Origin of the sequence: Nocardia uniformis NBRC 13702 (assembly GCF_001613345.1) — a bacterium.
GTDB classification, from domain to species: Bacteria; Actinomycetota; Actinomycetes; order Mycobacteriales; family Mycobacteriaceae; genus Nocardia; species Nocardia uniformis.
On sequence record NZ_BDCE01000092.1, the window covers coordinates 57672 to 106306 of the forward strand.

Here is a 48635-nt window from a genome sequence, read left to right on the forward strand (position 1 = left end):
ATCCCATCGAGGGGCTGATCAGTGCCGACTCGTTCACCAGTCGGATGGTGACGGCCGTGCCGTCGGGAAGCGTCTGGGTGATCTCACCGCCGGGGAGCGGAACGAAGGTGTCCGCGTGCGCGGCACCGGGGGAGAACAGGCCGAGTGCGATGGTCGCGGTCGCCGCGGCGCTCGCGAGGCGGGCGGCGGTCTTCTTCAGGGTGGTCATGATGGTGTCCATTTCGGGGTGAATGCTGTTCAGCGAGAGGGTGATCGAGGGGGACGGTCGGTGTCAGCCGATGCTGAACGGAGCCCCGTAGAGGCTGGTCTTGGAGTAGTTGGTGCCGATGATCTCGACGACGGTGTAGGCGCGTGCCTGGGCGTATCCGGCGCAGCCCTGGATCTGCATTTCCACGTCCTTATAGCTGAGGTGGTACTGACCCGCCTCGATGATGTCGAAGCCTTCGACGCCCACGAACTTCACCTCGCCGGGCCCGATCTGCACCGAGATGGAGCCACTGGCATTCATGCCGGTGGTGGTCAGTCCGCCGGAGACGCCGGCGGAGATCGCGTTATCGGCGATGCTGACCTGGCAGCCGACGATGTAGCCGGTACTGACCCGCGAGGTGCCGTGCGTCGAGGAGTTGTTGGTGCCCGGCGCGTTGTTCCCACCGACGAAGGGCTTCGGATCGCCCTTGGGCGTTTCGGTCACGTCGGCGAGCACGGTACCGCTCACCCAGGCCACTCGGCCCGCGCCATTGGCCGCCATCGACGGTGAGATCAGCGCGCTTTCAGCAACTCGTTTGATGGTCACACCGGGGCCGACCGTCTCGCCGTCGGGCAACGGTACGAAGGCGTCGGCGGATGCCGTGCCGCTGGCGAGACCCAGGGCGGCGATTGCGAGCATGACGACCTTGGTGAATTTCACGGGGATGATCCTCTTTCTGTTCCCTCATCAAGACATGCGCCATCGAGCCCGAGACAACGCGCGTCAATTGCGTTGTCGAGCCGACGAATTCAGCTTGGCCCGGCCGCGGCGGGGATTTGCGGCGCTGTCGCCCTCTTCCTGAGCGGCAGCTGTGAAACCGGACATGCGACACAGTAAGGTAGGTAAGCCTAAGCTTCAAGACCTTCGATTTTCAGCTGGAGAGAACAACGCGATGGATGGACCGCACGCACCACCTCGACGCTGGTCAGGGTGGCTGCTGACAGCGGCGATATTGGTTGCCGCCTGTCTGCTCAGTCTTCTGGTCGGGACGAAATCCCTCCCGGCCGAAGAGGTGTGGGCCGCACTGTGGGGCAATAACGGATCGCCGGACCACCTCATCATCTCCGAATACCGGGTGCCGCGAACGCTGCTCGGCCTGCTCGCCGGTCTCGCGCTCGGCGTCGCGGGCTGCCTCATGCAGGGGCTGACCCGCAATCCTCTCGCCGATCCCGGCCTGCTCGGCATCAATGCCGGTGCGGCCTTCGCCATTACGTTGTCGGTCGCCTTCCTCGGGGTCACCGATATGACGTCCTACGTGTGGTTCGGATTCGTGGGAGCCGCCGTGGTGTCCGTCGCGGTCTACCGGTTGGGCACCGCCGGGCGTCAGGGTGCCGATCCCATTCGGCTGACACTGGCGGGCGTTGCCATCACCGCCGTTCTGACCGGCCTGACCAAGGGTCTGATCCTGGTGCACGCCGAAGCGTTCGACGCATGGCGGCAATGGGATTCGGGATCGCTGGTCGGACGCGGCTATGACGTCATCGCCGTTGCCGCACCCTTCGTCGCGGTGGGACTCGTCGCCGCGGTGATCGCCGCTCGCTCTCTCAATGCCGTGGCTCTCGGCGACGATCTCGCCCATGCTCTGGGCGTGCATGTCGGCCGCACCCGGCTGCTCACGGCGACCGCGCTGATTCTGCTGTGCGGCACCGCGACTGCCGCGGTCGGGCCCATTGCCTTCGTCGGACTGGCGGTACCGCATGTGGCTCGCTGGATCGTCGGCCCCGACCAGCGCTGGATCATCGCGTACTCCATGCTGCTCGCGCCGATTCTGGTACTCGGCTCGGATGTGCTCGGCCGCATCCTGATTCGGCCCGAGGAGATTCCGGCGGGCCTGGTGACCGCATTCCTCGGTGCGCCGGTGCTGATCTGGCTTGCCCGTCGCTCCTCGGTGAGTGTGTCATGACTGCGCGTATCGATTTCGGCCGTTCGATGGTGGTGGTCCGCTCGAAGGGGCTCACCGCCAGGGTGGGTGTGCGCACGGCCGTGGTGTGCGCCGTACTGCTGACCGCCGCGCTCGCGGTGGCCGTATTGGCGCTCGGCACCGGTGATTACGCCATCCCGCCGGATCGGGTGCTGCGGGCGCTGTTCGTGGGTGATCAACGCTTTGATCGACTCGTGGTGTGGGAGTGGCGTTTTCCCCGCGTGGTCCTGGCGCTGGCGCTCGGCGCGGCCCTCGGTGTGAGTGGTGCGCTCTTGCAGTCGGTAACCCGAAACCCGCTGGGTAGTCCGGATATTGTCGGCTTCAATACGGGTGCCTACACAGGCGCGCTCATTGTCATTTTGACTCTCGGCGGCGGTCAGTTCCAGACCGCGCTCGGTGCGCTGGTCGGCGGCCTGGGATCGGCGCTCGCCATCCAACTTCTGGCCTTCCGCCACAATGTGACCGGTTTCCGGCTGATCATTGTCGGAATCGGTATCAGCGCCATGCTGGCCTCGGTCAATACCTGGCTGGTGCTGCGCGCCGATCTGCATGCCGCCATGTCGGCCGCCGCCTGGGGAGCTGGCTCGCTGAACGGCACCTCGTGGACGCAGGTCGGCCCGGTGCTGATCATTCTGGCGGCGCTGGCCCTCGCGCTGATCCCGGCGGCACCGCGCCTGCAGATCCTGGAACTAGGTGACGATCTGGCGTACTCGTTCGGTATCCGGGTCAGCCGCGCACGCATGCTGCTGATCGGACTGAGCGTCGCCTTCATCTCGGTGGCCACCGCGGTGGCCGGGCCGATCGCCTTCGTGGCGCTGGCCGCACCGCAATTGGGTCGGCGCTTGGCCCGCACCCCCTCCACCGCCCTCGCTCCGGCCGCGGCAATGGGTGCGTTCCTGCTGGTGATCTGTGACTGGATTGCCCAGCGTGCCTTCGCACCGACCGCCCTGCCCGTCGGTGTGGTCACGGTGTCGATCGGTGGGCTGTACCTGGCGTATCTGCTGGTGGCCGAGGCTCGACGGAATTAGAGGAATCGACGATGAACGAAGAGAACGCCGCCGCGCCCACCGTGGAGATTGCGCCCGCCGCACGGCTGCGGGCGGAGCGGGTCCGGCTCGGCTATCGAGGCCGGATTATCAGTAATGAGCTGTCGGTGGATATTCCGGACGGGAAGGTCACCGTCATTATCGGTCCGAATGCCTGCGGGAAATCGACCCTGCTGCGCGCGCTGGCGCGGCTGTTGACACCCGAGGAGGGCGCGGTGCTGCTGGACGGCAAGCCCATCACCTCGTACCGGGCGAAGGAGGTGGCGCGGCAGGTCGGCCTGCTCCCGCAGACCTCCACCGCTCCGGACGGTATCCGGGTCGCCGATCTGGTGGCTCGTGGCCGGTATCCGCATCAGTCGCTGCTGCGGCAGTGGTCGCAGGCCGATGCCGAGGCGGTGGCCGACGCTATGGCCGCCACGGGTGTCACCGAGCTGTCGGCCCGCCCGGTGGATCAGCTCTCCGGTGGTCAGCGCCAACGGGTTTGGGTCGCCATGGTGTTGGCCCAGGACACCCCGATCGTTCTGCTCGACGAGCCCACCACCTACCTCGATATCGCCCATCAGATCCAGCTGCTGGATCTGTGCCGGAGGCTGAATCGCGAATCCGGGCGCACCGTAGTGGCGGTGCTGCACGATTTGAACCACGCGTTCCGGTACGCCGATCACCTCATTGCCATGCGGGACGGCCGGGTGGTGGCCGCGGGCGCTCCGAAGGAGGTCGTCACCGCCGAGTTGGTGCACGAGGTCTTCTCGCTCGGCTGCCGGATTATCGACGACCCGGAAACCGGTGCACCACTGGTTATTCCGCTGGCGGAAAACGCCGCCCGGGTGAGCTGAACCCGCTGATCACAGCGGCGGAAAACGTAGCTTCCCACGCTAGGTAAAGTTAGGCTAACCTACTTTCGACCCCTCCTTCGCTGGACTCGCATAGAGCCCGGGCGGACCGAAGGAGAGGCCGAATGTCACTGATGGAGAAGGGAGTTGCGGGTGGAACGGGACGACTCGACGGTAGACCATTCCGGTCTGCTGCTGACCGGTCCGCAGCTGGGTATCTGGAATGCCCAGCGCTTCGACCCGGAATCCGGCCGCTACCTCGTCGGTGAGGTCCTGGAGATCTCCGGTGACGCGCCGATCGATGTGGACCTGCTGGCCGAGGCGATCCGCCGCACCGTGGCCGAGGCCGAGAATATGCGCCTGCGCTTCCGTGAAACACCAGATGGACCACGGCAATTCGTCACCGATGCGGAGGCCGTACTGCGGCCGACCATCGACCTGCGCGCCACCGCCGAACCCTTCGCACTGGCCTACGAGGCGGTGGCCCTGGAACGGCACCACGCCGCCGAGCACTGTCGTCCCATGGTGGATCGGCAGCTGTACAACTACACGCTCATTCGGGTCACCGACTGCCAGGTGTGGTGTGTGCAGCTGTACCACCACCTCATTGTCGACGGGTACAGCGCGGCGCTGCTCTCGCGTCGGGTCGCGACCCACTACACCGCGATGCGACGCGGAAAGGCCGCGCCCAAACCGATTTTCGGCACCATTGCCGAACTGGTGGCCGAGGAACAGGACTACCGTGCCGGTGCGCAGTTCGAAGCGGATCGGCTGTTCTGGCGCGAGCAGCTGACACCCTGGCCCGATCTGGACGGTCGTGGACGGCATATCGGCGGTGCGGTGGAACGGACGATTCGCGCCGAGGCGGTGCTACCGGCCGCGGCCCTCGCCACCCTGCGGGAAAGCGCCGAACAACACGGTGTCACCTGGGCCGATGTGCTCGTGGCCTGTTACGCGGCCTTCCTGAACCGGCAGCTCGGCACCGCCGATGTCGTGGTGTCCATGCTGCTCATGGGCCGCGTCGGCCGGGCGGCCCTGAGCACTCCGGCCATGGCGGTGAACGTGCTGCCGCTGCGGGTGACCGTGCGCGCGGACGACCGGCTCGGTGAGCTGGCACCGCGCGTCGCCGCGACCTTGAAACAGGTGCGGGCACATCAGCGCTACAGCGGTGACGATCTCGCCCGGGAATTCCATGGCTTCGGAGCGGGCGAACTACTGCATGGAGTCGGTATCAATCTCAAGGTCTTCGACTTCTCCCTGGATTTCGACGGTGCGCGCGGTGTGCTGCGCAATGTGGCCGGTGGACCGCCGGAGGACCTCGGGCTGACCGTGACACCGCTGGCCGACGGCACCGTGCTGCTCGGGTTCGAATCCGATGCGCGCAGTAATGATTCAGAGGACGTGCGTCGTCGCATCGATGGTCTGACGCGGGTAATCAACGCCTTCACCGGCGCGGACAAGCCGTCGGTCGGAGCGCTCGAACTGCTCGACCGAGCCGAACGTGGGCGTCTGCTCGACGCTCGGTCGGGGACGGCGGAAATCGGTGCGGTGGAACTGGTGCCGGACGCCTTGGACCGGCTGGTGATCGAGCGACCCGCAGCGATCGTGCTGTCCGCCGACGGAGAGCAGTGGACCGCAGCCGAATTCGGCAGCCGGGTCCACCGCCTGGCGCGCCTACTGCGCGGCAGGGGAGTGAGACCGGAGTCGATTGTCGGTGTGGCTCTGCCGCGCTCGGCCGAATTCGTGGTGTCGCTGTTCGCGGTCTGGCGTGCGGGCGGTGTGTACCTGCCGTTGGACCCGGAGCATCCCGTGCCGCGACTGCGGTCCGTGATCGATGACGCGGCACCGGAATTGGTGCTCAGCGCCGGTGCGCTGGCAGCGGAGCTCGGGTCGGAGGCGATCGCTACCGACACCCCGGAGTTCCGAGCCGAGCTGAATCGGTATTCGGACACCCCGCTGGTTTCTGAAGTCCGTGGCATGCATCCGGGTCCCTCCGCCGACGCCACCGCCCCCGTCATTCCGGCGCGTCGTTGGCCGGAATCCACACCATCCGAACCGCATTCATTGGTGGTGGATCCCGGCCAAAAGCACGCCGGGATGACGGGTGACGCAGGGATATCAGGTGTCGCCGGTTTGGCGGGCGACGTCGAGGTGGCGGCGCACCGCGCTGGCCGAGGCGCCTACCTGATCTATACCTCCGGCTCGACCGGCCGCCCCAAAGGTGTACTGGTGGACCACGGTGCGCTGGCGCACCTGCTGGCCGCGCACCGGGCCGGAATGTACGCGCGGACGGCAGCGCGCGTCGACAATCGGCCACTGCGTATCGCCCATACGACGTCATTCGCCTTCGACGCTGCCTTGGATCCGCTGCTGTGGTTGCTCGATGGGCACCGTATCCACGTGTACGACAGTGAGATTCGACGCGATCCCGCCGCCCTGGTAGCGGCGTTCGCCCGCGATCGGATCGATATCGCGGATGGCACGCCCGGCTTCGTCGCCGCCCTGCTGGATCATGGGCTGGCCGGTCTCGAACTCTTGGCGCTCGGTGGTGACGCGTGTGCGCCGGATCTGTGGCAGCAGATCCAGCGTGCGGGGATCGCGGCAATCAATCTCTACGGACCGACCGAGTCCACCGTCGATGCGATCGGCGCATCGGTGGCGGGCGATATTCCGCGTATCGGCCGCCCACTCCCGGGGACACGGAGCTATCTGCTCGACAATGGTTTACAGGCGGTCGCCGACGGCCAGGTCGGCGAGCTGTACCTGGCAGGTCCGCAACTCGCCCGTGGATATCTGGGGCGACCCGACGCTACGGCGGAGCGGTTCGTCCCCGACCCGTATGGTCCGGCGGGCACCCGGATGTATCGCACCGGCGATCGGGCGCGCTGGAGTGCCGAACACGGTTACGAGTACGTCGGTCGCGTTGACAATCAGGTGAAGATTCGCGGTCACCGTGTCGAGCTGGGTGAGGTGGAGGCCGCACTCGGTGGCCTTTCCCAGGTGCGGGCCGCGGCGGCCGATATTCGCGAGATCGCCGGTCGGCCGACGCTCATCGGGTACGTCGTACCCGCCGGGTCCGCGGCGCCGAACTCCATCGAATTGCGTTCGCGGCTGGCCGATCTGGTACCCGACCATATGGTGCCGTCGCGCCTGGTCGTCCTCGACGAGCTCCCGCACACCGTCAACGGGAAACTGGATCGCGCCGCACTGCCCGAGCCACCGGCGGATGCGGGCGGGCGGGAACCGTCCACACCTGCCGAAACCGCCGTCTGTGCGGTGGTGGCCGCCGCACTCGGCCATGACGCGGTGAGCGTCGACGACGACTTCTTCGGCGTGGGCGGGGACAGCATTACCGCCATCAGCGTGAGCAGCCGATTGCGTGAGCACGGGCTGATCCTGTCGCCGCAGGAACTGCTGACCCGCCGCGGCCTGGGTGAACTCGCCGCCACCGCCGCACCGGCCGCCGACGGCGCACCCGCTGCGGAATCCGGTACCGCCCGTCGAAAGGCGCTGAACCGCCACACGATCGCACTGCCGCGGCGCAGCCTCGACGCGCTGACCGCGCGGTACGGCCCGATCCTCGATGTGCTCCCACTGTCCCCGCTGCAAGAGGGCCTGCTCTTCCACGCACTCCGCGACGGGACCGATGACGTTTACACCATGACCGCCCGTTTCGAGCTGTCCGGCAGCGCCGATCCGGAGCGGCTCGCGTCCGCGTTCGAGCGAATGTTGGCCCGTCACCCGAACCTGGGTGCGGCATTCAACTACGAAGACTTCGACAAGCCGGTGCAGGTGGTGCCGCGTGAGCCGGAACTATCGTGGTGTACAGCGGATTTACGCGGACTCGCCGCCGGGGACATCGAACGAGCCGCGAACGACCTGGAACTGGACGCGGGCGCGGAGCCCTTCGACATCGCCGGTCCACCACTGCTGCGCGTGCTGTTGATTCGGATGACCGATACGTCGCAGCGTTTGATCCTCACCGCGCATCACCTGCTCGCGGACGGCTGGTCGGTGCCGATCATGCTGCGGGAGACACTCGCGCTGTATCACGGGGACGACGAAAAGCTGTCGGTGCCGGGATATTACGGTGACTACCTGGCGTGGCTCGGCAGCCGCGACACCGACGTGGCGGTAGAGCGCTGGAGCGATTACCTCGGCGGCGTCACCGCGCCCTCGCTCGTCGGCACGGCGGTGCGGGAGCGCTCCGCGGCCATCGGCCTGCGAGTTCCGCTGTCGGACACAATGGCTGAGGCACTCGAGGTGGTGGGCCGCAGTTACGGCCTGACCATGAACACGCTGCTGCAGGGCGCGTGGTCGATGGTGCTCGCCGATCATTTCGGCCGCACCGATGTGGTTTTCGGCACCGTCGTCTCCGGCCGACCGGCAGATCTGCCGGATGTCGAGACGACGGTGGGCCTGTTCAGCAATACGGTTCCGGTTCGGTTGCGCCTCGATGCGCGGCGACCGCTGCTGGATCAACTCGGTGACTTCCAGCGGGCCTCGTTCGATATGCAGACCCACGGATACCTGGGACTGGCGACCGTCGAACGGGCAGTCGGGCTCGGCCGCCTGTTCGACACCCTCGTCGTCTACGAGAACTTCCCGAAAACAGGTCTGCGCCAACCCGATTACCATGACCTACGCGTCGCCGACGTGGCCGTGCACAGCCTCACCCACTATCCGATTACCGTGACCGCGCTGCCCGGTGACCGGTTCACGCTGATGCTGCACCACGATCCGGCGGCGGTGCCGGGAGGCGCGGCCGCGCGGTTGGCGGATCATCTCGGCGCGGTGCTCACCGCGTTGGTGGCCGATCCGGTAGCCACGGTCGCGGCGGTCAACGATACGACGCGACACATCGAAACCCGGGGTGACACCCTCGCCTGCTGGGGATCGACGACGGCGGTCGACCCGAACGCCCCGGCCGTCTCGACCGCGGATGTGACGATCAGCTACGGGGAGTTCGACGCTCGCGTCAATCGCCTTGCCCGCTGGTTGATTTCGCAGGGATCGGCACCCGAAGTCGTGATCGCGGTCGCTATGGTGCGCAGTATCGACTCGGTGGTAGCGGCCCATGCCGTATGCCGGTCCGGTGGCGTATACCTACCGATCGATCCCGAGCAGCCCGCACAGCGAGTCGACCGCATTCTCGAAACCGCCGCTCCGGCACTGGTTCTCAGCACCACCGTGGATGGCTTCGCCACCGAACGCGTCCCGGTCGTGACCATCGATGAGCTGGATACGACCGGATTCGCCGCCACCGCGCTCACCGACACCGACCGGGCTGCACCACTGCTGCCCGCGAACTCGGCCTATCTGCTGTTCACCTCGGGCTCGACGGGGGTGCCGAAGGGCGTCACCGTCAGTCACGAGGCGATTGTGAACACCTTCGAATGGTTGCAGCGGCAGCAGCGATTCGGCCCGGCCGATACCGTCCTGTACCGAACCCAGCCGACCTTCGATGCCTCGCTGCTGGAACTGTTCCTGCCGCTGCTGGTCGGGGCCCGCATTGTGCTCAGCCGCGTCGGCGGGCACCGCGATCCGTTCTATCAGGCGCAGCTGATGGCCAGCGAGCAGGTGACCGTCGTGCAGTTGACGACCTCCATGCTCACCGTGCTCGGCGAGGAAACCGATCTGTCCGGCTGCACCGGCCTGCGCTGTGTCATCACCGGCGGTGAGGCGCTGCCACCGGCCACCGCGCACAATATTCGCGCACTGACCGGTGCCGTGGTGAACAACCTGTACGGGCCCACCGAGGCCGCCGTCTGCATCACCCACCACGAGGCCACCGCGGCCGATACCGTTTCGGTGCCCATCGGCAAGCCCGCGCGCCGCGCCGGAGTCCGTGTTCTCGACGAGCTATTGCGACCCGTCGCCGTCGGCACCGTCGGCGAGCTGTACCTCACCGGCGTGCAGTTGGCCCGCGGCTATTTCGCCCGTCCGGATCTGACCGCCGGATCATTCGTGGCCGACCCGTACGGCAGCGGTGAGCGCATGTACCGCACCGGCGACCTGGTGAAGTGGGGCCCGCAGGGTGAGCTCGACTACGTGGGTCGCGTCGACAGTCAGGTGAAGTTGCGCGGCCAGCGCATCGAACTCGGTGATATCGAGGCGGCGCTGCTCGGGTGTGCCGGTGTCGCGCAGGCGGCGGTGCTGTTGCGCGAGGACACACCGGGGGATCAGCGTCTGGTCGCGTACCTCATCGCACGGGCGGGAGTCGAGCTCGATCCCGAGGTGGTGCGCTCGGCGCTGCGAACCATGGTGCCCGCGTACATGGTTCCGGCCGCATGTGTTGTGCTCGACGAGATTCCGCGGACGGTCAGCGAGAAGATCGATCGCAAGGCGCTACCGGTGCCCGCCGCGGCGTCCGCACCTGCGGCGCCTGCCGTACCCCTGGGGGCCGCTGCGCCTGCCGTACCTTCGTCCTCCGCTGCGCCTGCCGTACCTTCGTCCTCCGCCGCGCCTGTCGTACCTTTGGCGTCCGCCGCGCCTGCTGCGTCCGCCGTACCCCCGGCGCCCGCCGCACCCCACGTCATCCCGGCGCGCTTTTGGCCGGGATCCACCTTTGATCAGGACGTGGATTCCGGCCAAAAGCACGCCGGAATGACGGAGGGGGCGTCCTTTGCCACGGAGGGGTTGTCGCCTGTCACGGAGAGCGTGTCGCTTGCCGCGGAGGGGTTGTCGGCTGTCACGGAGAGCGTGTCGCTTGCCGCTGAGGGGTTGTCGCCTGTAGGTGGTGTGGTGGATGACGTTCGCGGTGCTATGGCCGCGGTGTTGTCAGCTGTCGACATTGGGCTGGACGAGGACTTTTTCGCCGCCGGTGGGCACTCGCTCACGGCGGTGCGGCTGGTCGGTCGGCTGCGGCGCGCGGGGATCGCGGTCGTGCTCGACGATATCTTCGCGGCCCCGACACCGCGCGCGCTCGCGGTGCGCATCGCGGCCAGTGCCGTCGTGCACACCGCGGCGCCGGATCGTCGGTTCGGCGAGGGGCTCGACATGCTGGGCAGCCGTCTCGACCATGTGCTGGAGCTGCGGGCCACCGGGTCGGCCGAGCCGCTGTTCTGTATCCACCCGGTCGGCGGTACGGCGTGGCAGTTCGGGCCATTGGCGCGGCTACTGCGCGCGGACCGGCCGATCTACGGTCTGCAGTTACCGTCGCTGAGCGGCAAGGACTTTTGTGCACGGACCATCGACGAGGTCGCCGGGCACTACCTGGCCACCATTCGGCGTATCCAGCCGCACGGGCCGTACCGTCTGCTCGGCTACTCCCTGGGCGGCACCATCGCGCACGCGATAGCCGCGCGGCTGGCGGCCGAGGGAGAGCAGATCGCCTATATCGGTCTGATCGACTCGCACCCCCTGGAAAACCTCGCCGAACAGGCCACCCGCGCCCTGGCCGATGCCGCCGAACTCGACCGGCTGCTGCCCGAAATACCCGATGACGCACCGGAACTCGCAGCGGCCATTCGTGCCGCCGCGACAGAACTGCTCGGCATGGTCACCGAATCCGCAACCCCGCACTACAGCGGCCCCATGGCCCTGTATGCCGCGGACACCGGCGCGAATCCGGCCCGCACCGAAGCCCAGCTCGCGAGCTGGCAGGCCGCCGGTGCGCTGCTGGTGGTCCGCCGACTTCCCTACTCGCACTTCGACATCGTCTCCCCGACCGGGTGGGCGGAGGTAGCGGCACTGCTCGACGCCGATCCTTCGATTCGCGAATGAGCCACCCCCACAACAAGAGAAGAAAGAACACTCATCAATGACGCTGTACCGAATGACGGCCCGCGTGCGCGCCGCCGTCGCCTTGCTGATTCTCGCGCTGGTCGCGGTGGCGGGCTGTAGCAGTTCCACCGCCGACGATACGAGCAAGTCCGGTACTCGCGAGGTACAGACCGAACGCGGTGCCGTCGCGGTGCCCGCCGATCCGCAGCGCATTGTCGTCGTCAACGGTTCGTTGGCCGGATATCTCTACGATCTCGGTGCCAATGTGAAGGCCGCGGACCCGCGCGTGCTCGGTGTCACGAACAGGTCCGGTGAGTTCCCGCCGTCCTGGTCCGAGGATGCCAAAAAGCAGGACACCCAGGTACTTCCGTCCGGTGAGGACATCAATCTGGAATTCATTGCCGCCCAGCAGCCGGATCTGATCCTCGGCGGCGGGCAGGGCTACCCGGGCCAGCAGTCCATCGATGCCTACGACAAGCTCACCGCCATTGCCCCGACCGTGCTGATTCCGTCCGACCTCACCAATTGGCAGGACCAGCTGAAGGCGGTCGCGGAGGTGGTGAACCACGCCGACAAGGTGGACGGCCTGATCGCGGCGTACGACGACAAGGTCGCGACGGTCAAGTCCAGCATCAAGGTGCCCCACGGCGCGGTGTCGGTCTTCCAGTCGCGCAAGGATTTGAAGCCCTCGGTGATCGCACCCGGCACCCCCCTCGCCGCACTGCTGACCGAGGTCGGCTTCACCGTGGACGACAAGGTGGAGGCCAAGGCCGGTAACCCGACCCGGCCCGCGGCCGCCGACTGGGTGGCATTCAGTCAGGAAATGGTGACCACCGTGGTCGACGCGCCGGTGCTGTTCGTCGTACAGCTCGAAGGTGGCCGCACCATCGCGCAGCTGAAGGAAGACGCGCTGCTGGCCACGCTCCCGGCCTTCAAGTCCGGCCAGGTCTACGACCTGCCCGGTACGGCTCAGCGTCCTGACTACCGCGGCGCCATGAGCACCCTCGACCTGTTGGCGGAGCGCTTCAAGTGACAGCCGTCGGCGGCCTGCTCATCGATACCTCGCCGCTGCGAGCCAGCCGGGAATTCCGCTGTGCCTTCGCGGCCCGGCTGGTATCGGTGCTCGGGATCGGGCTGCTCATGGTGGCCCTGCCGGTGCAGGTCTATCAGCTCACCGGATCCTCACTGCACGTCGCCGGCGTCACCACGGTCACCGCGATCGCCCTGTTCGCCGGAAGTCTGGCGGGCGGGGTGATTGCCGACCGGTACGACCGGCGCGATGTCATTCAATGGTCCAGGACCGTAGCGGGTCTCGGCTTTCTCGCACTCGGCGTGAACGCGCTGCTCCCGCACCCGATGCTGGGCGTGATCTATGGCGCGGGCGTGGTGGACGGCCTCGCCGGTGGTATCAGCGGGTCGGCGATGATGGCGCTGGTCCCCATGCTGGTCGGGCGTGACAAGGTGGCGTCGGCCGGTGCGCTCACCGCCCTCACCTCGGACCTGGGCACCATGATCACACCGGCGCTGGCCGGACTGCTCATCGCGAAAACCGGTGTCGGCCCCGCCTTCTTCCTCACGGCGGGCGCGACGGTGGCCACCGTGGGCTTCATTCGGGCCATCGGACCGCAACCGCCTCCGCAGCGCGTCACCGAACACCCGCTCCGGGAGCTCGCGATCGGCATTCGATTCGCGATGCGGCACAAGGTTATCCGGATGGCACTACTGACCGGACTGCTCGCCATGCTGGTGAGTGGACCGCTGGTCCTGCTGCCCGCACTGGTCGAACACGAACTCGGTGCGGGAACGACGACCCTGGGCATCCTCTACGCCGCTTCCGGAGCGGGCGCGGTACTCGGCTCGCTCACCAGCGGCTGGATCGGGCGCGATCGCAACCCCGGTCGCGCGCTGCTGATCTCGCTGGCACTCATGCCCCTCGGTGTAATCATCGCCGGACTCGCGCCGCATACCGCCATCGTCTTCCTCGGCCTGGCCGGATTCGGCATGGCCCGCGCGGTGAATATGGTGCTGCGCTACACGGTGCTCCAGCAGCAGGCCCCCGAGGAACTGCGCGGACGCGTCTCCGGCCTGCTCATGGTGCAGGCCGTGACCGGTACGGCGGTCGGCTCCATGGTCGCCGGGGTGGTCGGCCAATTCTTCGAGCCCGGAACCGCTCTCGTGGTCTACGGGCTGTCCGTACTGGTACTCGGTGTGGCGACGGCCATTGTCGCCGCACCACTGTTCGCAAAGGAGAAGCCCTGATGGATCGTGGCGCCTACGCCGAACGCATCGCCGAGGTGCTGTCGGGTGAGCACGGAGCCAAGGTCGGGTATCCGATCGGATTGTGTGCGGTGGAGGTCATCCGCGTCGTCCCGGTGGGTGCCGGGCTGGTGCGCATCACCTTCGGTGGCGCGGATCTGGCCGACTTCCACAGCTATGTGCCGGATGAGCATGTGCGCCTTGTTTTTCCGAGCGAAGACGGGGTGCTGCGGCTGCCGCGCAAGGACGGACTGTCTCTGGAGTGGGGTAACCCGCGACCGATGTCGCGCGAGTACACGGTGCGGCGATTCAGTGCCGAAGACCGGGAACTGGATATCGATTTCGCCATTCATCCCGGCGGCCTGGCCTCGGATTGGGCGCTGGCGGCCACCCCGGGTACCCCCATGCACATCGCGGGTCCGCCCGGCGGGGTGGTGGTTCCGAAAACCTACGACAAATACCTGCTCGCCGGTGATATCACTGCCCTGCCCGCCATTGCCCGCTGGCTGGAATGGCTGCCGCGCGAGGCATCCGGATGGGCGTTCATCGAGGTGGGCGGACCCGGGGAGCAGATCGCGATCGACTCGCCGCCGGGCATCGACGTGTGCTGGGTGCATCGCGGCGACGCCGAGCCGGGTACCGGTGACGCGTTCGAAAAGGCCGTGCGCACCGTGCAAGCACCTGAGGGCGAGCGGGTTTACGTCTGGCTGGCCGGCGAGGCGGGCGTACTGCGCCCGCTGCGCCGCTGGGTTCGCACCGAACTCGGGGTGGGCCCGAAGGACTGCCTGATCGCCGGGTATTGGAAGCGCGGCATCGCCGACTACGACCGAGACGAGTGAGGGATCATGACGAACGAGAAAACCGCCATCGCGGACCGACAGCGCGTAATCGACGAGGTGGCAGCGGCTCTGGGCGTGAGTCCGGATGAGCTGACCGTCGAGACCAACCTCCTCGATGCCGGATTGGATTCGGTCCGCATTATGTCGCTGGTGGAGAAGTGGCGGGCAGCGGGCCACGAGCATATCGACTTCCCCACGCTCGCCTCGGATCCGGTGCTGGGATCCTGGCTCGAAGTCCTATCGTGAAAGGTGGCGCGGCGCATGCCGTGCGGGTTGTCGTGACCGCGCCACCCACCGGCTCAATTCTGGTGTGCCCCATCGGCGAGCAGCTGGCGCAGGTCGCGGCGGCTGGTCTTACCGACCCCGGTCTCGGGGAACTGATCGACGATCACCACGGCATCCGGCATTTTCCAGGCCGCGACGCCACGTTCGCGAATGAAGGTGCGGACCGTCATCAGGGAAGGCCGGTGGGCCGGGTCGGCGGGCTGGACGAACGCGCAGATACGTTGCCCCAGTACTGGATCGGGCGTTCCGATAATCACCGCGTCGCGGATGTCCGGATGGTCGAGCAGGTGCGCCTCCAACTCCTCGGCCGACACCTTCTCGCCGCCCCGGTTCACCCAGTCTCCGGCTCGGCCCCCGACGACCAGGTTGCCATCGGGTCGAAGGTTCACGATGTCACCGGTGCGATACCACCCGTCGGCGGTGAAACTGCGGGCATTGGCTTCCACATTGTCGTAGTAGCCGCGAATTGTGTACGGGCCGTGCGTGATCAGATTGCCATCGGTGCCCGGCGGCACCTCGTTGCCGTCATCGTCGACAACCGCGAGCCGGTCGTGCTCGGACATGGGACGGCCCTGGGTGCCGACCACCACGTCGATCGGATCGTCCAATCGCGTGTAGCAGACCAGACCTTCGGCCATACCGAATACCTGTTGCAGGGTCACGCCCAGGGCCGGTCCGACGCGGCGCGCGAGCTCCTCCTGACAGCGTGCGCCGCCCACCTGGACCACGCGCAGCGTCGAAAGGTCCGGGGTATTCCCGGCTTCGGCGCGCTCCACCCACAGGCGCGCCAGCGGCGGCACCAGTCCGGTAATGGTGACCCCGAATCGTTCGATGGCCCGGAAGGCCGTCGCGGGCGTGGGGTCCGGTGTCATAGCGATCGTGCCACCCGCCCACAGCGCGCCCAGAATGCCCGGGGAACTCATCGGAAAGTTGTGCGCCACCGGCAGTGTCGCGAGATATACGGTGTCGCTGCCGAGTTCGCAGACCTCGGCGCTGCGCCGGACGCTGTAGAGGTAGTCGTCGTGGGTGCGGGGGATGAGTTTCGGGATGCCGGTACTGCCTCCGGACAGTTGCAGGAAGGCGACATCGACCGCATTCGGCTCCGGCAGATCCGCTGGCTCGTCGCGGAATTCGGCGATATCGCGCGCATCGTCCGGCAGGGCGGTCGCGCTGTCGTCGGTGACGATCAACAGGTGCCGCAGGGTATCGACCTGTTGTCGGATCGAATCCGCCAGAGCCGCATAATCGAAGCGCTGGTGCGTGCCGCAGGTGATGATGGCCACCGCGGCGCTGGCCGTGGCAATGGGCACCAGTTCGGCCTGGCGATGCGCGGGCAGGCAGAACACCGGCAGTGCGCCCAGCCGAAACAGCGCGAAGATCACCTCGACGAATTCGGCGCGATTGGGCAGCTGTACGAGCACCCGGTCGTGACGGCGGATGCCGAGCCGGGACAGTCCCGTCGCCAGCGCTCGCGAGCGGTGGTCGAGTTCGGCGTAGGACCAGCGGTTCGCGTCGTCGACGACGGCGATCGCGTCGGGGGCGGCCGCCGCGCGGGCGGTCAGGACGTCCCCGAATGTTTCTCCGGTCCAGCAGTTCAGGTCTCGGTACCGCTGTGCGTCTGCCGACGGCCACGGTGTGAATCCGGGAAGGACGGTCGATGACATTGTGGGACACCTCTTTTCAGGTCGGGCGGGGTCTCTGCGCTCGACCTCGGATATCGCGGTCGGATAGGAGCGCCACCTATTCTTATCAGGTTAGGCTAACCTTATGCTCATGATCGATTCGGGTGCGCGGGTGGTTGTGGTCACGGGTGCCGCCGCGGGTATCGGGGCGGCGGTCGCCGCCGAACTCGTGGCAGGCGCGCGGGTGCTCGCGCTGTGGGACAGAGATCCGCAGGTCCACCATGTCGCGCGTGAAATCGCTTCCGGAACAACGGCAGTGGTGCGGGCGGCCGAAGTGGATGTGACAGACCGGGTGGCGGTCGGCGAGGCTTTCGACAAGCTCGCCGTCGAGTACGGTGCGCCCGATGTGGTTGTGCATGCCGCCGGAATCATGCTCCCCGGCACCGCCCTCGAGGTGAGCCCGCAGGACTGGGACCGCAGCGTATCCGTGAATGCCACCGGGACCATGTATGTCACCCAGCGTGCCGCGCGCGCCATGGTCGCGGCCGGGAGCGGGTCGATCGTGGTCGTATCCTCCAATGCCGCAAGCACTCCGCGCGTCGGTATGGCTGCCTACTGCGCGTCGAAGGCGGCGGCGACGGCGTTCACGCGCGCACTCGCCCTACAGGTCGCCCCGCACGGAGTGCGCGTGAATCTGGTATCGCCGGGCTCGACGGATACCGCCATGCTGCGCGGCCTGTACACCGATGCGGACCAACCCCTCGACGACACCGCGCGCGCCGGTCTGCTCGCCGGTGACCCGACGGCCTACCGCCTCGGAATTCCCCTGCGGCGCATTGCCGCTCCCGCCGATATCGCCGCGGCGGTCCGCTTTCTGGTATCCGCCGACGCTCGCCACATCACCATGCACGATCTGCGGGTGGATGGCGGCGCAACGCTCGATATGTGACCGAGAGGATGATCCCCATTTTTGACATATCAGCTGAGACCTCAGCAGATCCATCGGAGCCCGCCTTTGTCCTGGCCCGTCCACATCGGACCGTGGTCGCGCAGGGAGTCGGCCGGGTATTCCATTCCGCCCAGGAGGCAGTGACCGCATTGCGCGGCGGGCAGGTCGGCCATATCGTCGGCGCGTTGCCCTTCTCGCCCGGCGCACCGGCGGCGCTGTTCGCGCCGGAATCGGTATCGGTCACCGATACCGGCTATCGGCCAGCCATGCCGAATGGGCTGCCGCACTTCGAGATCGACACGGCACTGCCACCACCGGATACCCATACGCAGCGGGTCGCCGCCGCGGTGCGGCTACTGGCCGATCCCACCCATCCGATTCGAAAAGTCGTATTGGCCAGGGCTATTCGAGCGCGCGCCAGTCAGCGAATGCGTCCTGCGGAACTGTTGGACCTGCTGGTATCCACCGACCCGGTCGGCAATGGATTCCTCGTCGACCTGTCCGCCGCTGGAATGCCGTACCGGGGGCGGCATCTCGTGGGCTCCAGCCCCGAAATCCTGATCCGGCGCGAAGGTACCGAGGTGCTCAGTCACCCGCTGGCCGGATCGGCCCGTCGCGCAACTGATTCCGATGCCGACCGGAGGGCGGCCGACAATCTCTTGGCCTCCTCGAAGGATCAGCACGAACACCGGTACGTGACCGATCAGGTCAGTGGGGTGCTGCGCGACCGGTGCGCCAGTGTGCGCACTCCCGGCAGCCCGGAGCTCACCGGTACGCCGGAGATGTGGCATCTGGGCACCCCGATCACCGCTACGGTGCCGGTCGACGGCCCATCGGCATTGGAGTTGGCCGCGGCGCTGCACCCCACACCCGCCATCTGCGGTACGCCTACCGCCGATGCCGCACGCCTGATCGCGGAAATCGAGGGTGACCGTGGCTTCTACGCGGGTGCGGTCGGCTGGTGCGATGCCGAGGGCAATGGCGAGTGGATGGTCAGCATCCGCTGCGCCGAACTCGCCGCCGACGGCCTGAGCCTGCTCGCCCACGCGGGCGGCGGCATTGTCGCCGAATCCGACCCCGCGGCCGAATTGGCCGAAACCACGGGCAAATTCCAGCGCATTCTCGGTCCACTCGGTATCTCGGACCTCCCGGTCACGGTCGCCTGATCGGCGCACCGCGGTCACCCTTCCGGCCACCGGCCAACGTCACCCATACGATCACCCGGAGACTGCCATGCCCATTCCCCCCATCGCGCCCTACACGATGCCCAGCCCCGGCGAGGTCACCCCGAATCAGGTGTCGTGGCACCTCGACCCCACGCGTACGGCGCTGCTGATCCATGACATGCAGCAGTACTTCCTGACGGCCTACGACACCGACCGGGATCCGGCCAGCACCCTGATCGCGAATATCACCGCGATTCGACATCGCTGCCACGAGTTGGGAATACCGGTCATCTACACCATGCAGCCCGGTAACCAGCACCCCTCACGCCGCGGTATTCTCGCCGATTTCTGGGGCACCGGCATGTCCCACGGCCCCGATACCGAAGTCATCGCCGACCTGCGCCCCGACGACCGCGATATCCAGGTCACCAAATGGCGCTACTCCGCCTTCCAGCGCACCGACCTCCGTGAACTCCTCGGCTACTACAACCGCGACCACCTCATGATCACCGGCGTCTACACCCACATGGGTTGCCTGCTGAGCGCCGCGGAAGCCTTCATGAGCGACGTTCGCCCCTTCCTGGCCCTCGACGCCACCGCCGACTTCAGCCGCGAGGAACACCTCATGGCGCTGAACTACACGGCCCGCCGCTGCGGGGCGGTACTCAGTACCGCCGAAATCCTGGGAGAACTCGGCGACGCCCCTGCCCGCGCTGTCGCTGATCCCTCGGTATCGGCTTTCTGACACCATCGACGATCGGCTGCGCTCGCCGCGATTACCGGATGTGCGCGGCGGGCGCTGCCGCAGGGCGCGGACCGGCTGCTCGCAGCGGTGGTGTGGGCTACCGCTGCTACGGCCGGATCGCGAAGTGGATCTCGCCGGGCTCGGGAATGTGTGCCGCGCGACGGTGCCGACGAAGTCGCCGCGCACGCCGGGGGTGAAGATCGCCCCGCGACCCGGCGTCGGTGTGGTGGCGCACAGTTCGGCGAATCCCCGGAATTTGCCCGGTACCGCGCCGCACCATTGCTGAATGCACACCTCCGATACCGTTCTGATGCCCAGGTTCATCCTGTCTCGCGCGGCAGCGGCGGGCATCGACCCGAACAGGCTCGCGCGCGAGGCCGGTATGCCGAGCTGGCTGCTCGACGACAGCAACGCCCGGGTCGCCAGTGAGTACTACCCGCGACTGTGGGAATTGCTGGAACATGCGGTGGGCGACCCGGATACGACGCTGAAGGCGGTGGGCGAGTACCGCATCGGCGATCTCGGATTGTTCGATTACCTGATCTCTACCGCCGATACGCTCGGTGAGGGACTGGGGGTGGTGGGTCCGTATGTCGGTGCGGTGAGTACCAACTTCCGGATGGATCCCGGTGAGCAGACCGAGACCGAGGCGACCTTCAACCTGTACATGGTCAATGCCGAGGGCCATGGCCGGGATCTGAGTGTGCAATCCTCACTGGGCATTCTGGTATCGCGGATTCGGCAGGTCACCGGGTTGCCGGTGGATCCGGTGCGAATGACCTTCCAGCAGCGGGCGCCACACCGCAGCAATGCCTTCGTAGACCATTTCGGTTCCGCCCAGCTGGATTTCGAGGCTCCGGTCAACAGCATGACCTACCGACTCTCCGATTTCGACCTGCCGCAGGTGACCGCCGACCCCATGCTGGCCGAGGTCTTGCGCCGGTACGCGGCCAGCATGCCGCCGCCACCGCCGCGCGCCACCGAATGGCCGGATCGGGTGGCGGCCGTGCTGGAAGAGGTGCTGTGCGAAGGGGAACCGTCGCTCGAGGCGATATCGCGCCGCCTGTTCACCAGTCCGCGAACCCTGCAGCGGCGCCTGGCCGAATCCGGCACCACGTGGCGGCTCGAGGTGGAACGCGCTCGCAAGCGGGATCTCGAACGTCTGTAGCTCGTCCGTGCATACCCGATCGGAGTGGTCCGACAGCATTCTGATGGCGCGATTCGTGCTGGGCTGGGCAGGGAGCGCCGGGTTCGATCCGGACCGGCTCGCGCGGGCGGCCGGAGTGCCGTCCTGGACGGAAGGCGGTGAGAGCAAACGGATTTCGCGGCGGTACTTCACTCGACTGTGGGAGCTGCTGGAACAGGAGTCCGGGGATCCGGAGATTGCCCTGCGGGTTGCCACCGACACCGCCATCGGTCATCTCGGACTGCTGGAGTACCTCTTCCTGTCGGCTCCGACCCTCGGCGCGGCTATCGATACCTGCATACGGCACTTCGGTAGTCTCACAACCAGTTACGCCCTGAGGATCGCGCACCGCACCGACGCCGAGGTCACCTACGAACTGCTGTGCGCCCCCGACGACAGTCGCGGTCGGGAGCTGTTGATGCACGCCGCCTTCGCGCTATTGACCACCCGAGCCCGCGCGGCCACCCGTGCTCGCGTGGATCCGGTGCGGCTGACCTTTCGCCAGCCCACCATCGGCGCGGTCGACGCGTTCATCGAGCTATTCGGCACAAGCGCGATCGAATTCGGAGCCGTGGCCGATACGCTGACACTGCGCGCCGCCGATCTCGAACTCCCCGTCACCACGGCCGACCCGACACTGTCGGCCGTATTGCACGGTTACGCCGCCACCATGCCCGCGCCCCCCGAATTCACCGTCACCCTGATCGACCGGCTGGCCGCCGCCCTCGACGTGGCGTTGGCGGAGGGCCCGGTTACCCTCGACGCGGTCGCCCGTCGCCTACTCACCTCACCGCGGTCGCTGCAGCGCCGCCTGGCCGAATCCGGTACCAGCTGGCGTCGCGAACTCGATCGCGCCCGCCGCCGCCGCCTGGAGAACGTCGCCGATCTCCCGCGCGCCCGGCAGGCCGAACTTCTCGGCTATTCCGATCCGGCCAGTCTGCGTCGCTCCGTACAACGCTGGCGCGACCGGCCCTGATGGTCACATACGCCGAATCTCAGCACGGACGATCGTATTTTCGGCAACTTCTCGGCAAGAGGTTGGCGTGTCCGCGCCGGAGTTGGCGCTTTCGGAACTCCCACGCGTCGTGGGCCGTAAATGAGACTGGACGGAAACGCTGGGTGACCCGACGCGGGGATTCGCGTGACCAGCGTTCGAATGTGTGGCCGTGGTCGACGATGCCCCCGGCCACGCATTCATACTCGCGTGACCGATCCGTCCGGCCCCCGATTGGAGCTCGTCTTGCCTCATACCGCAGCCACCGCAACCGCTTACGTCATTACCGCTCTCGAGGCCAAGGGCACCGCCACCCGCGACGACTTCGATATCCCCGCGATCGTCACGGTGACGCACGGTCTGGCAGAAACCTGGGACTTCCACAGCGTCGACCCCACCACCTTCTGGAATGTGGCCGCCACTTTCATCAAGCAGTAGGCCGCGGGGAACGTCGCACTGAGCGAGTAACCGGAATTAGCGAGTAACCGGAATTACCGCACGTTTCGCGACCGCCGCGTCCCGTCATCCCGGCGTGTTTTTGGCCGGGATCCACACTGCCCGGGCACCGTTCGGATGTGGATTCCGGCGACGCGCGGCGGACTGACAAGAGGCGCTGCGCGCAGGACTGCTGCCGGGGCTCGTCAGCCGGTGGCCCGCAAGAGGCCCAGCGCTCGGTCCACCACCGGACCCACCCGGCTGAGCGCGAGATCGGCTAGCCCGGCCGCTAGAAGTACCACGTTCTCACTTCGGGATCCGGAGTCATTCGACCTCTGCGACATGCGAGCACGCTCTCGTCCACACGATCGACACCCGATGCCGCGCGGTTCCGAAGAACGAACTTCCCGGCACTGCCAGTGTGCCAGTGGACCTGTCAGGGCACGCCGAAACTTGCGGGCCGGAACGTTTTGGCGCTCAGGCTGTCCGATTTGCCGGTAGCTGCGGCAGTGGCGCGCTGTGCAGCCAGCTGTCCCAGAGCGGTCGCAGCGGCACCGAGCTGTAATGCCCCGCCAGATCGGTGAATTCGTCGACGGTGACCGAGGCGTGGCGATAGCGGGCGGTCCATTCGCGCAGCAGGTTGAAGAAGGCGGGGTCGCCGAGTTCCAGGCGGAGGGCGTGCAGCGTGAGCGCACCGCGCTTGTAGACGCGGTCGTCGAACATGCGGCCGGGGCCGGGGTCGCTGAGCATGATGTCCTGCGGGAGCCGGGCGAGGTTGTGGTGGGCGGCGCGGGCCAGGGTGTCTGCCGTGGCATCGCCGGCGGCCTCCGCCCAGATCCATTCGGCGTAACAGGCGAAGCCCTCGTGCAGCCAGATATCGCGCCACTGGCCGATGGTGAGGCTATTGCCGAACCACTGGTGGGCCAGTTCGTGGGCGACGAGGCGTTCGGAGCCGCGGTGGCCATCGCAGTGGTTCGCGCCGAAGACCGAAATACCCTGAGCCTCAATGGGAATCTCGAGATCATCATCGGTGACCAGCACCGTGTACCCGTCGAAGGGGTAGGGGCCGAACCTATCGGCGAAGGTCGCCATCATCTGCGGTTGCCGCGCGAAATCGTGCTCGAAGGCGACGCGCAGCCGAGGTGGGAGGACGGCGTGCATGGGCACCGTTCCGCGCGCGGTGTCGATGCGCTGTTTGCGGTAGTGCCCGATCTGGATGGTGGCCAGGTAGGTCGCCATGGGTTCGGATTGTTCATACACCCAGGTGGTTTGGCTGGCCCGGGTCTGCTTGTGGGTCAGGGTGCCGTTGGCCAGCGCGTAGTACGGGCTGTCGGTCGTAATCGAAATACGGTAGCTGGCTTTGGAACTCGGGTGGTCGTCACAGGGAAACCAGGAGGCGGCACCATTGGGCTGGCTCGCCACCAGCGCACCCTCGGCGAGTTCCTCCCAGCCGACCTCGCCCCACGGACCGCGTACCGGTTTCGGCGCGCCCGCGTACTGGACGACCAGCGCGAGTGCCCCGCCCGCCGGAATCCGCTGCTGCGGGGTGATCACCAATTTGCCTTGCTGGTGCACGTATTTCGCGGCCTTGGCGCCATTGACCAATACCTTGGAGACGCCCAGCGCCTGTGACAGGTCCAACGAGAAGCGATCTCGGATACCGGTGGTGACCGCGGTGATTTCCGCGCGGCCGGACAGCCGGTTGCTGGAAACCTTGTAGACCAGCCCCAGCTCGTATCGCGATACCCGGTACCCGCGGTTTCCGTTCTGCGGCAGGTACTCGTCGATGGGTTCCTCGTAGAATTTATTCCGCATTACCGTGCCGCTTCCGTCGAGCCGGGCCACGGCGCGATCGGATTTCCCCACCACCGGCTGGACGGCGGCACGGTATCACCGCGCATGACCAGCGAGGCCGGGCCGATGGTCGCGCCCGCGCCGATACTGGCGGCGGGCAGTGCGACACAGTGCGGCCCGAGGGTCGCTCCCGCGCCCAGGGTTACGGTGTCCATGGCCATGATTCGATCGTGGAACAGGTGGGTTTGCACCACACAGCCCCTTTCCACGGTCGCGCCGTCGCCGAGAGTCACCAGGTCGGCCTCCGGCAGCCAATAGGATTCGCACCATACGCCACGGCCGATCTCGGCCCCGAGCCCCCGCAACCACACATTGAGTACGGGTGTGCCGGTGGCGGCGCGAGCGAACCACGGTGCCGCGACATGCTCGACAAAGGTGTCGGCGACCTCATTGCGCCAGACGAACGAACTCCACAGCGGATGCTCCTCGGCGCGAATCCGCCCGACCAACAACCATTTCGCGGCAACGGAGACGATCCCGGCGACCGCGCCCGCGCTCAGCAGTACCAGTCCGCTCAGCAGCGCGGTGGGCAGATGGCCGAGGGTCTGGGCGAGCCAGGCGAGGGTGAACAGCACGCCGAGGCCGATGGCGAAGGTCACCAGCACCGGGATCAGTCGGCAGGTCTCCACGAAGCCGCGGGCCAGGAACAGATGCGGCGGCGGGTTGAAGGTGCGCGCGGTATCGGTGGATTCGGCCGCGCGGCGCAACCGCACCGGCGGGCTGCCCAGCCACGACGACCCCGCCTTGGACTTCGACGGTGCGGCCGAAAGCACCGCCACCAGACCATTTTTCGGGACGCGACGGCCCGGCGCGGTCATACCCGAGTTACCGAGGAAGGCACGCTTGCCGACCTTGGACTCACCGATCCGCAACCACCCGCCTCCGAGTTCATAGCTGGCGATCATGGTGTCGTCGGCGAGGAACGCACCGTCGGCGACGGTGGTGAATTTCGGCAGCAGCAGCACCGTGGACGCCTCCACCCGCTTACCGACCTTCGCCCCGAGCAGCCGCAGCCACACCGGGGTCAACAGGCTGGCGTAGAGCGGGAACAGGAAGGTGCGGGCCGAGTCCAGGAGGCGTTCGGTAGCCCAGACCTGCCAGCCGATTCGGCTGCGCACCGGGTGGTAGCCCTCGGTCAGGCCGATGCTGAACAGGCGTACCGCGATAATGGTCACCGCGGCGTACACGGCCAGGCTGAGCAGGGTCGCGAGCGGCAGGATGGCGAAGGCGCTGCCGAGTCCCGCCGTGAGGGTGGCGGTATCGCGAATCCACCAGGCGATGAAGACGCCGCCGGTACCCAGTCCAAGGATCGGTACGGCGGCCAGCACCATCGAGGTGATACCGAAGATCGCGACCCAGTGCGCGGCCCGCGCCGGGGTGTGGTCGGGCCAGCGATGCTGCGCCTTACCGACTTTGACCGCGGGTGAGCCGGCCCACTCCTGGTCGGCCTTGACCTTGCCCGATACCGCGGAGCCCGGGGCGATTTCGGCATTCCTGCCGATTCTGGTGCCGGGTAGCAGGATCGATCGCGCACCGATGACCGCGCCCGAGCCGATGCTGATCGGCCCGATATGCACCAGGTCGCCGTCGATCCAGTAACCGGACAGGTCGACCTCTGGTTCCACACTGCACCCGTCGCCGAGTTCGAGCATGCCCGTCACCGGCGGCAGCGTATGCAGATCGACGCCCTTGCCGATCTTCGCGCCGAGCGCCCGCGCGAACGGCACCATCCACGGTGCGCCGGAGAGGTTCTCGGCCCCGCTGGCCTCCGACAGTCGTACCGCGGTCCACAGCCGCAGGTGCGCCGAGCCGCCGCGCGGATGGCTACCCGGCGCGATACCGCGCAGCAGCAGCCGGGAACCGGCCACGCACAATGCCATGCGTCCGGGTGGGGAAATGAACAGGGTGAAGGCGATCAGCGCCCACCACCAGGACAGCTGCGGCAGCCAGGGCAGGGAACCGGACCAGGCCGCGATATTGCCGACAATGGCCAGCCAGGTGAGCCATTGCAGGCCGGTGAGGGTGGTCAGCGGAATGGTGGCCAGCACCTGGAACAGCTGGGCGCGGAATCGAATCGGACGGACCGTACGTTCGGTGACGGCGACGGCGGGCGCTCGGTCATCGAGCAGACCGGCCAGCGCACCGAGCCGGGGATGGTCGTAGAGGTCGGCGACCGCGATCGTCGGATAGCGTTCGCGCAGGGCGGTGACCAGCTGTGCCGCCGCCAGTGAGCCGCCGCCGAGATCGAAGAAATCCGCGTTCGGGTCGGTGACCTCGGCGCCGAGAATCGAATCCCACAGTCCGGCAACCCATTGCTGGGTCGGGGTGAGTCCGGTATCGGTATCGGTCGCCTTCGGCAGTGGCCAGGGCAGTGCGTTGCGGTCCACCTTGCCCGAGGTGCGGGTCGGCAGTTCGGCGATGACAGCGAGCCGAGGGACGAGCGGGGCCGGGAGTTGTTCGGCGAGTATGGCCCTTGCCGCCTTGATGTCGTAGTCGGCGGCGGGCCCGGTGAGATAGCCGACCAGGATCTTATTGCCCGCCTTGGTATTGCGGATGGCGGCGGCGGCACCGGTCACACCCGGCAGGTGCTGTAGCGCATTATCGATCTCGCCCAGTTCGATACGACGACCACCGAGTTTGATCTGATCGTCGGCGCGGCCCAGGAATACCAGGCCTGCCCGGTCATTGCGGACCAGATCGCCGCTGCGGTAGGCCCGTTCCCAACCGACCGATGCCAGCGGCGCGTACTTCTCGGCATCCTTGGCCGGATCCAGATAGCGCGCCAGCCCGACGCCGCCGATAACGAGTTCACCGGATTCGCCCTCGCCCACCGGATTTCCGGCAGCGTCGACCACGACCAGGTCCCAGCCGTCCAGGGGTAGACCGATCCGTACCGGCCAGTTGCCGTCCAATAGCGCGGCGCAGGCCACCACCGTTGCCTCGGTGGGGCCGTAGGTATTCCACACCTCTCGCTCGGAACCCGTATCGGTTCGGCGGCGTTCGCGGGGCTGCCCGGGGTTGTGCTCCGCAGCCTCCTCCGGGTCCGTCGCGGGGCTCCCGGCCAGGCGTTCGGCGAGTTCCGGGGGTACCGCCTCACCGCCGAAGATGAGCAGCCGCACCGAATCGAGGGCCTCGGCGGGCCAGGTCGCGGCCAGGGTGGGGACCGTGGACACGATGCTGATCTCGCGGCGCACCAACCAGGGCCCGAGATCGGCTCCGGTACGCACCAGCGCCCGCGGCGCGGGCACCAGGCAGGCCCCGTTCCGCCAGGCCAGCCACATTTCCTCACAGGAGGCATCGAACGCGACCGACAGTCCTGCCAAGACCCGGTCGCCGGGTCCGATCGGGGCCTTCGGCAGGAAGAGCCGAGCCTCGGCATCGACGAAAGCGGCCGCATTGCGGTGGGTTACCGCAACACCTTTCGGGGTCCCGGTGGAGCCGGACGTGAAGATAATCCAGGCGTCGTCGGTGGGCGTGGGTGGTGCGGCCGATTGTCCCGGCGACTCGATGGCCGGTTTCGCGGCTGCCTCGTCAGCGGATCCCGTTGCCGCACCGGTGCTTTCGATACCGTCGCCGGTGACGATGGCGCTGACCCGCGCCTCCCCGAACACCAGCCGTGCCCGCTCGTCGGGATCATCTGCGTCCACCGGGACATAGGCGGCCCCCGCATGCAGTACGGCGAGAATCATGACGTAGAGGTCCCGGGTCCCCGAAGGCATCCGCACCCCGACCCGATCCCGGGCCCGTACCCCGGCCGCTCGCAGCCGCCCGACCGCGCGATCGATCTCCGCCGCCAGCTCGGTGTAGCTGAGGACCACCTCGCCGTCATCGATCGCGGACGCGTCCGGGTGCTCCAGCGCCGTGGCCGCCAAAATATGGACCAGGGTCCGCGCGGGTGGCGCGAGATTGGCCCGCAGCATCGGGCTCTCACCCGTCGCGGTCTCGACCTGCGGCCGCACCATCACGTCCCGTCCACCTCTCAGAGAACTGCCCAGCTTTCGTCGACCGTTGTTTCACACGAGGGTTACCAGTGGGCAAACACCACAGGTAACCAACTGTCTACGGTACCCGCGGTACCGGTCATCGGCCGTTCGACGCAACCGGGCACTCCGAGCCCTCGACGCTGGTGAAATCGCAATCATCGAGATAGCGGCCACCACTCATATATGCCACAATACTCATATGCCGCTAAAACGTACGATGGTCTATGCCGACGCCGATGATCTGGCCGTTCTCAAGGCGGCCGCGGCGCGCAGCGATGTGAGCGAGGCGGAGATCATTCGCAATGCGATCCATTTGGCGGCGCAACGTGTGCGGCGCCGATCGGAGCCATTGCGGCTACGACGATTCGCGAGCGGAGACCCCTCCCTCGCCGAGCGTGTCGACGAGTTCCTCGCGGATGACTTCGGTGGCGGCCATCAGGAACGTTCGTAGTGGTCGCAGTCGAAGGTCCGGGGATCGTCATTGCCGACACCTCGGGACTCATCGCCGCTTTCGATACCTCCTCACCCGAGAGTGATGGAGCATTTCGTGTTCTCGGGGAAGCGGGTTTGGTGGTCCTGTCACCCCTGGTGCTGGCTGAGGTCGACCATGTCGCTCGCCGCGCGCTGGGGAGCCGGGTCGCCATTGAGATGATCGAAGATCTCACGGCCCAGGCGCGTACCGCACATTTCGAAATCGCGGTGATCACAACGGACGTCCTTGATCAGGCCAACGCCGTGCGCAAGCTCTATACGGACTTGCGGCTGGATCTCACCGACGCGGTATCTGTCGCTTTGGCGGCGGATTACGAAACCGATGCGATTCTCACGCTCGACAGACGGGACTTCCGAGCCCTGACTCCGCTTACCCAGCACAAGGCTTTTCGTGTCCTACCGGATGATCTGTGAACGAGGACGCCTCCTGATCCCATTGGGGCAAGCAGGACCGAGGGGATTGATTGGCCGAGAAGTCGCCCCGGCCCGGGTGGTCGAGTAGAGGCCTATTCGAAGCTATAGGTCAGAGTGTAGGTATTGGTGCCCGCAGTGGAGTCGTAGCCGCCGGTTCCAGTGAGCCCGGTGAGCTCGCCGGTGCCGGAGTCGGGGATTACCGACCATTCGGCACGGGAGTCGCCGCTCGGGCAGAAGGTGCCGGTCATGCGCAGGACGAAGGTGCCGGTGCGGCCGTCGAGGGTGCCGCGGGTGCGTTGCAGGCTGTCGAAGGTGCCACTGCCGTCGGCGGCGGTGCAGGTGAGGCCCTGCCAGTCGGCGTCGCCCTCGATCGCGCCGGAGTAGAGGTCGTGGCCTGTGGCGATGCCCAGGTTGGGGGCGCCTTCCGTCGCAGCGAAGTCGGTCTGCTCCCAGGATTTGGATTCGATGGTGCCGGTGACCGTGCTCGGTGTGTTCATACTGTCGACGCTAGGGTCGGCAGCGAAGACAGTCTTGAACAAACGCGAACGCGAGACAATGGGCCATGGACTCGACCACGGAGACTCCGGCGCGCGGACTGCTCGATCCGCGCGCGGGTGTCGGCGTGTACCGCGAGGCACTGGTTCCGGTGGCCGCCGATCTCGCCGATATCGTCGCCCACCACTGGTCGGTGCGTTGGGATCTGCGTGATCGCGAACCCTTCGCCGTCGAGGTGTTGCCGAGCCCGGCCGTGGTGGTCGCCGTCGAGAACGGGCACTGCCGCGTGCACGGCGTGCTGCGCGGGAAATTCACCCAGACCTTGGCCGAGTGCGGCGATATCTTCGGGATCACTTTCCGCCCGGCGGGCTTCCACACCCTCACCCGCCGCCCCGTGGCCGACCTGACCGATTGCGTGGTCGCCGGAGCGGAGATCTTCGGTCCCGCCGCCGATCGTTTCGCCGCGCGGATCGCCACTGAGACCGATACCGACATGCGGCGAGGCATCGCGGAATCCTTTGTCCGCGAGCGGCATATCGCGGATTCCGGAACCGTCGCATGGCTGAACGAAATAGTCGACGAGATCCTGGCCGATCGCACCATCCTGCGCGTAGACGACCTCGTCGACCGCTTCGGAACAGGAAAGCGAAATCTACAGAAGCTGATGCGCCGCTATATCGGTGTCTCGCCCAAATGGGTCATCCAGCGCTACCGCCTGCACGAGGCCGCCCAGCGCCTGGCGGAGAACGCAATTGACCTGGCCACTCTGGCAACCGAACTCGGCTATGCCGACCAGGCGCATTTCGCCCGCGACTTCAAGGCGATAGTCGGCTGTTCGCCTGCGGCGTATGCCCAGCGCGCGGGGTAGGGCCGCCGATGCCGGGCAGCCGCTGGCCCGTCGACCCGATACCTTCGATCGTGCCCCAACCCTGCCTTCGCCGTGCTGGACGCATCGACATCGGCCTGCTCGGGGCAAGCCCGTCCCGGACCTCGAACAGCGACCCCTCGCGGAGACATAGGTGGGCGGGTAAGTTGCTGCGGCATGGCTCTATCACCGGAACTGCTCGATATCGCCAAGCGCGTGAACAACTGGGGGCGTTGGGGTTCCGATGACGAGATCGGGACGCTCAATCTCATTACCGATGATGTGGTGCGTGCCGCCGCCGCGACCGTGCGCAGTGGGCGGCGGGTACCCCTCGCTGTGCCGTTGAGCCAGCAGGGAATTCAGACCGGGATGATTCCGGGGCGGGTGAATCCGCTGCGCACCATGGTCGCGCTGAACTGGGAGATGTTCGGGCCGGAGACCGTCGCGACGAGCGACGATACGGTGACCATGGGGTTGCAGGCCGGAACCCATTGGGACGCTTTGACGCACGTGTCGCACACGGGACGCATTTACAACGGTCGGCCCGCCGACACCATCACCGCACATGGCGGTGCTGCCTTCAGCGGCATCGACAAGGCGCGGCACATCGTGTCCCGTGGCGTACTGCTCGATGTGGCGGGGGCACGCGGTGTGGACCGCCTCGCCGGCGGCCACGCCATTACCCCGGAGGATCTGGAAGTCGCCGAGGAGTTCGGCCGAGTCCAGGTGCGCGCCGGAGATCTGGTGCTGGTGCGCACCGGCCAGATTCAGCTGTTCCTGGCCGGTGACCGGCACGGGTACGCACTGCCCTCACCGGGACTGTCGGTGTACACCCCGGAGTGGTTCCACGCCCGCGATGTCGCCGCCGTCGCCAATGACACCCTCACCTTCGAAATCTTCCCACCCGAAATCGAGAACCAGTGGCTCGCCGTCCACGCCCTGGATCTCGTCGAAATGGGCATGCTGCAGGGACAGAACTGGAATCTGGAGGAGTTGGCGGTGGCGTGCGCGGAGGAGGGTCGCTACGAATTCCTGCTGTCGGCCATGCCGGAGCCCTTCGTCGGGGCGACCGGAACCCCCGTCGCCCCGGTCGCGATCTTCTGAAGCTCGCGATTCGAACGCCAGCGGCAGGCCGGTCGCGCACCGACCGGCGTCGTCGCGAACCGAGTGTCGGTTCAATGGCGTTCCGGGAACCGGGAATTGGGGTTGCGGCGGGGTTCGAAAGTAGGTGGCCGGGTGGTGGCTGCTCCCGTAGCATTTCTCAGACGAAGGGGCCTGAGGAGGGCCGGAACCGGGGGCAGGTATGGGGTTTCACCCCCCGGCGAAAGTCCGCGACTGGACACAGTGGTTGCGGCGGTTCGCCAGAACGACGCCCGGCGTGCTGGGCGCGCTGGCGATTACCTCAGCGGTGCTGTGCCTGATCACGGGGGTATCTGCCGCGAATCAGTTGAGCGGCAAGATCGCCCAGCGGGACGCGGTGTTGGCACGGACCGAACCGGTGGCGTTCGCGGCGCAGCGACTGTATGTCGCACTGTCGGCGGCGGATGCCTGGGCGGCGACGGCATTCCTCTCCGGTGGCGTCGAATCGCCGCAGGTGCGCGACCGGTATCAGCAGGCGCTCGCCGATGCGGCGGCGTCCTTGGCGGAAGCCACGGCGGGCGCGGACGACCCGCAGACCCGCTCGATCGTCGCGCGCATCACCACCGAGCTGCCCGCCTACGCGGGATTGGTCGAGGCGGCCCGGGCGAATAATCGGCTGGGCCATCCGGTCGGCTCGGCCTATCTGCGCGAGGCGTCGGGATTGATGCAGACTTCGCTGCTGCCCACCGCCGAAGAGCTGACCACCAGCCGGATTTCGGCGGTGCGCACGGACCAGCGCGCGATCGCGGCCCTGCCGGGCAGCACCATCGCACTGCTGCTGCTCACCCTGATCGCCTGCGCGGCCACCTCTATCGTGCTGCTGCGGCGCACCAATCGACGTTTCAACCCCGGCGTCCTGGTCGCCGCCGGACTGACGCTCATAACCATGCTGTGGGCGGTCGCCGCGACACTCGTTGCCGCACAGGCGGTGGACGACGATGCCGCGGGTGCGCGGGCGCGATTCGAAACCCTGGTGCAGGCCCGTATCTCGGCGCAGCAGGCGCGCACTGCCGAAACCCTGCAGATGGTCACCCGTGGCGACCTCACCGAGAGTGAGCAGAGATTCGCCGACCACACCGGTCAGCTGCGGCAGCGACTCGACAGCGTGTCGGATGCGGTCACCGAGGAGGAGTTCTCCGCCTGGACCCGAAGCCACGTCCAGCAGACCGAAGCGTATCGCCGCGCCGACTATCGAACGGCGCTGGACCGCGCCATCGGAACCGGACCCGACTCCACCGCAACCAATTTCGGTGATCTCGATGCCGCCCTGCTCGATGCCCTCACCCGGGTGCGCGGCGAATTGCGTGATGGCGTCGACGCCGGCGGCGACCGTTTGGCGCTGAGCCCCACGGGCACGCTGCTGCTGATGACCGCCGCGGCCGCCGCGGTGCTGGTCGGCATGTGGCCTCGTCTGAAGGAGTTCCTGTGAACACACGCCTGCTGACCGCACTGCTGACCGTCGGCACGGCGGCCCTGGTGAGCGCGTGCGGCGGGGGAGCGCCGGTAGCGGAACCGATGCCGGGCCGGGTAGTCGAACCCATGCCACCCGCGGCAGTCGAGCTGACCAGCTCTCCGAACGAACGCGGCGACCAATCCTGCGATGCCACCGCGAGTCTGCGGCCGGGACCGCTGCCCGCGCCCGGTGCGATGCCCGCCGGCTCGACCATGGCCGAGATCGTCTCCCGTGGGGTGGTCCGGGTCGGGGTGAATCAGGACATGCTGCTGTTCGGGTTCCGCAATCCCACCACCGGCGGACTCGAGGGATTCGATATCGATATCGCCCGCGCGATCGCACAGGCGCTCTTCGGCGATCCCAACCGTATCGACCTACAGGTGATCACCTCGGCCGAGCGGGTTCCCGCCCTGCGGGAAAAGAAGGTCGATCTGGTCGTGCACACCTTCTCCGCGACCTGTGAGCGCCGCCGCGAGGTCGAGTTCTCCAGTACGTATTTCATTTCCGACCAGCGCATTCTGGCGGTGAAGGGCTCCGGAATCCGCGCCGTCGCCGATCTGACTGGCAAACGCGTCTGCGGCGTCTTCCGCACCACCACTCTGGAAGCGGTATTCGCGCTACCCAACCGGCCCACGGTCATCGGTATGACGAATTGGCTCGACTGCCTGGTCGCCCTGCAACAGGGGCAGGTGGACGCGGTCAGCACCGACGAGCCGATTCTGGCCGGACTGGCGATCCAGGATCCCACCCTCGAGATCGTCGGTGCGGCAATGGCCGAGGACGCCTACGCGGTCGGCGTACAGCAGGAGGCCACCGACCTCGTCCGTTTCGTCAATGGTGTCCTGGATCGTCTCCGCTCGGACGGCAGCTGGGACCGCATCTACACCGCACGGATGGGTGTGCTCGGTCCATCGCCCGGCCCGCCGCAACCGCGCTATGTGGATTGAGCCGCCATGAGCATGCTGACCTCGGCGGAGATCGACCGCGAATTAGTCACCCGGGAAACGGAAATCGACGCGATCGCGACGACACTGGTCGAATTGGATAAGCATCCGGGTCTGATCCTGGTGCGCCAATTCCCACCGACCGGGGTGACCGAGCAGCGGTGGGGTCCGGTCCAGGAGGCGATAGCGCTGCTGTGGGAGGACTACGCGCGGCTGCGCACCATCCTGGATTCGGCGAAGGCCGCGCGCCGCCGGCACCTGATGCTCAGCGATGGCGACCGTGCCGAAATCACCCGGCTGCTCCGCGAACAGAGCTTCGAGGTGGCGCGCGAACAGATTCCGCTCTCCCAGCGGACCCTCACCGGACCCCGGGAAGCGGTGCGCTACATCGGACTCGCCGACATCCTGGACCGCATGCGCGAGCGGTTTCCGACGGTTGTCGAATTCCTCGATCAGGTGGATACGGTGAATACCGAAGTCGCGGCGGGTGTGGCACCACTGCGCGCCGAGCTCGACAACGTCGGCGCGACAACGAATCCCGCGCTCCGCGCCATCCGCGACGGTATCGCCGAGCTACTCGGCCGCGCCGCCGTCGACCCGCTGGCGCTCGCGGATGAGGTGGACGAGCGCCTCACCGAGCTATCGGACCAGCTGCGGACGGAATCGGCCATGCTCACCGAACTCCGTGCGCTGGTCGCGAATTGGGATACCGCCGTCGCCGCTGTCCGCGAGCAGCTGGACAGGGTGCGGCAGATTCGGGAGCGGACCGCACACGCCCGCGTTGAGGTGGAGCAGAAGATCCTGACCGGACCACTACCTGTCCGACCGGACGACACCGGCGCGCTACGAGCCGAATTGGACGCACTGCGACCCGGTGCGGCCGAAGCCCTCTACCGCCTGCGTGAGCGCATCGGTAACTCCTGTGCCCAGGCCGTGGACGATGAGCGGCTCATCCAGGGCCTACTGGACCGCCGTGCCGAACTGCGCGGCCGATTGGGTGCGTACCAGGCCAAGGCGAATCGCCTCGGTGTCGCCGAGGAGCGCGATGTCATGGCCGCCGACCGCATTGCGACCGGACTGCTATCGCGTCGGCCCTGCGATCTGGCAGCGGTCACCCGCGCCATCGCGGATTATCGAGGAATCATCGCGCAGAAGTCGGGGAGGACATCGTGAACTGCGACGAACCCGGATGCTTGGGACAGATTGCGGGGGGATACTGCGAGGAGTGCGGGACAGCTCCGGCCGCCCCGCCGGCCGCCTCGAACGCGGTAGCCGGAAATCCTTCCGCCGCCGCACCTGCGGCGCGGACCGCCCCCGTATGCGGCGAACCCGGCTGTGGTGGACGGATCGTCGACGGTTACTGCGATAGCTGCGGTACCGCTCCCGCAGCGGCGTCCACGACATCTGCCGCCGGAGCCCGGGGATCGACCGCCGGTACCGCGGCATCGACCGCGCGGACCGGTAGTTCCGGCCGCAGTGGCCGCTCCACCTCCGCACAATCGCGGCGCGGTCGCCTGGGTGCGGGCCTGGTGGATGTGCCCCGGGTGCCGCGCGTCGATCCGGCATCGGCGATTCTGGTGAATCCACAGGTGGCCGAACACAGTCGGTACTGCGGTCGCTGCGATAAGCCGGTGGGCCGGGGGCGCGATGGCTCGCCCGGCCGGACCGAGGGCTTCTGCCCGCACTGCGGTGCGCCGTTCTCGTTCTCGCCCAAGTTGTCCCAGGGCGATATGGTCGCGGGCCAGTACGAGGTCCTGGGTTGTCTGGCGCATGGTGGTCTGGGGTGGATCTACCTGGCCCTCGATCATCCGGTGAACAAGCGCCCGGTCGTATTGAAGGGCCTATTGAATTCCGGCGATCCGGATGCGGTGCAGGCCGCGGTGGCCGAGCGTCGATTCCTATCGGATGTGAACCACCCCAGCATCGTCGGGATCTTCAACTTCGCCGAACACACCGGTGCGGATGGCGAGACCGTCGGCTACATCGTGATGGAGTACGTCGGCGGCACCTCGCTGAAACAGCTGCTGCGCCAACATCTCGAGACGCACGGCCGATTCCTGCCCCCAGCACAGGCCATCGCCTACGTCCTGGAAATGCTGCCCGCGCTCGGCTATCTGCACGCACAGGGCTGGGCCTACTGTGATTTCAAGCCCGACAATGTGATGCAGACCGATGAGCAGCTCAACCTGATCGACCTGGGCGCGGTCATGGATATGGCGGACCAGAACAGTCCGATCTACGGCACGGTCGGCTACCAGGCCCCTGAGACCGCCACGACCGGTCCGACGGTGGCCACCGAGGTATACACGGTGGGTCGCACCCTCGCGGTGCTCATGTTCGATATGCCGCAGCGGGACGGGCGATTGGCCGAGGGCCTACCCGATCCGGACTCGGCACCGGTCCTGGCGAAGTACGAGTCGCTGCACCGATTCCTGCTGCGCGCCACCGATTCCGATCCGCACGCGCGATTCGTTTCCATGGATGAGATGGCCGATCAGCTCACCGGCGTGCTGCGGGAAGTGCTGTCGCTCGACGACGGCAAGCCGCGACATGGGATGTCCACCCGGTTCGGACCGCCGCGCGGGGTCTTCGGGATCGGGGAGGAGCCACCCGCCGATCCACCGGAAATCATTGCCGCCCTGCCGGTTCCGCTGGTCGATCCGGGCGATAGCGGTGCGCCGCTGCTGGCCGCGACCACCGGAACGACGGTGGCGGAATTGGACCGTGAATTCTCGATCGCGCTGCGGGCGGTCGTCACCAGCAGTGCGGAGACGGTGGAGATTCCGCTGCGGCTGATCAGGGCCGCAGTGGAATCCGGGGATGCCGCCGACGCGATGGCGCGCCTGGAGAAATTGGCCCCCACCGCCCCCGACGATTGGCGGCTGCACTGGTATCGCGGGCAGGCGCTCCTGCTGGCGCGCGAGTATGACCAGGCCACGGCGGAATTCGACCAGGTATTCACCGAACTGCCCGGAGAGGCGGCACCCAAGCTGGCCCTGGCCGCCGTCGCCGAGATGGCCGCGCTGTCCGGCGCTCACCCGAAGGCCGAAAGGCACCGCGCCGCACGGTATTACACTATGGTCTGGCGCACGGACCGGTCCTTCCTCAGCGCCGCGTTCGGCCTGGCCCGCCTCAGCCGCTCGGACGGCAGCCGCGCCGACGCGGTGGCGGTACTCGATCAGGTGGAACCGGCCTCCGCGGTCTTCACCGAGGCTCAGATCACCGCTGTACGAACGATTCTCGATGTGCCGCGCCCCGGCGATCTCACCGAATCCATCCTGCGCGAAACCGGCGCCCGCGTCGATCGGCTCCGACTCGACTCCACCCGCCGCCGCGCCCAAGTACGAACGACAGTCCTGGAGGCTGCCCTGACCTGGCTCCGACTCGGCCGCCACACCAGCGACCGCACCCCGCTACTGGGCGAAACCCTGGACGAGGCCGGAGTCCGCACCGGCCTGGAACGCTGCTACCGAGACCGCGCCCGGGAATCCGACGATATGTGGCAACGCATCGCACTCGTTGAACAGGCCAACGCCGTCCGCCCGAGGACAACCCTGTGACCGCCGCCGATCCGGCCGCCGCCGAGGACAGCACGGAACCCACTCCCGCTGCTGGTGCGGCCGCGGACCCCGCCGGGTCGGTCGCCGGTCATGGTGCTACCGGAGACCGCACCGAACCCGCTGGCGGTCACGACGCGGTGCGGAATCCGGCCATGACCGCCACCGCACCCACCGGCGGACGTCGCTGCCCGAATTGCGCGTCGCGGGTCGGACCCCGCGACCGGTTCTGCGAGGAATGCGGTCGGGAGCTCGGCGTCACGCGCGCCGCCCTGCCCGATAGCGAGGTCCCCGCCGAGCCCTGCGCGGGCTGCGGGCAGCAGCGATTCGACGCTCACGGCTACTGCGTGGAGTGCGGGGAATTGCGCCGGGCCCCCGATCGCCGCGCGGCCGAACTCGACGGTGTCGTACTGATTACCGATCGCGGGCTATCGCACGCGCGCAACGAGGATGCGGTCGCGGCGGCGGTGCTCCGTGAACCGGGTAGCACCTCGATCGCGGTGGCGGTGTGCGACGGGGTATCCACCACCCGCGATCCGCAGGTCGCATCGGGTGCGGCCGCCCGCGCGGGCGCGAATGCGTGCCTGTCCGCGCTCGCGGACGGCCTCACCACCGAAGCGGCGGCCATGGCGGGGCTCGAATCAGCGTGGCTCACGGTGCGTGGCGATACCTCGGCCGATGCCGATTCCGCCTCGTGCACCTATGTTTCGGCGGCGCTGCGCGGCCTGGGCAATGGCGAAGTCGAGATCGCCATCGCGAATGTCGGTGACAGTCGCGCGTATTGGCTGTCGGAAGCCGGATCGCGGCAACTCGGCTCGGACGACTCCTTCGCGCAGACCCTCATCGAAGGTGGTGTCGACCCGCAGACGGCCATGCGCCATCCACAGGCGCATGCGCTATTGCGTTGGCTCGGTAGTGATTCCGTGCGGCGGCCATGGTCGGACGACTGCGTTCACACAATGCGCACCAGCGGTCCGGGCACGCTGCTGCTGTGCAGTGACGGACTCTGGAACTACCTGCCCGACCCGGCCGACTTGGCCGCCCGGATAGCGGCCTCCGCGCCGTCGCTCACCTCGCCGGCGGCAACGCGCGCGGCCGCGCGGGACCTCGTCGATTTCGCCCTGGAGTCCGGCGGCCACGACAACATCACTGTCGCTCTCATTCCCGTTCCGCTGTTCGACCGTCAGGGGTAACATCGTGAGTTCGCAAGCAACCGAAGGTATTTCGATCGCCGTCGACCAGAATGAGTATCTGGCCGAGGGCGCCGACACCGTCCACGCCGTCATTACCGTGACGACCACCGGTGATCTGGTAGCCGCCACCCCGCCCGCGCCCCGCGTGGAGATTCTGATCCTCGATCGCTCGACCTCCATGACCGGAGAACGGTTTCAGGAGGCCCGAAAGGCCGCCATGGCCGCCCTCGACGAACTACCGGACGGCGTGGAATTCGCCATAGTCGGCGGAACCCTGGAGGGGTTCCCCGTCTATCCCGATGGGTACCGCACGACGCCCGCCAACCGCTCCACCCGCGCCGCGGCTCGTGACGCCCTGAAGCGGCTGAAGGCCGATGGCGGCACCGCCATCGGTACCTGGCTGGCCGCCGCCAACCGACTGGCACAGGCGCATCCGAAGTCGATCGTGCACGCCATTCTGCTGACCGACGGCAAGAACCAGGGTGAGTCCCGGGATCAGTTGGATGCCCAGATCGAGGCGGCGACGGGTGTATTCAGTTGCGATTGCCGGGGTGTCGGCAGCGACTGGCAGGAGGAGGAGCTGCAGGCCGTCGCCTCGGCCCTCTTCGGTACCGCCGATATCGTGGCGAAACCCCAGGGCCTGTCCGCCGATTTCGCCGCCATGATGCGGACATCGATGGCGAAGTCGATTCCGGATCTGACACTGCGGGTGTGGATTCCGACCGGGGCGGAGGTTCTCTCCATCAAACAGGTGGCACCGGCCATCGAACAGCTCACCGACCGCCGTATCGAGAGCGGTCCGCGCACCGGTGACTACCCCCTCGGTCCGTGGGGTGCGGAGGATCGCGAATACCACCTGCAAATTCGCGTGGAACCCGCTGCGCCGGGACGCGAGAAGCTGACGGCCCGTGTGCATATCCTCGCCGAGGACCAGGTGCTCGGCGAGGGGCTGGTCAAGGCGAAATGGACCACCGACCTCGCGCTGTCGGCCCGCATCAGCAAGCGGGTGGCCCACTACACCGGCCAGGCCGAACTGGCCCAGGTGATTCAGGAGGGCCTGGCCGCTCGCAAGGACGGCGATGATGCGGCCGCTACCGCCAAACTCCAGCGCGCGGTGGAATTGGCCAAAGACTCCGGCCACGATGCCACCGCCAAACTACTGCGCGCCGTCGTGGATGTGGATGAGCGCACCGGCACCGTCCGGCTGCGCGACAAGGTCGACCCCGCCGAGGTAATGGCCCTGGGTCTGCGCTCGACCAAGACCGCCCGGGTACGAAAGGAGCAGTAATGGTGACCTGCCCCGACGGCCACCGGTCGTCCACCGACGACTACTGCGAAGTGTGCGGCGTCCCCATCGCGGCGGACCCGATCGCGGCTCCGATTCCGGCGTGCCCGAATTGCGGTGCGCCGAGTGAGGGCCGCTTCTGTGAGGAGTGCGGGCACGATTCGGCATTGCCCGCGCCGACCGGAGCACCGCAGCGGGCGGCACCCGTCCAGGATTCAGCCGTGTCGAACGCGGGAGCACCGGACTCGGGTGTGCCGGGCCGGGACGGCGCCGTGGTCTGGGTCGCCACCATTGTCGCCGACCGCGAGTTCTACGACCGAATGCGCGCTCGCAAAGGTCCGGACGCCGAAACCGTGGATTTCCCGGCGTTCTATCCGGATCGGCGAATCGTGTTGCGGAGCAAAGACATCCTCATCGGCAAGCGCAGTGTCTCCCAGGGTGTGCGCCCCGATATCGACCTGGGCCTGTCACCGGCCGATATCGGGGTGTCCCGAACACACGCGGTCCTGCGTATCGATGGTGACGAGGTCACCGTCACCGACCTCGGCTCCACCAATGGCACCAGCCTCAACGGTAGCGACGATCCCATCCCCGCCGACCGGCCCGTACCGCTGCACAGCGGCGACCGGATCCATGTCGGCGGCTGGACCACGATCACGCTGACAGCCGAACCGCACTGAGCCCCAGGCGCTTCCGCCCTACTCGACCCGGCGAGCGTGCAGGAAGTCGTCGACCAGGTGGGCGCAGTCGTCGCGGGTGAACGTCCGCAGTCCGGTCAATTTGGCGAAGACTATCGGCCCGATGAGTTGGGCGAGCGCGAAGTTGGTGTCGTAGTCGCCCAGCGCCGCATGCGCCTCGTCGGTGTCGAGGAGTTCGTCGAACGGTTCTCGGTACTGTTCGATAACGCGATCGCGCAGGCTCGTAAAAGTCTGGGGCGCATCCCCGGTGGACTCCGGCGTGCTCATGGCCATCCAGGCCAGCGTGGTCAGTTGCAGCGGGGCTTCGTCGATGAGCGCGGCCTGCCGGGTGATCAGTTCGATCAGCCGTTCGCGCAGCGGTCCGGCGGTCGGCACCGGATCGACCTGGGGTACCAAGCGTTCGAACGTGGCCGCCAGCAGGTCGACGGAAGTGTCGAAGTGTCGATACAGGGTGGTGCGCGCGACCTTGGAGAGCTTGGTGACCGCGTCGACGGTTACCGCCTGCACGCCACCGGATATCAGCAAAGTGGTGGCGGCATCGAGTAGCCGGGCCCGGGACCGTAGCTTCCGGGGGTCTATCTCGTCCTCGCGCGACAAGGGGTTCCACTCCTCTCAGGCTTATGCTACTGATGGTAGCGTAGCGATACCATCAGTACTGTTCCTCGGGAGGTTCGATGGTAGCCATCGGGAGTACGGCCGCACGGTTGTCGTCGGCGCAGCGCTGGATGCTGGTGGTGTCGTGCCTATCCGTCGCCCTGGTGGTCGCCGCCATGGCCGCACTGTATTCGGCGCTGCCCGAGATCGCCGCCGATACCGGCGTCACGCAGCGCCAATTGACCTGGGTGGTGGACGGATACACCCTGGCACTGGCCTGTCTGGTGCTGCCGGCGGGTGCGCTGGGCGACCGCGTGGGACGTCGCGTGATGCTGATCGCCGGTATGGCGGTCTTCACGCTGGCGTCGGTGGTCCCGTTGCTCATCGACGGTCCCCACTGGCTGATCGCGGCCCGCGCCCTGGCGGGGGTGGGTGCGGCCTTCGTCATGCCGTCGACGCTATCGCTGTTGACCGCGGGATTTCCGGAAGAGCGCCGTGGGCAGGCCGTGGGCTTGTGGGCCGGAGTAGCGGGATCCGGTGGCGCACTGGGCATTATCGGCTCCGGTCTACTGCTGCAGTGGCTGTCGTGGCAGTCCGTCTTCGTCGCCATGGCCGCGATCGGGGCCCTGCTGTTCGGGGCCGGATGGACGGTATCGGAATCCGTCGACGCGGACCGACCGCCACTGGATCCGTGGGGCTCGGTCACCGTCGCCGCCGCAGTGGGATTGATCGTTGTCGCCGCCATGGAGACCCCCGTGCGCGGCTGGTCGGATCCCCTGGTGCTCGGCGTACTCGCCGGTGGTGTGGTCGCGGCGGCGATATTCGCCATTGTCGAACTGCGCATCGCACACCCGCTGCTCGATGTACGCCTGTTCCGTCATCGCGGATTCGGCAGCGGCGCCCTGTCTTTGACCGTGCAGTTCTTGGTCTCGTTCGGGGTATTCATGCTGATCGTGCAGTACCTGCAGCTGATCCTCGGATACTCACCGCTGGCCTCTTCGCTGGCCTTGGGGCCGATGATCATTCCGCTGGTGGCGGTTTCCCTCTTCGCGCCTCGACTGGCGGAGCGTTTCGGACTGCGGTTGATCTCCCTGATCGGCCTGGTGGTCGTAGGGACCGGCCTACTCCTCATCGCCCGACTCGATCTCTCCAGCAGCTACACCAACCTGCTGCTGGCACTGCTGATCATGAGCACCGGTATGGGGCTGTGTAGCGCGCCCGCCACCGCCGCGATCGTCGCAGGAACCCCTGTGGAGAAGCACGGTGTCGCTGCCGCGGTCAATGACGCTGCCCGTGAGATCGGTGCGGCCCTCGGCATCGCCATTGCGGGAAGTGTGCTCGCGGCCGGATATTCCCACCGCATTTCCCCCGCCCTCCCGCAACTTCCCGAAGCGGCCCGCGGCCCGGTTTCGGACTCCCTCGCCGCCGCCCTCCAGGTGGCCGAACGGGCCGGGCCGCAGGCCGAGCCGCTCGCGGCATTCGCCAAAACCGCCTTCCTGGAGGGATTTCAGCAGGCGGGCGTCGCGCTCGGCTGCCTGACCCTGGTGGCGGCCGTGCTGATAGCGATGTGGGCCCCCGGGCCGCCGTCGGAGCGGGGCTAATCCGGCGTGAGATGCGCGTCCATCGAGGCGCGCAGCTCGGCGAGCACCGTCTCGAACTGCCGGAGCAGCTGCGGCGAGTATTGGGACAGGATGGCGTCCTGCTGGGTGTTGAGCGGTTCGAAGTAGCTGTCCGCGATCTCTTTGACGTCCTTGCTGCTGCGCAGGGTGACGATGCGGCGGTCGGTGTGTTCGCGGGTGCGCGAGACGTATCCGGCCCGTTCGAGGCGGTTCAGCAGGGCGGTCATAGCTCCCGACGACAGGGAGATGCGCCTGCTCAGCAGGACGGGGGAGAGCGGGGTGCCCTGGGCTTCGGCGGCGGAGATCTCCAGCAGGGCGAAGGCGTCGGTGGAATGGACGCCCAGCGACACGGCGAAGCGACGGCCGAGTTCGGTGAAACTCGAGCCGTAGGCCCGGAGCTCTTCCGCGAGCCGTTCGCGTTGCACCGCAACATCATTCGGTGACTTCGACGCCGCCATCCAGGTGCCTCCTACTCATCTCGCGACCGTGGGACTCGGTTGACAACCTACCTGCGGCAAATCTATCTTCATCACAAAGATACTTCATGATGGAGATACATTGAATACTGAACCAGCTATCCATCCCACCCGGAAATGGCTCGGCATCGTCGCGGTATCGCTGGGTGTGGCCCTGATCGTCGTCGACCTCACCATCGTCAATGTGATCCTCGCGCCGATCATCGCTGATCTGTCGATCGATTCCGTTCAGGCGCAATGGGTTCAGGAGTCCTACGCCATTGTTTTCGCGGCGTTGCTCCTACTCGCCGGTCGGCTCTCCGATCTGCACGGCGCGCGCAAGGTCTTCCTCATCGGCCTCCTGGTATTCGGCGTGACCAGCCTGCTCGCGGCGCTGGCACCGAACGGCGGGCTGCTGATCGCGGCCCGATTCCTGCAGGGTGTCGGCGGGGCGATGATTCTGCCGACCTCATTGGCCCTGGTGAACGCCACCTTCACCGGTAAGGCCCGCGCCCAGGCATTCGCCGTCTGGGGATCGACCATCGGTGCGGCCGCGGCCGTCGGCCCACTGCTGGGCGGCTGGCTGGCGGACTTCTCCTGGCGCTGGGCCTTCGGTGTCAATCTGCCGTTGGTCGCGCTGATCCTCGGCGGGGTACTGCTGTTCATCCCGGCCTCACCGCGCACGCCCGGCGGAATCGACATGCTGGGAGCGGTCCTCTCGGCGCTCGGACTCGCCGCGCTCGCCTACGCGATGATCGAGGGTCGAACCCACGGCTGGCTACTCACCACCGAACCGCTGAATCTCGGTGGATTCTCCTGGAGCGGTGGGCTTTCCCCGATCTTCGTGCTGTTCCTCCTGGCGGCTGTGATCCTGTTCGCGTTCTGGCGGCGACAGACCTGGCTCGGTCGCACCGGCGGCGAACCGCTGATGGATGTGCGACTGTTCGCCATTCCCTCCTTTCGCAATGGCAATGTCGTCACCCTGATCGTGGGGCTCGGCGAGTTCGGCATCATCGCGGTGCTACCGCTGTGGTTGCAATTCGTCCTGGGTTACAGTGCGCTGCAAGCGGGTCTGGCCCTGTGCGCCCTGGCGGTGGGCAGCTTCTGCGCCAGCGGCGCGAGCTTCTCTATGGCCGCTTCGGTACCCGCGCTGGGGCAGGTTCGGATAGGGCTGATCCTGGAGGCCATCGGTCTGGTGCTCCTGGGTGCGACCGCCGCCACCGACAGCGCCTGGTGGTGGATCGCGATCGCCCTCTTCGTCTACGGCATCGGCGTCGGGTTCGCCACGGCGCAGGTGACGAATGTCGTACTCGCCGACGTTCCCGCCGAGAGCGCCGGTCAGGGTTCAGGAATCCAAAGCGCGGCACGGGAATTGGGTTCCGCACTCGGAATCGCGGTGCTGACGACGCTGTACTTCACCACGCTCGGTTCCAATCTGCGCGACCGCCTCGATGCGGCCGGGCTTCCGGATGCCCAGCCCCTTAGTGCAATGGTGACCGACAGCGCCGGATCGGCCGTTTCCGCGTTGGCGGCCGATCCGAGCACCCGAGTGATCGCCGACGCCGCCAGCGAGGCCATGACGACCGGCCTCCAGATATCCAGCTACGTTTGTGCCGGATTGCTGGTGCTGGCCTTGGCGTCCACGGCATTCATCTCGCCCGCGCGGAATCGCTCGACTCGCGAGGTCCTGACACCGTGATGTTCGAGTCCCCTTAGCTACACCTAAAATTCAGGTCAGGTCCGGTATCGCACCGGGCCTGACCTGCGCGAACAATTTTTCCCACGGATGGGGATGGACGAATTGTTCGCCACAGACCGCTTCAGTAGTGTTTTCCGCACCGGGCTCCACACGTTGCCAGGTATCAGTGCGGACGATGGAGTAAGTGCGAAGAAAAGGCACTCAAATATTTCTGTTGCGCGGTATCGGATGTCGGTCATACCTGATGCTGCCGCGATTAGGCAACGAACCGATCAACGCGGACCTTCTCGATGAGTCACGCGGACACTTGATTATTTGACGCTTACCCAATTGATGCTGTTCACACCAAAGAAAGTCTGTCGGAACACTTCGGCGGGCTGACGAGAGGATTCCTGTGAAGAAGATTCTGACTTCCATCGGTCTGATTGCCTCCCTTGTCTTCACCGGCCTCATGGCTGCGGCTCCCGCTCAGGCGGTGGCTGGTAGTCAGGTCAAATTCGGTTCCCGTGACAGGGGCATCCCGAGTTCGGTCAAGCTGAAGACCATCAAGACGAACGGGGTTGTCGTTTGGCAGGACGTGGGGTCGCTCGTTACCGATGTCTTTCAGGTCTGCCCGCCGTCCATCTCCTACAAGCTGGAGATCGTGCCCATTACCGGTTCAGGATGGTACGGAGCAGCCGGTCAATGCTACGCCCCTCCGCGGGCTATTTGGTACGGGGCCCGCCTTCGACTGCTTTAAGAGGTCAGTTCGGAATGAGTCCTGAGGCTGTCGTGCATTGCACCGCTGCATGTTTGAGAATCCGCCTATGGGTGATGCGGTGGTGAACGACGAGCTGTGGGCCGGGCCGGATTCGTTGATTCGGTGCGGGACAGACGCTTCCGGTACCCGGACCGGTATCGATCCGATCACCGGGCCACACTGGAAGGTAATGGCATCCGTCGTCTGCGGCCGCCACCGCTCGTCGGAACTCTGGAAGCGGTCAGCCCTGGAAGGTAGGGATCACGATCATCTCCGCCACATTCATTCGTCCGGTTCGTCCCCGAAGACCTCATCGACCGAACCCAACCACCCCCGCCGACGCTGAGCACAACTGAGCTCAGCCCGGACGTCTGCGGTGAAGGCATCCCATTCGCCCGGCCTTATCCGACAACTCCGCCGGAACCGCTCGAGCTGCCGGTCGACAACTGCTTCACCAGCTCGAACCAGAGGTCACCCGAAGAACCGGTCGACGATCCGCTGGCCGGCGGCGGGGCCACCGGGTCACTGTATGTCGAAGCGGTCGCCGTGCCGCCCACCACAATGATGGCCATTGCGGTGCATCCGGTTCCGAAGATAGCGATCGCTTTCATTGTTGTACTCCTCACGACGAGCTCCCGACCATCTCGATCAAATACCGGGAGTCGCGGCGTGTCATTCCGAGACACGAGATCTTACGAATACTTGACGTTCACTGGGTGACCGGATCGGCCAGCGGAATATCAAGAGACTGTCAACTATGGCGCCGCGGTCTGTTCCGGTGCCAGCTTCTTCGGCAGCATTGTAAATGCGTGATGTTTCAATTCTGCGGAAAGGAGAGTTCGTGTGTCTTACGGTGGATGGTTCGGTCTTCGCCGACGGCGGTGGAATGGTCCGGTAATGATCCTGGCGTCGGTGACGCTCGGAATCGTGATGATGTCCGGGGTGTCCGGTGCACAGCCGCCCGCACGCCCGGATACGGGCTCGGCCGACGGTTATCAAGCACCCGGTGAGAGTTCCGGTCTGTCGATCCACCCGTTCATCGACCGTATCGAGCCGATCACCGACCGCTGGCTCCGGGTTCACGTGCAATCACGGGCGATGAACCGTGTCGTCGAGGTGCAAGTGCTGTTACCGGCCGATCGCAGTCGCCCGCGGCCCACGGTGTACATGCTCGACGGTCGCGGCGCGCCGGAGAACGACAGCAATTGGACAGCGCACGGACGGGCCGTGGAGTTCTTCGCCGACAAGAACGTGAATGTGGTGCTGACCACAGGTGGTCCGGCCAATCTGTACACCGACTGGCAGCGCCGGGATGACGTGCTCGGCACCAACAAGTGGGAGACGTTTCTGACCCGAGAGCTACCGCCGCTGATCGACGCGGAGTTCGACGGCAACGGCCGCAACGGTATCCAGGGGGTTTCGATGGGTGCCGAGGCCTCGATGATGCTGGCATTCCGGAACCCGGGTCTGTACTCGGTTGTCGCGGCTCACAGCGGGTGCTACTCATTGGGCTCCGGTGCCGGACAAGCCCGCGCCCGCGGAATCGTAGCCACCTACGGTGGCAACGCGGACAACATGTTCGGTACGCCGACCGACCCGGACTGGTACGCCCACGATGTCATGGCACACGCGAACGAGTTGCGCGGAACCGCGCTCTACCTGTCGAGCGGGAGCGGAATACCGGGAGAACACGACGTGCCCGGCCGAGTGGACCTGCCGGATGCCATCACCGTCGGAGGACCACTCGAAGCCGGAGCCTACGCCTGCACCCTGGCCCTCGCCAACCGGCTCGCCGAGCTGCAGATTCCGGCGACAGTGCGGCAACGGCCGACCGGTACACACTCATGGCCGTATTGGACGGACGAGCTGGCCGGGTCCTGGCCGACCATCGCTACCGCGCTCGACGCCTGAACACCCACCTGAGAGCGATCCCGGACATCGCCCACCTGGCCACGGTGCCCAAGGTCATCAACAACGCCGGCAAGGCCACCCACAGCACGGTCATGAAGGCGATGTTCGCCCGCCCTCGCGCCTCGCGGACTCTCCATGCGTTCGGACACAACGCACACGAACTTCGGGACGATGATCACCCGGTGGGGTTTCGAGCCGCCTGTCTCGGCCGCCGCCCGACAACGACGCGAAGCGGGACTGGCGATGATCACGACGATACTGCGGCGGCGGATATCCGGTGCTGGTTTGGCGGCGGATATCCGGTGCTGGTTTGGTAGCCGAACTGGCGGTGCTGAGTGTGCTGGAGCCGGGCGGTCTGCTCACGGTGCGCCAGCTGGCGGCGCAAACCCAGCTGTCCGGATTCACCACCCGGACGGCGGTCGAGTTCATGCACGACCGGGGGATGATCGTGCCGGGTCCCGGACGGGAGAAACGTTGGTGCATTACCGATGTCGGTCGCGCCACCCTCGCGCAGGCGCGGCACCGGCGGCCGGGCGAGGACACGCGATGAACCGCGAGCGGCCCGACGAGTACACAACCACGGTCGGCGCCCTCCGCTTGATATGGCGGGACACCCACGACCCCGAGAAGCGGATACAGGTGGTGAATGTGCACGGCACCGATGAGCGGAAACCGGTCGATGTGACCTTTGCGCCCGGATTGATCTGTCGGAAGCGCGGGAACGCTATCCGGGGTTCCGAGCCGTGTTCGATGCGGTCAGTCACGAGTTTTGGCCGAGTTCGCGTCGACCCGCCGCAACAACCCGAGCGGATACGTGGGCCGGTGGTGCGGATGAACTTGGACCTCGTCACCTGGGGTGGCCAATGCCTGAGCGGAAGCGCTCGCGACGACTATCGATGCCGCCGCGGCTGACAGGCATCGGCCACCGTGCCAAGATTAGCGTTCGCTGCTATGGCAAGCCTCGGGTCTTTATCCGCCGAAACGCTTCTTGTACTC

Annotated in this window: 39 protein-coding genes (1 of these 39 only partly in view); 30 read left to right on the forward strand and 9 right to left on the reverse strand. The window is 66.9% G+C overall.

From position 1 onward, the window contains the following. Both NU1_RS33790 and NU1_RS33795 read right to left on the reverse strand, forming a co-directional pair. A protein-coding gene (locus tag NU1_RS33790; RefSeq protein ID WP_067527869.1) for an MspA family porin crosses the window boundary here: on the reverse strand, positions 1-208 show its start. 458 nt of this gene lie to the left of the window's left edge; 208 of the gene's 666 nt are visible here — the first part of the coding sequence; the start codon lies at positions 206-208; the stop codon falls past the left edge of the window. A 63-nt stretch (positions 209-271) separates the two neighbouring features. Next, positions 272-886, reverse strand: coding sequence for an MspA family porin (locus NU1_RS33795; protein WP_067527871.1), 615 nt, complete (start codon positions 884-886; stop codon positions 272-274). Positions 887-1139: 253 nt separating this feature from the next. Here NU1_RS33795 and NU1_RS33800 point away from each other — a divergent pair, with 253 nt between their 5' ends. From NU1_RS33800 to NU1_RS33835, 8 genes are all read left to right on the forward strand, one after another. Further along, a complete protein-coding gene (locus NU1_RS33800) occupies positions 1140-2150 on the forward strand; it encodes a FecCD family ABC transporter permease (RefSeq protein WP_067527805.1) in 1011 nt (336 codons plus the stop codon). Next, positions 2147-3196 (forward strand): FecCD family ABC transporter permease, encoded by a 1050-nt coding sequence (locus NU1_RS33805; RefSeq protein ID WP_067527807.1) that lies wholly within the window; start codon positions 2147-2149, stop codon positions 3194-3196. Before NU1_RS33800 ends, NU1_RS33805 begins: the two co-directional genes overlap by 4 nt. Before the next feature lie 11 nt (positions 3197-3207). Continuing rightward, a complete protein-coding gene (locus NU1_RS33810; RefSeq protein WP_067527809.1) occupies positions 3208-4050 on the forward strand; it encodes an ABC transporter ATP-binding protein in 843 nt (280 codons plus the stop codon). Between the two features lie 150 nt (positions 4051-4200). Continuing rightward, the gene (locus NU1_RS33815) at positions 4201-11772 is read left to right on the forward strand and encodes a non-ribosomal peptide synthetase (protein ID WP_169815181.1); all 7572 of its coding nucleotides are present in this window, start codon (positions 4201-4203) and stop codon (positions 11770-11772) included. 52 nt (positions 11773-11824) lie between these two features. Beyond that, complete coding sequence (locus tag NU1_RS33820) at positions 11825-12805, forward strand: ABC transporter substrate-binding protein (RefSeq protein ID WP_245720430.1); 981 nt, start codon at positions 11825-11827, stop codon at positions 12803-12805. Continuing rightward, positions 12802-14031, forward strand: a complete 1230-nt coding sequence (gene entS / locus NU1_RS33825; RefSeq protein ID WP_067527814.1) for an enterobactin transporter EntS — start codon at positions 12802-12804, stop codon at positions 14029-14031. The genes NU1_RS33820 and entS overlap by 4 nt, the downstream gene beginning before the upstream one ends. After that, positions 14031-14867, forward strand: a complete 837-nt coding sequence (locus NU1_RS33830; RefSeq protein WP_067527815.1) for a siderophore-interacting protein — start codon at positions 14031-14033, stop codon at positions 14865-14867. The genes entS and NU1_RS33830 overlap by 1 nt, the downstream gene beginning before the upstream one ends. Positions 14868-14873: 6 nt before the next feature. Beyond that, entirely contained in the window at positions 14874-15113 is a 240-nt protein-coding gene (locus NU1_RS33835) for a phosphopantetheine-binding protein (protein WP_067527816.1), read from the forward strand. A gap of 53 nt (positions 15114-15166) precedes the next feature. Here NU1_RS33835 and NU1_RS33840 read toward each other — a convergent pair whose 3' ends face one another. After that, positions 15167-16816: a (2,3-dihydroxybenzoyl)adenylate synthase gene (locus NU1_RS33840; protein WP_067527817.1), complete on the reverse strand. Its 1650-nt coding sequence runs from the start codon at positions 16814-16816 to the stop codon at positions 15167-15169. 103 nt (positions 16817-16919) lie between these two features. On the opposite strand from NU1_RS33840, the gene NU1_RS33845 reads away from it, so the two are divergent. From NU1_RS33845 to NU1_RS33870, 6 genes are all read left to right on the forward strand, one after another. Next, the gene (locus tag NU1_RS33845; RefSeq protein WP_067527818.1) at positions 16920-17723 is read left to right on the forward strand and encodes an SDR family oxidoreductase; all 804 of its coding nucleotides are present in this window, start codon (positions 16920-16922) and stop codon (positions 17721-17723) included. Positions 17724-17731: 8 nt separating this feature from the next. Continuing rightward, positions 17732-18889: an isochorismate synthase gene (locus NU1_RS33850; protein WP_157553389.1), complete on the forward strand. Its 1158-nt coding sequence runs from the start codon at positions 17732-17734 to the stop codon at positions 18887-18889. A gap of 67 nt (positions 18890-18956) precedes the next feature. Beyond that, complete coding sequence (locus NU1_RS33855) at positions 18957-19634, forward strand: isochorismatase family protein (RefSeq protein ID WP_067527819.1); 678 nt, start codon at positions 18957-18959, stop codon at positions 19632-19634. 286 nt (positions 19635-19920) lie between these two features. Continuing rightward, entirely contained in the window at positions 19921-20802 is an 882-nt protein-coding gene (locus tag NU1_RS33860) for an AraC family transcriptional regulator ligand-binding domain-containing protein (RefSeq protein WP_067527821.1), read from the forward strand. A 7-nt stretch (positions 20803-20809) separates the two neighbouring features. Next, positions 20810-21796: an AraC family transcriptional regulator ligand-binding domain-containing protein gene (locus tag NU1_RS33865; protein ID WP_084522065.1), complete on the forward strand. Its 987-nt coding sequence runs from the start codon at positions 20810-20812 to the stop codon at positions 21794-21796. Between the two features lie 264 nt (positions 21797-22060). Next, positions 22061-22252: a hypothetical protein gene (locus NU1_RS33870; RefSeq protein WP_067527877.1), complete on the forward strand. Its 192-nt coding sequence runs from the start codon at positions 22061-22063 to the stop codon at positions 22250-22252. Positions 22253-22726: 474 nt separating this feature from the next. Here NU1_RS33870 and NU1_RS33875 read toward each other — a convergent pair whose 3' ends face one another. After that, positions 22727-24064, reverse strand: coding sequence for a M1 family metallopeptidase (locus NU1_RS33875; RefSeq protein ID WP_067527881.1), 1338 nt, complete (start codon positions 24062-24064; stop codon positions 22727-22729). After that, positions 24064-28065, reverse strand: a complete 4002-nt coding sequence (locus tag NU1_RS33880; protein WP_067527879.1) for a Pls/PosA family non-ribosomal peptide synthetase — start codon at positions 28063-28065, stop codon at positions 24064-24066. Before NU1_RS33880 ends, NU1_RS33875 begins: the two co-directional genes overlap by 1 nt. A 220-nt stretch (positions 28066-28285) precedes the next feature. On the opposite strand from NU1_RS33880, the gene NU1_RS42880 reads away from it, so the two are divergent. Then, complete coding sequence (locus tag NU1_RS42880; protein ID WP_067527823.1) at positions 28286-28537, forward strand: ribbon-helix-helix domain-containing protein; 252 nt, start codon at positions 28286-28288, stop codon at positions 28535-28537. Continuing rightward, positions 28537-28992 (forward strand): type II toxin-antitoxin system VapC family toxin, encoded by a 456-nt coding sequence (locus NU1_RS33890; RefSeq protein ID WP_245720432.1) that lies wholly within the window; start codon positions 28537-28539, stop codon positions 28990-28992. The genes NU1_RS42880 and NU1_RS33890 overlap by 1 nt, the downstream gene beginning before the upstream one ends. A 92-nt stretch (positions 28993-29084) precedes the next feature. Here NU1_RS33890 and NU1_RS33895 read toward each other — a convergent pair whose 3' ends face one another. After that, entirely contained in the window at positions 29085-29489 is a 405-nt protein-coding gene (locus NU1_RS33895; protein WP_067527825.1) for a DUF3224 domain-containing protein, read from the reverse strand. A gap of 65 nt (positions 29490-29554) precedes the next feature. Here NU1_RS33895 and NU1_RS33900 point away from each other — a divergent pair, with 65 nt between their 5' ends. From NU1_RS33900 to NU1_RS33940, 9 genes are all read left to right on the forward strand, one after another. Further along, positions 29555-30355 carry a helix-turn-helix domain-containing protein gene (locus NU1_RS33900; RefSeq protein ID WP_067527827.1) on the forward strand — a complete coding sequence of 267 codons (801 nt, stop codon included), beginning with the start codon at positions 29555-29557 and terminating at the stop codon, positions 30353-30355. Between the two features lie 174 nt (positions 30356-30529). After that, positions 30530-31456 (forward strand): cyclase family protein, encoded by a 927-nt coding sequence (locus NU1_RS33905; RefSeq protein ID WP_067527829.1) that lies wholly within the window; start codon positions 30530-30532, stop codon positions 31454-31456. A 199-nt stretch (positions 31457-31655) separates the two neighbouring features. After that, the gene (locus tag NU1_RS33910) at positions 31656-32921 is read left to right on the forward strand and encodes a GlnX family signal transduction membrane protein (protein WP_245720433.1); all 1266 of its coding nucleotides are present in this window, start codon (positions 31656-31658) and stop codon (positions 32919-32921) included. Further along, positions 32918-33892 carry a glutamate ABC transporter substrate-binding protein gene (locus NU1_RS33915; protein WP_067527831.1) on the forward strand — a complete coding sequence of 325 codons (975 nt, stop codon included), beginning with the start codon at positions 32918-32920 and terminating at the stop codon, positions 33890-33892. Before NU1_RS33910 ends, NU1_RS33915 begins: the two co-directional genes overlap by 4 nt. Positions 33893-33898: 6 nt before the next feature. After that, entirely contained in the window at positions 33899-35062 is a 1164-nt protein-coding gene (locus tag NU1_RS33920) for a coiled-coil domain-containing protein (RefSeq protein WP_067527833.1), read from the forward strand. Beyond that, on the forward strand, positions 35059-37449 hold the full coding sequence (locus tag NU1_RS33925; RefSeq protein WP_084522066.1) for a serine/threonine-protein kinase: 2391 nt from the start codon (positions 35059-35061) through the stop codon (positions 37447-37449). The genes NU1_RS33920 and NU1_RS33925 overlap by 4 nt, the downstream gene beginning before the upstream one ends. Further along, positions 37446-38639 carry a PP2C family protein-serine/threonine phosphatase gene (locus NU1_RS33930; RefSeq protein ID WP_157553391.1) on the forward strand — a complete coding sequence of 398 codons (1194 nt, stop codon included), beginning with the start codon at positions 37446-37448 and terminating at the stop codon, positions 38637-38639. Before NU1_RS33925 ends, NU1_RS33930 begins: the two co-directional genes overlap by 4 nt. A 4-nt stretch (positions 38640-38643) precedes the next feature. Beyond that, positions 38644-39927 (forward strand): vWA domain-containing protein, encoded by a 1284-nt coding sequence (locus NU1_RS33935; protein WP_067527835.1) that lies wholly within the window; start codon positions 38644-38646, stop codon positions 39925-39927. Continuing rightward, positions 39927-40604 (forward strand): double zinc ribbon and FHA domain-containing protein, encoded by a 678-nt coding sequence (locus NU1_RS33940; protein ID WP_067527837.1) that lies wholly within the window; start codon positions 39927-39929, stop codon positions 40602-40604. The genes NU1_RS33935 and NU1_RS33940 overlap by 1 nt, the downstream gene beginning before the upstream one ends. A gap of 18 nt (positions 40605-40622) precedes the next feature. Here NU1_RS33940 and NU1_RS33945 read toward each other — a convergent pair whose 3' ends face one another. Continuing rightward, positions 40623-41219, reverse strand: coding sequence for a TetR/AcrR family transcriptional regulator (locus NU1_RS33945; RefSeq protein ID WP_067527839.1), 597 nt, complete (start codon positions 41217-41219; stop codon positions 40623-40625). Between the two features lie 77 nt (positions 41220-41296). On the opposite strand from NU1_RS33945, the gene NU1_RS33950 reads away from it, so the two are divergent. Further along, positions 41297-42817, forward strand: coding sequence for an MFS transporter (locus tag NU1_RS33950; protein ID WP_067527841.1), 1521 nt, complete (start codon positions 41297-41299; stop codon positions 42815-42817). Here the strand turns inward: NU1_RS33950 and NU1_RS33955 are convergent. Further along, on the reverse strand, positions 42814-43293 hold the full coding sequence (locus NU1_RS33955; protein WP_067527844.1) for a MarR family winged helix-turn-helix transcriptional regulator: 480 nt from the start codon (positions 43291-43293) through the stop codon (positions 42814-42816). The genes NU1_RS33950 and NU1_RS33955 overlap by 4 nt on opposite strands. 100 nt (positions 43294-43393) lie before the next feature. Here NU1_RS33955 and NU1_RS33960 point away from each other — a divergent pair, with 100 nt between their 5' ends. Together NU1_RS33960 and NU1_RS33965 are read left to right on the forward strand one after the other, a co-directional pair. After that, positions 43394-44989, forward strand: coding sequence for an MFS transporter (locus NU1_RS33960; protein ID WP_067527846.1), 1596 nt, complete (start codon positions 43394-43396; stop codon positions 44987-44989). Positions 44990-45383: 394 nt separating this feature from the next. Then, entirely contained in the window at positions 45384-45728 is a 345-nt protein-coding gene (locus tag NU1_RS33965) for a hypothetical protein (protein WP_067527848.1), read from the forward strand. Between the two features lie 401 nt (positions 45729-46129). Here the strand turns inward: NU1_RS33965 and NU1_RS33975 are convergent, their stop codons facing one another. Further along, complete coding sequence (locus NU1_RS33975; protein ID WP_067527852.1) at positions 46130-46339, reverse strand: hypothetical protein; 210 nt, start codon at positions 46337-46339, stop codon at positions 46130-46132. A gap of 232 nt (positions 46340-46571) precedes the next feature. Here NU1_RS33975 and NU1_RS33980 point away from each other — a divergent pair, with 232 nt between their 5' ends. Further along, positions 46572-47639 (forward strand): alpha/beta hydrolase, encoded by a 1068-nt coding sequence (locus tag NU1_RS33980; RefSeq protein WP_245720434.1) that lies wholly within the window; start codon positions 46572-46574, stop codon positions 47637-47639. Between the two features lie 277 nt (positions 47640-47916). Then, on the forward strand, positions 47917-48189 hold the full coding sequence (locus tag NU1_RS33990) for a hypothetical protein (protein WP_157553393.1): 273 nt from the start codon (positions 47917-47919) through the stop codon (positions 48187-48189). The last annotated feature ends 446 nt before the right edge of the window (positions 48190-48635 follow it).

Excerpts from the sequence above, each read along its gene's own strand:
- NU1_RS33795 (WP_067527871.1), bottom strand. The coding sequence starts at position 886 with ATGCTCGCAATCGCCGCCCTGGGTCTCGCCAGCGGCACGGCATCCGCC.
- NU1_RS33800 (WP_067527805.1), top strand. The coding sequence starts at position 1,140 with ATGGATGGACCGCACGCACCACCTCGACGCTGGTCAGGGTGGCTGCTG.
- NU1_RS33805 (WP_067527807.1), top strand. The coding sequence starts at position 2,147 with ATGACTGCGCGTATCGATTTCGGCCGTTCGATGGTGGTGGTCCGCTCG.
- NU1_RS33810 (WP_067527809.1), top strand. The coding sequence starts at position 3,208 with ATGAACGAAGAGAACGCCGCCGCGCCCACCGTGGAGATTGCGCCCGCC.
- NU1_RS33820 (WP_245720430.1), top strand. The coding sequence starts at position 11,825 with ATGACGGCCCGCGTGCGCGCCGCCGTCGCCTTGCTGATTCTCGCGCTG.
- NU1_RS33830 (WP_067527815.1), top strand. The coding sequence starts at position 14,031 with ATGGATCGTGGCGCCTACGCCGAACGCATCGCCGAGGTGCTGTCGGGT.
- NU1_RS33835 (WP_067527816.1), top strand. The coding sequence starts at position 14,874 with ATGACGAACGAGAAAACCGCCATCGCGGACCGACAGCGCGTAATCGAC.
- NU1_RS33840 (WP_067527817.1), bottom strand. The coding sequence starts at position 16,816 with ATGTCATCGACCGTCCTTCCCGGATTCACACCGTGGCCGTCGGCAGAC.
- NU1_RS33845 (WP_067527818.1), top strand. The coding sequence starts at position 16,920 with ATGCTCATGATCGATTCGGGTGCGCGGGTGGTTGTGGTCACGGGTGCC.
- NU1_RS33850 (WP_157553389.1), top strand. The coding sequence starts at position 17,732 with ATGATCCCCATTTTTGACATATCAGCTGAGACCTCAGCAGATCCATCG.
- NU1_RS33855 (WP_067527819.1), top strand. The coding sequence starts at position 18,957 with ATGCCCATTCCCCCCATCGCGCCCTACACGATGCCCAGCCCCGGCGAG.
- NU1_RS33860 (WP_067527821.1), top strand. The coding sequence starts at position 19,921 with ATGCACACCTCCGATACCGTTCTGATGCCCAGGTTCATCCTGTCTCGC.
- NU1_RS33875 (WP_067527881.1), bottom strand. The coding sequence starts at position 24,064 with ATGCGGAATAAATTCTACGAGGAACCCATCGACGAGTACCTGCCGCAG.
- NU1_RS33880 (WP_067527879.1), bottom strand. The coding sequence starts at position 28,065 with ATGGTGCGGCCGCAGGTCGAGACCGCGACGGGTGAGAGCCCGATGCTG.
- NU1_RS42880 (WP_067527823.1), top strand. The coding sequence starts at position 28,286 with ATGCCGCTAAAACGTACGATGGTCTATGCCGACGCCGATGATCTGGCC.
- NU1_RS33895 (WP_067527825.1), bottom strand. The coding sequence starts at position 29,489 with ATGAACACACCGAGCACGGTCACCGGCACCATCGAATCCAAATCCTGG.
- NU1_RS33900 (WP_067527827.1), top strand. The coding sequence starts at position 29,555 with ATGGACTCGACCACGGAGACTCCGGCGCGCGGACTGCTCGATCCGCGC.
- NU1_RS33905 (WP_067527829.1), top strand. The coding sequence starts at position 30,530 with ATGGCTCTATCACCGGAACTGCTCGATATCGCCAAGCGCGTGAACAAC.
- NU1_RS33910 (WP_245720433.1), top strand. The coding sequence starts at position 31,656 with ATGGGGTTTCACCCCCCGGCGAAAGTCCGCGACTGGACACAGTGGTTG.
- NU1_RS33920 (WP_067527833.1), top strand. The coding sequence starts at position 33,899 with ATGAGCATGCTGACCTCGGCGGAGATCGACCGCGAATTAGTCACCCGG.
- NU1_RS33940 (WP_067527837.1), top strand. The coding sequence starts at position 39,927 with ATGGTGACCTGCCCCGACGGCCACCGGTCGTCCACCGACGACTACTGC.
- NU1_RS33950 (WP_067527841.1), top strand. The coding sequence starts at position 41,297 with ATGGTAGCCATCGGGAGTACGGCCGCACGGTTGTCGTCGGCGCAGCGC.
- NU1_RS33955 (WP_067527844.1), bottom strand. The coding sequence starts at position 43,293 with ATGGCGGCGTCGAAGTCACCGAATGATGTTGCGGTGCAACGCGAACGG.
- NU1_RS33975 (WP_067527852.1), bottom strand. The coding sequence starts at position 46,339 with ATGAAAGCGATCGCTATCTTCGGAACCGGATGCACCGCAATGGCCATC.